Source organism: Alteromonas sp. (assembly GCF_984505615.1).
Genome location: NZ_CFHOXV010000021.1, coordinates 1 through 57,671, shown reverse-complemented (window position 1 = coordinate 57,671; position 57,671 = coordinate 1). Strand labels below are relative to the sequence as shown.

Annotated in this window: 54 protein-coding genes (1 of these 54 running past the window's edge); 26 read left to right on the top strand and 28 right to left on the bottom strand. The window is 49.1% G+C overall.

Annotated features, from left to right (window positions below):
- On the top strand, positions 1-1,296 hold the 3' portion of the coding sequence (locus tag AC4PME_RS12560) for a cellulose synthase subunit BcsC-related outer membrane protein (protein ID WP_491046029.1). It extends 1,008 nt beyond the left edge of the window; 1,296 of the gene's 2,304 nt are visible here — the last part of the coding sequence; the start codon falls outside the window, past its left edge; it ends in the stop codon at positions 1,294-1,296.
- Here AC4PME_RS12560 and AC4PME_RS12555 read toward each other — a convergent pair.
- The 5 genes from AC4PME_RS12555 to AC4PME_RS12535 all read right to left on the bottom strand — a co-directional run bounded on the left by AC4PME_RS12555 (position 1,276) and on the right by AC4PME_RS12535 (position 6,217).
- Positions 1,276-2,280, bottom strand: coding sequence for a choice-of-anchor A family protein (locus AC4PME_RS12555; RefSeq protein WP_474867503.1), 1,005 nt, complete (start codon positions 2,278-2,280; stop codon positions 1,276-1,278). The two genes, AC4PME_RS12560 and AC4PME_RS12555, sit on opposite strands and share 21 nt — an antisense overlap.
- Positions 2,281-2,465: 185 nt before the next feature.
- Positions 2,466-2,873 (bottom strand): ExbD/TolR family protein, encoded by a 408-nt coding sequence (locus AC4PME_RS12550; protein WP_119503483.1) that lies wholly within the window; start codon positions 2,871-2,873, stop codon positions 2,466-2,468.
- Positions 2,874-3,014: 141 nt separating this feature from the next.
- The gene (locus tag AC4PME_RS12545; RefSeq protein ID WP_491046030.1) at positions 3,015-3,818 is read right to left on the bottom strand and encodes a CLCA_X family protein; all 804 of its coding nucleotides are present in this window, start codon (positions 3,816-3,818) and stop codon (positions 3,015-3,017) included.
- Entirely contained in the window at positions 3,802-4,341 is a 540-nt protein-coding gene (gene fldB / locus AC4PME_RS12540) for a flavodoxin FldB (protein ID WP_119502549.1), read from the bottom strand. Before fldB ends, AC4PME_RS12545 begins: the two co-directional genes overlap by 17 nt.
- Before the next feature lie 10 nt (positions 4,342-4,351).
- A complete protein-coding gene (locus AC4PME_RS12535; protein WP_491046031.1) occupies positions 4,352-6,217 on the bottom strand; it encodes a metallophosphoesterase family protein in 1,866 nt (621 codons plus the stop codon).
- A gap of 113 nt (positions 6,218-6,330) precedes the next feature.
- Between AC4PME_RS12535 and AC4PME_RS12530 the strand changes: the two genes are divergently transcribed.
- Positions 6,331-7,458 (top strand): hypothetical protein, encoded by a 1,128-nt coding sequence (locus AC4PME_RS12530; RefSeq protein WP_491226080.1) that lies wholly within the window; start codon positions 6,331-6,333, stop codon positions 7,456-7,458.
- A 73-nt stretch (positions 7,459-7,531) separates the two neighbouring features.
- Here the strand turns inward: AC4PME_RS12530 and dps are convergent, their stop codons facing one another.
- Positions 7,532-8,044, bottom strand: a complete 513-nt coding sequence (gene dps, locus AC4PME_RS12525) for a DNA starvation/stationary phase protection protein Dps (protein ID WP_491046479.1) — start codon at positions 8,042-8,044, stop codon at positions 7,532-7,534.
- A gap of 265 nt (positions 8,045-8,309) precedes the next feature.
- Positions 8,310-8,846: a peptide-methionine (S)-S-oxide reductase MsrA gene (msrA, locus tag AC4PME_RS12520; protein WP_119502545.1), complete on the bottom strand. Its 537-nt coding sequence runs from the start codon at positions 8,844-8,846 to the stop codon at positions 8,310-8,312.
- Between the two features lie 169 nt (positions 8,847-9,015).
- Here msrA and AC4PME_RS12515 point away from each other — a divergent pair, with 169 nt between their 5' ends.
- From AC4PME_RS12515 to AC4PME_RS12505, 3 genes are all read left to right on the top strand, one after another.
- Complete coding sequence (locus AC4PME_RS12515; protein WP_491046480.1) at positions 9,016-9,411, top strand: thiol-disulfide oxidoreductase DCC family protein; 396 nt, start codon at positions 9,016-9,018, stop codon at positions 9,409-9,411.
- A gap of 1 nt (position 9,412) precedes the next feature.
- Positions 9,413-10,147 carry an SDR family NAD(P)-dependent oxidoreductase gene (locus tag AC4PME_RS12510; RefSeq protein WP_491046481.1) on the top strand — a complete coding sequence of 245 codons (735 nt, stop codon included), beginning with the start codon at positions 9,413-9,415 and terminating at the stop codon, positions 10,145-10,147.
- 280 nt (positions 10,148-10,427) lie between these two features.
- Complete coding sequence (locus AC4PME_RS12505) at positions 10,428-11,849, top strand: sodium-dependent transporter (protein WP_119502542.1); 1,422 nt, start codon at positions 10,428-10,430, stop codon at positions 11,847-11,849.
- A 4-nt stretch (positions 11,850-11,853) separates the two neighbouring features.
- Here AC4PME_RS12505 and AC4PME_RS12500 read toward each other — a convergent pair whose 3' ends face one another.
- Both AC4PME_RS12500 and AC4PME_RS12495 read right to left on the bottom strand, forming a co-directional pair.
- Entirely contained in the window at positions 11,854-12,699 is an 846-nt protein-coding gene (locus AC4PME_RS12500; RefSeq protein WP_491046482.1) for an NAD-dependent epimerase/dehydratase family protein, read from the bottom strand.
- Between the two features lie 48 nt (positions 12,700-12,747).
- Positions 12,748-13,548, bottom strand: coding sequence for a DUF2884 family protein (locus AC4PME_RS12495; protein WP_491046483.1), 801 nt, complete (start codon positions 13,546-13,548; stop codon positions 12,748-12,750).
- Positions 13,549-13,917: 369 nt separating this feature from the next.
- Between AC4PME_RS12495 and AC4PME_RS12490 the strand changes: the two genes are divergently transcribed.
- Entirely contained in the window at positions 13,918-14,109 is a 192-nt protein-coding gene (locus AC4PME_RS12490; RefSeq protein ID WP_119503482.1) for a hypothetical protein, read from the top strand.
- Between the two features lie 93 nt (positions 14,110-14,202).
- Here AC4PME_RS12490 and AC4PME_RS12485 read toward each other — a convergent pair whose 3' ends face one another.
- Genes AC4PME_RS12485 through yihG (AC4PME_RS12475) form a run of 3 tightly spaced genes read right to left on the bottom strand, consistent with a single transcriptional unit; the run spans position 14,203 to position 17,356 of the window.
- Positions 14,203-15,552, bottom strand: a complete 1,350-nt coding sequence (locus AC4PME_RS12485) for a mechanosensitive ion channel family protein (protein ID WP_119502539.1) — start codon at positions 15,550-15,552, stop codon at positions 14,203-14,205.
- A gap of 2 nt (positions 15,553-15,554) precedes the next feature.
- Positions 15,555-16,445 carry a 1-acylglycerol-3-phosphate O-acyltransferase, YihG family gene (yihG, locus tag AC4PME_RS12480; protein ID WP_119502538.1) on the bottom strand — a complete coding sequence of 297 codons (891 nt, stop codon included), beginning with the start codon at positions 16,443-16,445 and terminating at the stop codon, positions 15,555-15,557.
- Positions 16,442-17,356: a 1-acylglycerol-3-phosphate O-acyltransferase, YihG family gene (yihG, locus tag AC4PME_RS12475; RefSeq protein WP_491046484.1), complete on the bottom strand. Its 915-nt coding sequence runs from the start codon at positions 17,354-17,356 to the stop codon at positions 16,442-16,444. Before yihG (AC4PME_RS12475) ends, yihG (AC4PME_RS12480) begins: the two co-directional genes overlap by 4 nt.
- Before the next feature lie 117 nt (positions 17,357-17,473).
- On the opposite strand from yihG (AC4PME_RS12475), the gene fghA reads away from it, so the two are divergent.
- Complete coding sequence (gene fghA, locus AC4PME_RS12470) at positions 17,474-18,322, top strand: S-formylglutathione hydrolase (RefSeq protein WP_491046485.1); 849 nt, start codon at positions 17,474-17,476, stop codon at positions 18,320-18,322.
- A gap of 32 nt (positions 18,323-18,354) precedes the next feature.
- On the opposite strand, the gene AC4PME_RS12465 is transcribed toward fghA, so the two are convergent.
- The 8 genes from AC4PME_RS12465 to AC4PME_RS12430 all read right to left on the bottom strand — a co-directional run bounded on the left by AC4PME_RS12465 (position 18,355) and on the right by AC4PME_RS12430 (position 27,161).
- Positions 18,355-19,527: a putative bifunctional diguanylate cyclase/phosphodiesterase gene (locus AC4PME_RS12465; protein ID WP_491046486.1), complete on the bottom strand. Its 1,173-nt coding sequence runs from the start codon at positions 19,525-19,527 to the stop codon at positions 18,355-18,357.
- Entirely contained in the window at positions 19,524-20,465 is a 942-nt protein-coding gene (locus AC4PME_RS12460; protein ID WP_491046487.1) for a hypothetical protein, read from the bottom strand. The genes AC4PME_RS12465 and AC4PME_RS12460 overlap by 4 nt, the downstream gene beginning before the upstream one ends.
- A gap of 2 nt (positions 20,466-20,467) precedes the next feature.
- Entirely contained in the window at positions 20,468-20,959 is a 492-nt protein-coding gene (locus AC4PME_RS12455; RefSeq protein WP_303574863.1) for a Rab family GTPase, read from the bottom strand.
- Positions 20,956-22,743 (bottom strand): OmpA family protein, encoded by a 1,788-nt coding sequence (locus AC4PME_RS12450; protein WP_491046488.1) that lies wholly within the window; start codon positions 22,741-22,743, stop codon positions 20,956-20,958. The genes AC4PME_RS12455 and AC4PME_RS12450 overlap by 4 nt, the downstream gene beginning before the upstream one ends.
- 5 nt (positions 22,744-22,748) lie before the next feature.
- On the bottom strand, positions 22,749-23,282 hold the full coding sequence (locus tag AC4PME_RS12445; protein ID WP_491046489.1) for a hypothetical protein: 534 nt from the start codon (positions 23,280-23,282) through the stop codon (positions 22,749-22,751).
- A gap of 135 nt (positions 23,283-23,417) precedes the next feature.
- Positions 23,418-23,810: a hypothetical protein gene (locus AC4PME_RS12440; RefSeq protein WP_119502531.1), complete on the bottom strand. Its 393-nt coding sequence runs from the start codon at positions 23,808-23,810 to the stop codon at positions 23,418-23,420.
- Positions 23,811-23,920: 110 nt separating this feature from the next.
- On the bottom strand, positions 23,921-24,943 hold the full coding sequence (locus AC4PME_RS12435) for a LacI family DNA-binding transcriptional regulator (RefSeq protein WP_119502530.1): 1,023 nt from the start codon (positions 24,941-24,943) through the stop codon (positions 23,921-23,923).
- A gap of 103 nt (positions 24,944-25,046) precedes the next feature.
- Positions 25,047-27,161: a beta-galactosidase gene (locus tag AC4PME_RS12430; protein ID WP_491046490.1), complete on the bottom strand. Its 2,115-nt coding sequence runs from the start codon at positions 27,159-27,161 to the stop codon at positions 25,047-25,049.
- Positions 27,162-27,800: 639 nt separating this feature from the next.
- Between AC4PME_RS12430 and AC4PME_RS12425 the strand changes: the two genes are divergently transcribed.
- Entirely contained in the window at positions 27,801-30,194 is a 2,394-nt protein-coding gene (locus tag AC4PME_RS12425; RefSeq protein WP_491046491.1) for a glycoside hydrolase family 3 N-terminal domain-containing protein, read from the top strand.
- A gap of 68 nt (positions 30,195-30,262) precedes the next feature.
- Here the strand turns inward: AC4PME_RS12425 and AC4PME_RS12420 are convergent, their stop codons facing one another.
- The 4 genes from AC4PME_RS12420 to AC4PME_RS12405 form a co-directional block, all read right to left on the bottom strand.
- On the bottom strand, positions 30,263-31,678 hold the full coding sequence (locus tag AC4PME_RS12420) for a TolC family protein (protein WP_491046492.1): 1,416 nt from the start codon (positions 31,676-31,678) through the stop codon (positions 30,263-30,265).
- A 6-nt stretch (positions 31,679-31,684) separates the two neighbouring features.
- Positions 31,685-32,719, bottom strand: coding sequence for an efflux RND transporter periplasmic adaptor subunit (locus AC4PME_RS12415; protein ID WP_491046493.1), 1,035 nt, complete (start codon positions 32,717-32,719; stop codon positions 31,685-31,687).
- Entirely contained in the window at positions 32,719-34,392 is a 1,674-nt protein-coding gene (locus AC4PME_RS12410; RefSeq protein ID WP_491046494.1) for an ABC transporter transmembrane domain-containing protein, read from the bottom strand. The genes AC4PME_RS12415 and AC4PME_RS12410 overlap by 1 nt, the downstream gene beginning before the upstream one ends.
- A 213-nt stretch (positions 34,393-34,605) precedes the next feature.
- Complete coding sequence (locus AC4PME_RS12405; RefSeq protein WP_491529622.1) at positions 34,606-36,657, bottom strand: S9 family peptidase; 2,052 nt, start codon at positions 36,655-36,657, stop codon at positions 34,606-34,608.
- A gap of 237 nt (positions 36,658-36,894) precedes the next feature.
- Here AC4PME_RS12405 and AC4PME_RS12400 point away from each other — a divergent pair, with 237 nt between their 5' ends.
- Positions 36,895-37,458, top strand: coding sequence for a DUF4136 domain-containing protein (locus tag AC4PME_RS12400; protein ID WP_491046496.1), 564 nt, complete (start codon positions 36,895-36,897; stop codon positions 37,456-37,458).
- Between the two features lie 109 nt (positions 37,459-37,567).
- The gene (gloA, locus tag AC4PME_RS12395) at positions 37,568-38,095 is read left to right on the top strand and encodes a lactoylglutathione lyase (protein ID WP_491046497.1); all 528 of its coding nucleotides are present in this window, start codon (positions 37,568-37,570) and stop codon (positions 38,093-38,095) included.
- 83 nt (positions 38,096-38,178) lie between these two features.
- Here gloA and AC4PME_RS12390 read toward each other — a convergent pair whose 3' ends face one another.
- A complete protein-coding gene (locus AC4PME_RS12390; protein WP_491046498.1) occupies positions 38,179-38,496 on the bottom strand; it encodes a DUF3817 domain-containing protein in 318 nt (105 codons plus the stop codon).
- Between the two features lie 143 nt (positions 38,497-38,639).
- Positions 38,640-39,062 (bottom strand): hypothetical protein, encoded by a 423-nt coding sequence (locus tag AC4PME_RS12385; protein WP_491046499.1) that lies wholly within the window; start codon positions 39,060-39,062, stop codon positions 38,640-38,642.
- A 169-nt stretch (positions 39,063-39,231) separates the two neighbouring features.
- Between AC4PME_RS12385 and AC4PME_RS12380 the strand changes: the two genes are divergently transcribed.
- The 4 genes from AC4PME_RS12380 to dusA all read left to right on the top strand — a co-directional run bounded on the left by AC4PME_RS12380 (position 39,232) and on the right by dusA (position 43,537).
- Complete coding sequence (locus AC4PME_RS12380) at positions 39,232-39,930, top strand: response regulator (protein WP_491046500.1); 699 nt, start codon at positions 39,232-39,234, stop codon at positions 39,928-39,930.
- Positions 39,930-41,348, top strand: a complete 1,419-nt coding sequence (locus AC4PME_RS12375; protein ID WP_491046501.1) for an ATP-binding protein — start codon at positions 39,930-39,932, stop codon at positions 41,346-41,348. The genes AC4PME_RS12380 and AC4PME_RS12375 overlap by 1 nt, the downstream gene beginning before the upstream one ends.
- 89 nt (positions 41,349-41,437) lie before the next feature.
- Positions 41,438-42,334 (top strand): DMT family transporter, encoded by an 897-nt coding sequence (locus tag AC4PME_RS12370; protein WP_491046502.1) that lies wholly within the window; start codon positions 41,438-41,440, stop codon positions 42,332-42,334.
- A gap of 189 nt (positions 42,335-42,523) precedes the next feature.
- Positions 42,524-43,537: a tRNA dihydrouridine(20/20a) synthase DusA gene (gene dusA / locus AC4PME_RS12365; protein ID WP_491046503.1), complete on the top strand. Its 1,014-nt coding sequence runs from the start codon at positions 42,524-42,526 to the stop codon at positions 43,535-43,537.
- A 5-nt stretch (positions 43,538-43,542) separates the two neighbouring features.
- Here dusA and AC4PME_RS12360 read toward each other — a convergent pair whose 3' ends face one another.
- Entirely contained in the window at positions 43,543-44,277 is a 735-nt protein-coding gene (locus AC4PME_RS12360) for a helix-turn-helix transcriptional regulator (RefSeq protein WP_491046504.1), read from the bottom strand.
- Positions 44,278-44,407: 130 nt separating this feature from the next.
- Between AC4PME_RS12360 and AC4PME_RS12355 the strand changes: the two genes are divergently transcribed.
- The 10 genes from AC4PME_RS12355 (at position 44,408) to AC4PME_RS12310 (ending at position 53,554) form a co-directional block, all read left to right on the top strand.
- Positions 44,408-45,025: a glutathione S-transferase family protein gene (locus tag AC4PME_RS12355; RefSeq protein ID WP_491046505.1), complete on the top strand. Its 618-nt coding sequence runs from the start codon at positions 44,408-44,410 to the stop codon at positions 45,023-45,025.
- 272 nt (positions 45,026-45,297) lie between these two features.
- Positions 45,298-45,585: a hypothetical protein gene (locus tag AC4PME_RS12350; protein ID WP_491046506.1), complete on the top strand. Its 288-nt coding sequence runs from the start codon at positions 45,298-45,300 to the stop codon at positions 45,583-45,585.
- A gap of 302 nt (positions 45,586-45,887) precedes the next feature.
- Complete coding sequence (gene pspA / locus AC4PME_RS12345) at positions 45,888-46,553, top strand: phage shock protein PspA (RefSeq protein WP_491046507.1); 666 nt, start codon at positions 45,888-45,890, stop codon at positions 46,551-46,553.
- Positions 46,554-46,617: 64 nt separating this feature from the next.
- Positions 46,618-46,821, top strand: coding sequence for a PspC domain-containing protein (locus AC4PME_RS12340; RefSeq protein ID WP_119502513.1), 204 nt, complete (start codon positions 46,618-46,620; stop codon positions 46,819-46,821).
- Positions 46,821-47,162 carry a hypothetical protein gene (locus tag AC4PME_RS12335; RefSeq protein ID WP_119502512.1) on the top strand — a complete coding sequence of 114 codons (342 nt, stop codon included), beginning with the start codon at positions 46,821-46,823 and terminating at the stop codon, positions 47,160-47,162. Before AC4PME_RS12340 ends, AC4PME_RS12335 begins: the two co-directional genes overlap by 1 nt.
- A 126-nt stretch (positions 47,163-47,288) precedes the next feature.
- Complete coding sequence (locus AC4PME_RS12330; RefSeq protein WP_491046512.1) at positions 47,289-48,281, top strand: DUF2333 family protein; 993 nt, start codon at positions 47,289-47,291, stop codon at positions 48,279-48,281.
- Between the two features lie 3 nt (positions 48,282-48,284).
- On the top strand, positions 48,285-49,058 hold the full coding sequence (locus tag AC4PME_RS12325) for a TIGR04219 family outer membrane beta-barrel protein (RefSeq protein WP_119502511.1): 774 nt from the start codon (positions 48,285-48,287) through the stop codon (positions 49,056-49,058).
- A gap of 212 nt (positions 49,059-49,270) precedes the next feature.
- Positions 49,271-51,097 (top strand): assimilatory sulfite reductase (NADPH) flavoprotein subunit, encoded by a 1,827-nt coding sequence (locus AC4PME_RS12320; RefSeq protein ID WP_491046508.1) that lies wholly within the window; start codon positions 49,271-49,273, stop codon positions 51,095-51,097.
- Positions 51,097-52,815, top strand: coding sequence for an assimilatory sulfite reductase (NADPH) hemoprotein subunit (gene cysI, locus AC4PME_RS12315; protein WP_491046509.1), 1,719 nt, complete (start codon positions 51,097-51,099; stop codon positions 52,813-52,815). Before AC4PME_RS12320 ends, cysI begins: the two co-directional genes overlap by 1 nt.
- Positions 52,808-53,554 carry a phosphoadenylyl-sulfate reductase gene (locus tag AC4PME_RS12310; RefSeq protein ID WP_119502508.1) on the top strand — a complete coding sequence of 249 codons (747 nt, stop codon included), beginning with the start codon at positions 52,808-52,810 and terminating at the stop codon, positions 53,552-53,554. Before cysI ends, AC4PME_RS12310 begins: the two co-directional genes overlap by 8 nt.
- Positions 53,555-53,620: 66 nt before the next feature.
- On the opposite strand, the gene AC4PME_RS12305 is transcribed toward AC4PME_RS12310, so the two are convergent.
- Entirely contained in the window at positions 53,621-54,523 is a 903-nt protein-coding gene (locus tag AC4PME_RS12305) for a TIGR03899 family protein (protein WP_491046510.1), read from the bottom strand.
- Between the two features lie 132 nt (positions 54,524-54,655).
- Here AC4PME_RS12305 and AC4PME_RS12300 point away from each other — a divergent pair, with 132 nt between their 5' ends.
- Both AC4PME_RS12300 and AC4PME_RS12295 read left to right on the top strand, forming a co-directional pair.
- Positions 54,656-56,899, top strand: coding sequence for an EAL domain-containing protein (locus AC4PME_RS12300; protein WP_491046511.1), 2,244 nt, complete (start codon positions 54,656-54,658; stop codon positions 56,897-56,899).
- 373 nt (positions 56,900-57,272) lie between these two features.
- On the top strand, positions 57,273-57,584 hold the full coding sequence (locus AC4PME_RS12295; RefSeq protein WP_119502505.1) for a pyridine nucleotide transhydrogenase: 312 nt from the start codon (positions 57,273-57,275) through the stop codon (positions 57,582-57,584).
- Positions 57,585-57,671 lie beyond the last annotated feature (87 nt).

Sequence of the window (57,671 nt, the reverse complement as noted above, 5' to 3'; positions counted from 1 at the left end):
GCCGTTATTCACAGTTTTGATTACAATGCTGAAGCGCTGATGCCGCTGTCAGCAAAGTATCCCTTTATTGCCACGTTTATCAGCAGTCAGGAAGGCGGACAGGCATTCGGGAGAAAACAGTTTGACCTGGCTGACCGTTACAAAGCAAATCCGGCAAAAGAGTCCACCGCCGGCGATTTGCAGGTTTATGCCGGCTTATCAGCCCGTCACCGTAGCGGCGAAAGGGGGCTCGGGCACCTTGATGAGCATGCCGGTTATACCGGCTTCACTGATGTCTTTAAAGATACCCGTGTCGATGTCAGCGTGCGTCACGAACAGGTGTTCAGCGGGACACCGGATGCCGGTAGCTGGTTTGGTACAGGCTTGTCTGATGCTGACTTTGCCGGTGAGGCAAAGCAGGCCGGGCAGGGCATCGATGTTTCTTTAACCCGTCAGGAACAGGACTGGACCTGGTGCGGTCAGGCAGGGTACTTGCTGCTTGATCAACCTGTCTCTACCCGTCTGACCGGTGCCTTAGGGGCTACCTGGTATCAGGCTGATTTCTTAGTATCAGGTCTGGCGTACAGAGAACGCAGAAAAGACAGTGTTCTCAGTCAAACCGGCACCTGGTTTGATACCTCATCACGTGACAGTAGCGTAGCGTGGGGCGGTGTTATGCAAACAGGTCTGCGTGGACTCGGTGTAGTGGCCCTGAACGATGTGTGGTCAGCATCTTTGTCAGCAGAAACCGCCATGCTTGACGGAGAGCAGGTGAAAGATAACTCCATGCACAGCCTGCGGGTTGAAGTTAGCAGAGAATTATCCGGCGATAAGAAAGACTGGCTGGACTATTTCCGCGTGGCACCGTATCTCGGCTGGCAGCAGTATGATCACGATTTAAGCGGTTTTACGGCCGGACATGGCGGCTATTTCAGTCCGCAGGGATTCTTCAGTACCGGGGTCAGCACTGACCTTCTGAGCGCTGAAGGTAAATTGTGGCAGTTGAGAGGCCGTTTCAGTCTTGGCTGGTCTTCTATCAAACAGGATGGCGGGCCGCGCTTTCCGTTAACTGACGATTCAGTCACGGTGTTACCGTCAACCAATGTGTCAGGCGTCAACGGAGAGTTGCTGATTGAAGGTCAGTATCTGTTTGGTAATCACTGGTCGCTGGCGGGTTATGTCAGCCGCTCACATGCTGTGGCGTATCAGGCAACGTATGCTGGAATTGAGCTTCGCTGGTATGCCGCCGCGCGAAAGGGCGTAACCAGCGAAACACTGATAGGGTCGTCTGTGGAATTAAAAGGCTTTGCTTTTTAATAAATACTGACGGAGACCAAATGCCATCAGGATGACGAAAAACAACGCGCCACCAGGCTCGCTGACTGTAAAGTTACCGAACTGGTAGTTATTGATCTGGCCTGTCAGCGTGCCCACAGGCGATGTCAGGCTTTTCACAATAAAATTGCCATCAATATGCCCGTCATAGAACACCGTGTCTGCCAGCGGAGCCAGAATACTGCCTTTAAAACCAATGGCGTTCAGGGTCAGTGACGTGGCATCAACAAAGTTAAATAACACGTTATTCGCGTATGTGCCGTCGTGACGGTAAACCCCCGGCTGATTATCTGCAATCTTATTGCCGTCTGCGCCATAAAAACCGGTATTAAACAGAGATACATCTGTACCTGTCACATTGATAATGTTGTAGCTGTCTGTATCAACGTTCAGGTAGATGCTTTTGTTCGCGGCAGACAGGGTCGAGGCATCGATAGAGAACACGTTAAAGTCGCTGTTACCATCAAAGCTGATACTCCACACGTCTGTGCCGTTACCGGTTACCGTGGTGGTAGCATTGTCTGACAAAGCGCCCCACAACGAAGACGTGGTCAGCAGATCCTGATTGATACTGGTGAAATCAAAGGAGCTGTCATTATAAAAACTGTGTGTATTATTCGTTGCATTAACGCCATACAGGCCAACAGAACTGTCGATATCAATGGTGCCACCGGCAACAGCGTCACCATTGTAAATACGGGCATCCCGCATGGTGACGTTGCCGCCCACTGTAAGGGTGTTTTGTTGACCATTTTCCGGCAGTTCGAGACCAATACCATAGTGCTGCAGGTTTAAGTCGCCACCTACAGCCAGCGTACCCTCTACATCAGACTGAGTGCCTGTCATGTTTTCCATGATGTACGCGTTGAAATCAAAAGCTTCATTCAGATACACAGGCGCGGCACTGGCCAGCTGGCTGCCGAATAACAATCCGATGAAAAGATGTTTTAAACGTAAATGACGCATAAACGCTCCGCTAGGCTTGCCCGAATGCTTCCCTTTTATGATTTCAGGCATGAATAAAGATAACGTAAAGATTGTATGTTAATTGGCCGGTCAACACCAGCAAAGGAAGGTATGTTGAACAATACTGATGCAAAAAACGCGGCATAAGCCGCGTTTTTAATTTGATAGAAAAGAAATACTGATGATCAGGATTCTTTCACCAGAACAGATACTTTTTCGATACCTGCAATTTTAACCTGGTTCATTACTTCAACAACGATACCGTGTTCAGTATTTTCTTCTGCCTGAATCGCTGCAGAGTCCGTGTTGTTTTCTGCAAGGAACGTTTGCGCGTTCGCAACAACACGACGGATATCAACTTCACGGCCACCCATTGTAATCACGCCATTCGCGTCAATACGGATAGACAATGATTTAGAAGGCTTGTTGTTGTTTGCCTGGCTGTCATCAGGACGGTTTACGTCCAGACCTTTCTCTTTCACGAAAGAGGTGGTAACAATGAAGAAGATCAACATGATGAACACGATGTCCAACATGGGGGTCATGTCAATCTGAGCCTCGTCATCGGCACTGGTATGCTTTTTTCTTTTCATCTCGTAGTCATTCTTCTCTTTAAGTTCGAGCACCCTAGTATACTGTTTGTTATCAAAACTGGTAGCATTTTGTAATAAACAGACACCATTCTTAACACTTGTTGCTGGCTTTTTAGCCAAAATCACCGGTGAGTTATATTATTACGATGATTTTTTAGTCAGGGCCTTACCCAACTGGTAAAAATACAACATTAATGCATCATTAAGCTGTTTACGCAAATTACCATGAGGATAAATACCAAGTCTAGCCTCAGCAGACTTTTTTGTTCCCTGCACAAGAAACGCATTCTTCACGGGATGATCCTGGATACAAGCTTCGAATGCCCGCGCCGCCATCTCTTGTGGCATAGCATAGTAATACATTTTTAACGCGCGATCAGCCTCTATTGATCGCAAAAGATAATCATTCGTTGCTTTTTGATCGTTCAGGAACATAACCTGAAAACACTCGCAGAGCTTATCATTCAAGGGGTGAGCACGCATTGGCGCACTGTCCAGCCAGGCTTTAGAAGCAAATGATCCCGGCGGCAGATCGCTAAAAACACGGGATGCAATGTAGTGATCGAAGGCATGAAACCATTCGTGCGCAAGTGCGCCGCCACCGGCGTTCTTTGCCAGAGCCAGTTGTCGCTTAGCACTGTTGTAGTGGGCGCTGGCGTGTTTCTGGCCGCCACTGCCAAACGCCAGCGATAATGTGCCGTTCAGCGAGATCACCTGTTCGTTTATTTGTAATATTTCGATCAGATCGTACAGGGCATCGAAGAACAAATTGGCGGCAAGCTGCTGTTCTTCAGCCGTGACCCATTTACCAATGGTAATTGCAGAGAAATTAAATAACTTGCGGATGTCATTAAAGCTGACGTCCGCACCGTCGCGGTGGGATAGACCGTTGCGGTAGAACTCGCGGTGGAGTCTGCCTGAAGAGGCGTTAGCCGGCGAGTTCATCTAACAGCTGAAGGCACCAGGTGTTGATGCGCTCATCGGTTTGATCAAATTGATTTTCATCGTCGAGGCTAAGGCCGACGAATTGTGACTTATCTTCCGTCAGTCCCTTTGATTCGGCAAACTCATAGCCCTGATTGGGCCAGAAACCGATAAAGCGGCAACCTGACGGCTCAAGGGCTTCGTGCAGCATGCCCAGCGCATCCTGGAACCAGTCGGCATAGCCGAACTGATCACCCAGTCCGAACAGGGCAACAGTTTTACCGGCAAGGTTCAGCTTGTGCACGTCTTCCCAGCTGGACTCCCAGTCTTCCTGCAGTTCACCAAAGTCCCAGGTGGAGATGCCGAATATAAGAATGTCGAAAGCTTCTGCCTGTTGCAGCGCAGTATCTTTGATATTAAAAACGCTGACGACCTGCGCATCAAAAATACTGTTCAGCTGAGCCTGAATTTTTTCGGCTGCCATTTCGGTATAACAGGTGGTGGAACCATAAAACAAACCGATGGACAGGGCTTCATCGCTCATTCTTTTACCTCTATTCTTCTTTCCGGGGCGGGAATTCTACCGTATCCCCGTTACTGCACAACGCTTTGCAAATTACAGTGGTGTCATTCTTGTGTAAAACAAGCTGGCCGATTGCTGAGCGGTTCAACAAGGTTTTACCGTCGATGCCACCGGGAGAGCGCGATCTCACCGACATATTCCGGCGCCGTGTAAACACGTTCAGCGGCGATTTATGACCATAAAACCACCGGTTTAATCTTTCCAGCCAGCGCAATAGTCCTTCAGGAAACGCATTTTTAATACCGCTGCAGGTAAACTGGGTGATATGGGGGCTGTTCCGGCGGAACCGCAGACGCACATCATACACGAAAGAGTAGTGCACATCGCCGGACAAAATAATAAATTCCGGCGGCGTTTTATAATGGCGGAAAATATTCAGAATGACGTTTGCCGTGCCACGGTGGGCCATCCAGTTTTCCGCATCTACGGTGAGTGCTTTGCCAAAAAATGTAAATACTTTCTGGATAGCTTCAATCATCTTTACGCCGTAAATGGGGGCGGCAGACACCACAATCACCGCCTCCTTTCCAATTAATGCCTGCTGGAATTCGCAAAGTGCTTCCCAGTCCATCAAACCGGATGGCTTATTCAGACTGGATTCTGAACGCCACCGGCGGGTTCGGGTATCCATCACATACACCGGCGGTGACGTCTCCAGGGTGTAGTGCCATTCTTCGAAATCCAGCAGCGTATCAATGAAAGCATCATGTTCATTCAGGCCGTTGGGAGTGAAAACGCCGGCGGCAGTTTCCAGAATGTCTGTAAACTTATCCGGCTGGTTACCCCAGCCCTGGCAAAGCCAGTAACCCATCAGTGCGTTGCCCACCATTCGTTTTGACAGGGGATGACCATACACTTCCTGCTCCCATCCACGGGTCAGATTCCAGTCATCGGTCACGTCGTGATCATCGAATATCATATAGACCGGCAGATGTGCCAGGGAACGGCGTACTTCCGGCAAGGTGCCTGCGAAAGCCTGAATAACTGTCAGTTCCTGATTAAACTGAGCTTTGTAGGGTTCAGGGATGTCACTGTCTGAAAATTTGATGTCGCGCCACATCGCCGGCGACCACACCAGGATATACATGGCCATGATTTCTGAAAATGAAATCAAATGGTTTTTTGCATTTACTGAAGTAAACACCGGTTTTTTCTTGGCGCCGAAAAAGAGCTTCGACAGTGCCGTGTTCATGGCTATTTTTGGGAGGATTTCGTCCCGCTGATAGTAATTCAGTGAGTGAGAGGCCAGTGCATCACTGTGGTCCACCACTGCGCCTTCAAGGGGCTCACCGAAAAGCCCCAGCGCAGTAATGACTTGTTGTATCGCCTGAAGCATTGGACCGGCGACATCGTCGCTGTATACCTGATCCCCGGTCAGCAGCAGCATGTCCGGCCGGCAGACACCGCCATTGAATTCCTCTTCAATTAATCCGTGAACACGGGTAAGGGCATCTTTTTCATCATGATGTGGTTTCCGGCAGGAGCCGTGTAATACGTTTGTCAGTGCCGGTTGCCAGTAAAAAGACAGGGCTGATTGCCCTTCAAACAGCACTGTTTGCTTTTCATTATCCCACTGACTTTGCTGGTCCTGCGATGCAAACCGCAGTTCGTATTCGTTTAAACTGCCGGCGGTGAGCGGTGAAGCCAGGTTGGCTTCCAGTAAAGTCACGAAGGCCCGTTCACCGGCCTGTACAGTATGCTGAGCGCATTCTGTCTGCTGCTGATTACATATCAGTTGTGCATCAACCCGTTCACTGGTAACAAGCCAAAGTGTGAAGCCCTGTGAGTGGGTGTGCCTGAGAACCGGCCCCGCCACTACCAGTGGTAAAGATGACATGACGATGTAAAGCTCCTGTGTTTTGATGAGATTCGCGGGTGAGTTTCTTACAGTGATATACTCATAAACGTTTTAAATTATTTCGCAATTCTTCAACGGGTTAAAGGAAAAGAATGAAACAAATTATTGGCCTGGCCGGTGTGGCGGTATTTGCACTGGGTGCATGCAGCGAAGCGCCGGAGCAAGTTGAAGTCACCACGGCTACTAAAGTCACCTCGATGGAGGCTAAGGGCACGTGGATAAAAGATGAAAGCGGGAATGTAATGGCCGATCCGCAAACATCTGCCCTTACCGTGTGGGAAGGAAAACTGGTGTCCTTGTCTGATGCCAGTGCCGGCGCAGATATGCAGCGCCGGTTGCATTTTATTGACCCTCAAACTGCAACGGTAACCAGTGATGAAGAAAAAATGCGTATTGGCACCACTGTCAGACGCAGTTGTTTTTCAGGTTATCTTGCAGATGCGCCTGATCTTGAGGCGCTGGTCGCTGACCCCGCTCAGCCCGGCGTTTTCTATACTGTAACCGAAGATGCCACCCGCACCGGCGCATTGTCGGTACGATGCCAGCAGCGTTATCAGAATACCGGTTCGACAGATTATCCGTCATTGCTGGTGCGGCTTGAGCGCCATGAGTTCGGCACCACAATGACAGGCGTCAGGCCGCTGCAATTCCCGCTGTCTCTGAAAGTGGGGGACTACCCCAACGATGGCATTGAGGGACTGGCGATGAGCGCAGATAACACTCTGTATCTCGGACTGGAAAAAGACGCAGCGGGACAGCCCCGTATCTTTTCATTAACCCTGAATGACGACTTCTGGGATACCACAGATTTTGTGCCGGTGGAGGATCCCGGACTCGCTGTACCTGTTTTTGACAGCGGAAATCATCCACTGAATGGTCTGGCATGGTATGCCGGGGAAGGTGAACAGGGTTACTTGCTGGCTTCTGCGCGTAATGATAATGAATTGTGGGTGATCAGTACTGATCCTGAAAAAGAAACAAAACGCATCCCGTTACATTTCACCGCACCGGCATCAGGTGATAACTGCGGTACGGAAGAGCGGATGGACAATGCATCCATAGAAGGTTTAACGGTTCTGGATGACACACTTTATCTGGTAAACGATCCCTGGAAGGAAAACTATCTGAAGAACATTCAGTGTGACAGTAACAAAGCCCGTTATGAAGCGATGGCACCTTTGCTGTTTTCGTTACCGTTAGATCCGGCATGGTTTAATTGAGCGACAAATAAAAAAGCAGTGCCGCGTCCTGCGGCACTGCCCTGATTAATAAGTCCAACGGGTTAAAAGTTGATTAACTTTTGAGTTCACCACTGGCAGATTCAATGTGCGCTCTTACGAACCACTGGAACTGTTCCAGATCAGCCAGCTGGCCGGTGATCATATCTTCTGATACAGGATCCAGCTCTTCCAGTTCTTCAATGGCGTTACGGTGGTCGCCATTCACGCCGTTGTACACGGCATCCAGCGCTACCAGGTGATCAGTGACCAGTGCTTTGCCAATTTTGTAGTCTTCCCATGAACGACCATCAACAATCGCTTTAGGCGTACCGTGAGGTACTCCGCCAAGGGTAGCAATCCGTTCTGCAATGGTATCTGTCATGTCGCGCACGGCATCTACCTGCGGATCCAGCATTTCGTGTACACCGATAAAATTCGGGCCAACCACGTTCCAGTGAATATGCTTCAGCGTAAGCTGTAAGTCCAGCAGTGCCACCAGACGTTGTTCAAGCACAGCAACAGCTTTTTTCGCAGCGTCTTTTTTCATACCCGGTGCAGTAAATGCAGCAACATTACTCTTACTCATGATTTCTCCTGCTTTAGTCGTTTACGGCTGCAGACTCTCTGAGCGGGCAGCCTCTAAGTTAGTGATTTAACAGCTGCAAACCACGTACCGGCTGTAACATTTTTCTCTTTTCGCCTTTTAGAAAGCGGGCTGCAGAGGATTTTTAACGGATCGTGACAGAGGCAAAACGGCAGGCGGGTAAGAAAAACATGCAGACATCTGTAAATTGTGCAAAAAAAAGCAGCCCTGAAGGCTGCCTGATAAATGAATGTGCCGGGATGCAGAGTTAACGTAACCTGGCAGCAAACGTCTTTTTAAACTTAGCCAGCTTTGGTGCCACTACCATGGCGCAGTATTGATTCTGCGGATTATTTTTAAAGTAGTTCTGATGGTAGTCTTCTGCCGGATAGTAATTATTAACTTCCGTTACCTCAGTGACGACGGGGTCAGGCCAGATCTGATCGTCATTAATTTCCTGAATAATTTTCTGTGCCTCATCCCGCTGGCTTTCGGAATGATAAAAGATTGCGCTGCGATACTGCGGGCCTGTGTCATTCCCCTGACGGTCAACCTGCGTGGGATTATGCAAAGCAAAGAAAATTTCGAGGATTTCACGGTAAGAAATGCTGGCCGGATCAAATTCAACCCGCACGACTTCAGCATGCCCGGTATCTTTTTTACAGACGGCCTCATAGGAAGGATTTTCAACGTGTCCGCCGGCATATCCGGAAATAGCGCTTATTACGCCTTCCACACTGTTGAATGCCGATTCAATACACCAGAAGCATCCTCCGCCGAGTGTCGCAGTTTCTGTCGTTGCCATTATTAAAGCTCCTGTTATCAGATTTCCTGTAATGTGGTTACGTTAGTCGCTGACTTCAACCTCAAGTTACGCTTTTTTAATCTCTGAATGATGTGCAACCGCGTACTATTATACAGGTAAAGTGGTACATCGGGCCGGCGGTGATTCAGGCCCGGTAAACGGAGAAATCATGAAAATTTTTTATGACAGTTACTGCCCCTTATGTTGTGCTGAAATGTCTCATATCAAAAAGCGTGATCAGCATGACAGGATCCAACTGGTAGATATTCAGGATCCTGCCTTCAGTGAGCATTATCCAAGGCTGGACAAAGCACAACTGGATGCCAGAATTCACGTAGAACTGGATAACGGTGAAATGGTTACCGGACTGGACGCTACCCACGCAGCCTGGCAGGCTGTGGGACGGGGCTGGCTTTACGCGCCTCTTCGCTGGCCGGTGATCCGCATTGTTGCTGACATGGCCTACAACCTTTTTGCCAGAAACCGTTATACCATTTCCTATCTGCTCACCGGCCGTCGCCGTACCTGTGATGATGGACAGTGCGGTTACAGGACGGACAAATAATATGGCGCATACTCACCTCATTATTGGCGCCGGCGGTGCTATCGGGCGGGCAGTGACAGAAGCACTGGCCGCCAGGGAGCCTCAAAGTCGTGTCTTTGCCGTCGCAAGGCAGCACCAGCAGAGTTTTGAAGCCGACAACGTGACAGCAATCACGCTGGAATCTGCAAATGAAGAAGCAGTAAACCAATGGACGGCTGAACAGAAAGCAAGTGGCATCGTATTTTCGACAGTCATTTGTACCGCCGGGGTCCTGCATGGCGACGCAGGCGGCACGGCGGTGAGTCCTGAAAAGAAAATCGAAGACATCAGTGCGGACAAACTGCTGGCATACTTTTCGGTGAATACTGTGGTACCGGCAATCTGGCTGAAAGCACTGGTGAATGTGCTGGATAAAGAGAGAAGTACCATTGCATGCTTAAGCGCCCGGGTGGGCAGTATCAGTGATAACAGGCTGGGCGGCTGGTATGGCTACCGGGCCTCAAAGGCGGCACTGAATATGATGCTGAAAACCGCCGCTGCAGAATTTTCCCGCCGAAGTAAGAATACGGTACTTATCAGCTATCATCCGGGCACAGTGGACAGTGCGTTGTCAGAGCCATTTCAGGGCAACGTACCTGAGGGAAAACTCTTTACGCCTGCCTTTACTGCTTCACAGTTGCTTGATTTCATTGATAAAGCGACGCCGGAAAATAATCCGCATTTCATCGACTGGGCGCACAAACCCGTTCCCTGGTAAGAGATCACTACACTGAGCCGGGCCGGAACAGGCCATTCCAGCGCTCAAATACGGGACATTCGGCAGGGACGCTGATACTATTCGCCCTTATATCCGCGTGAAAATGACAACGATATAACTGCCCAGGCACAGCTAAAAGTGCAGGCAGTGTGGGGAAGGTGACAGCCGGAATGACTTAGAGTAATCCGGTTGACACACGTGTGAACGACAATAATCTTCGTTGGAAGAATATAAAATCATCACCACCCGATTATAACAATAAGTGAAGAGGAAAGATGATATGAGCGGGGCGAGAGAACAGTTCGGATCGCGCATCGGATTCATTTTAGCCGCAGCCGGGTCTGCGGTTGGTATCGGTAACCTGGTCGGGTTTCCGGTGGGCGCTGCAAAAAATGGCGGTGGCGCTTTCTTGCTGATGTACGCCATTTTCGTTGTGGCTATCTGTTTGCCGGTAATGCTGGCAGAAATGTCAGTGGGCCGTCATGCCAGAAAAGACCCCTTAGGTGCATACCGGGATTTGAGTAATAACGCCACGCACTGGAAGCTGGCCGGCTGGTTATCGATTATTACGCCGTTTATGATTGCCGTGTTTTATCTGGTGATCACGGTGTGGATATTCGGCTATCTGTACGAAATCATCACCGGTGATTTAGATATTCTGGCTAACCCGGATACCTTCGGCACCTTTATAAACAGCGAAAAAATCTTTGTTTACATGGCCGGTGTTGTGGCAGTGGTTTATCTGATTTTGCAAGGTGGTGTCAAAGAAGGTATCGAGAAAGCGGCCAAGCTGCTGATGCCAACATTGTTTATCATGCTGCTGTTGCTGGTGGGCTTCGTACTTATGCAGGACAACGCCATGAAAGGCGTAGAGTTCTACCTGGTGCCAGATTTTTCTAAAATCAATGCATCGGTGATTAACGGAGCGCTGTCTCAGGCATTCTTCTCCCTGTCACTGGGTATGGGGATCATGATCACCTACGGCAGCTATATCGATAAGCGTGCTGATGTGCCCGGGTCTGCCAAGCTGGTGGCCCTGACTGATACGGCAGTGGCGTTTACGGCAGGCCTGATGATTTTGCCGGCGATTTTCTCATTCGATCCGAATACCAATCCGGACGAACTCAGCGAATCGTCAATCGGTATGATTTTCACGTTCTTGCCTAAGATATTCCTCGCTTTGCAGGACTCCATTGGCTACGTTGGCGCCAGCATTGTGGCAGCGATTTTCTTCCTGCAGGTGTTTTTTGCGGCTATCACCTCACTGGTATCGATTTTTGAAGTACCTGTGGCGGCGTTGATGGACGAGAAAGACATGGGGCGGAAGCCTGCACTGTTTGTACTGGGTGTACTGATGGTTGTACTCGCGGTGCTGTGTGCACTGTCGTTCGGTTACAATGCGTTTCTGACAGAGTTCGTCAGCTATGCCGGCGCGAAGAAATCGTTCTTTGACGTGGTGTATGACGTGTTTTACGACACCATTCTGCCGCTGAACGGCTTCTTAATTTGTATCTTCGTTATCTATCGCTGGAAGAAACATAACTTCAATAAGGCGCTGGATGAAGGCGCAGAGAACTACAAAGGCAGCTTCTTCGAGAAGTATGTTGATGTGTCAGTAGGCACTTTCATTCCGGTCATCCTGTTGCTGGTATTTATCAATACCGTGGCTGTGAAGTACTTCGGTCACAGCCTGTTCGGCTAACGGTTCAAAGCATATCAAAGGGGCTGGCGTATTCCGGCGTCAGTCCCAGAGCTTCCCAGCAGTCCTTGCTGAAGATTTTCTTCCCGTCTGCAGCATTATTATGTTCAGCACTGAATTGCGGTGCAGGCAATGCCAGAGCCTCTGCTGCCCAACAGTAGTAGTCATCCCTGCGGGGATGCACCAGACTGCAGAGTTGCATCAACGGGGGAAACGCTGAAGTACTGTCATCTTCCTTCAGAATACAAATCAGGGCTTTAACCACATCAGACACATGCACCAGATTTACCGCCTGCTCGCCTTTGTCCAGCGTTTTACCGGCCAGGAATTTTGCCGGATGACGGGAACCACCCACCAGACCGGCCAGACGGACCACATGTATACGGGGATCCTGCCCGGCCAGTAAGAACCTTTCGATATCACAATGTACTTTGCCTGAATCTGTAGCCGGCGCTACAGGGGAGTTGACTGTCAGCTCTCCTTCAGCATTCCCGAACACGGAAGTGGTGCTGATAAAAATAAGCTTCTTTGCCCCTGCGTCCAGGAAGTCTGTCGCCAGAGCCGTCATGGCGCGGGTAAAGTCATCACCTACCGCTTTTTTTCGTCCCGGTGGAATATTTAGTATTACTGCGTTGTCAGCACTCTGTTTTATCAGTGATGTGGGATCATCACCCAGCGCGAACAACACCGGGGTCACGCCTTTTTCGCGCAGCGCGTCAGCCTTTTCCTGTGAACGGGTTGTACCGGTAATGGTTGCTTCAGGCAATGCATCAACCTGGCACTGACCCAGCCAGCCACAGCCACACAGTGTGAGGTTAAGGGAGTGAATTGAGTTTGCAGATATATCAGACATAAAAAAGCCGGAAAACAAGTTTCCGGCAGTGTAGCACGATACGTTTTTTTACATCTTTAAATCAGAATCACTGTTGATGGTCAGCACATTCAGGTTTTCCAGGCCCGGAATATGTTTCTGCATTTGAAGCTCGGCGTAATCGGCTTTTTTCAACACCTCACACAGGGCGTCAGCGCGTTTTTCGATAGCCGCAGATTTTGCCTCAATACGCTGTTCGAAATCTTCTTCCCAGTTTTCCATGTGTTGTTCAAAGTTATCAAAGTCTTCGTCACCGCTTAGCATGGCCTTGCCGATAGCAATCAGCAGGCGACCGGTGGAATTGGCAATGATGTTTTCTACCTGGTCTTCAAATTTGTTTTCCCAGCGTTCTGAAATCCAGCCATCTTCTTCGAAATCCTCACTGTTCATACGAATTTCACCGTCAGCATCATAAAAATGGCTGTCCATTTCAGTACGCAAACCGGCAAACATTTCATTTAAATCCGTCACGATGCCGTTGTCCTCTCCCAGCAGTTCACCGAAGGCTTCATTGATGGAGTTGCCGGCAAGTTCCAGTGCGTCGTAGGTAATTTCCAGTGTCATTGGAATTGCCGTTTCAATGTTGTGGTAATAGTCATTCACCCATTGTTGTTGCTCGCTGCTCAGAGACACTGAGCGGTTGTTCACTGTCATCTGGCCTGAACCATTAATTACCACATGCTCGTCGTTAGCTGTAAAGAGCGTCAGTACGCCTTTTTGCCAGTTAACATCGCCCTGCAGGTTCATATCGCAGTGCTCCGAATTCATGCCTGCGAAGGCGGGTGAAGCACAGAGGGCAGCGGTCATTGTCAGGGCAGCTAAAGTTTTCATGTCTCTTCCTTTTTAAAATCTGTCGGTTGCGGCAGCTTGTCCGGCTGGTCGTGTTCCGGTAAACAGCCTGAATTATTCAGTAACGCTTGTGCTGATATAGCAACCCTGAGGCCAACTTTGAAAATTGTTATTTATCAATGATTTATTTATATTCTAAATAGAGTGAGATCGCATTTATACTCTGCGGATTAGTGTAAATTCCGATAAAGTGGCGCAATTGACCAGGATCAAACAGACCTTACGCAGAGTGATGATTAATTACGCATTTTCAGGATTTTGTTGCATAATACAAGCAGACTGAAAACCTGATCTTTGTCCTCTGTACGACAGGCAGGTTAAAAAATGAAAAGAACAGTGAAGGGTAATGTGATGAGTGAGTGGATAAGTGCTGTTGGTTTTGGCGCCGGCCTGATTGCTTTTGTACTGGGTATGTCCAGTATTATCATGGGATTCATGAGTGCTAAAGCCGGGGCGGAAGGTATGCAGGAGAAAATTGAATATGGTTTCTTCGGCGTGTCGGGCCTGGTAGTTTGCGTACTGATGGCATACGCCCTTTCCTGATGTTTCCGGCAGATTTACTCTGCGCCGGAAAATCCTTTCAGATATTCCCATTGATTAAGGCTTGCCGGTGACGGCAAGCCTTAACTGTCTCTGCTATTGCGGACGGTCTCCCGCTGAACTTTCTTCTCCGTCCGCGTTATCCTTTGATTCCCTTTTGCCTTCATACACGGCTTCCGGGGCATCGTCATAGTGACTGGCCAGCATTAAATGGCTGTCCCGCTGGTAAGCCCGTAAATCGAACATGGGCAGCATTGCCATGATATGATCGAAGATATCTGCCTGTACTTTCTCATAGGCAACCCACTCTTTCTTCGCACTGAAGCAGTAAACTTCCAGTGGTAACCCCAACTCGTTAGGGGGCATTTGTCTTACCATCAGAGTCAGTGACTGATTAATATTGGGGTGTTTCTGTAAATAGGCTTCCAGATATGCGCGGAAAGTGCCTATGTTGGTAAGTCGGCGGCTGTTCAGCAGGTCCGACTCATCAATGGAATAGTCTTTGTGGTACGCCTGCAGTTCTTTTACTTTCTTATCGATATACTCTGAGATGTAGCGGATCTTACTGAAGCGGGCCATCATCTTGCTGTCGCAAAGTTTGATGGAATGAATATCGATGTAAACCGAGCGCTTGATCCTGCGACCTCCTGACTCCTGCATACCCCGCCAGTTCTTGACCGCTTCTGTTGTCAGTGAATAGCTGGGCAGCGTAGAAATGGTCTTGTCCCAGTTCTGCACTTTCACGTTTGTCAGGCCGATTTCCAGTATTTCCCCGTCCACCTCAAATTTGGTGATTTGGATCCAGTCTCCAGTGTTAAACATCCGGTTCGCTGCAATCTGAATACCTGCCACAAAGCCTAAAATGGTGTCACGGAAAATGAGTAACAGTACCGCGGCCAGTGCAGTCAGGCCTGACATGATCAGCAGCGGGTTCTTGTCGACAATCAGTGAAACACACAGCAACAATACGATGACTGAGAAGAAGAGTTTGGCGACCTGAATGAAGCCGGTTATTGATGCCCGTTTGGCCAGATAAGATGCGTTATACACATCCTGAATCGTGTTCAGCAAGGCAAATAAGCCGATAAGCGCTGTAATCATCATGTACAGCATGGAGGTTTTTATCATGAACCCGTGTAACAGGTTTTCTTCATTGATAAGTACCGGCGTCAGCAGAAAAATCACAATGGCCGGAACAAGGTGCGTTAACCGCCGGAAGAATCCGTGATTCAGTAATGCGTCGTCCCAGCTGTTTTTACTGCGTTTCACCAACATGGCGATCTGCACTTTCAGCAGTATACGACTGACAATATAAAACACCGCTGCGACCAGCAGAATGCCGGAGATCGCAAGTGTGTTGTATAAAAGGGTATCTGTGGTGAGGTCCGGAAATATGTCTTTTACAGTGTGTACAAAGGTGTCTCTGATTGAAGATGCAATCTGCACGTTCAAGGCTCCAGTAACTGATTAATCCTGCTGTCTTTATTTGTCCACAACTCATTCAGCCAGTGCTGAAACCGGCTCCGGAATGAATCGTCGGCAAAGTAATCTCCCTGCGCTTCCACCGGTACGGTCAGTACGTTGACGTCTATGATGATGCGGGTCATCTGTCCGCTCAGCATGGACATCATCGGATGGGCTTCGTTATCAGGGTACAATAACGATATATCCAGCAGGTTGGTAAAAAGATCGCCCATGGTAGCAAGTGTAAAGGCAATTCCCCCTGCTTTTGGTGGCAGTAAATGGGCAAACTGGCTTTTTCTGAGCTGATGTTTCGCGCGGGTGAAGCGTGTGCCCTCGACGAAATTGATGACCGTTGTGGGCGAGGTTTTATACTTCTCACAGGAGCGGCGGGTGGTTTCAATATCCTGCCCTTTTTTGTGAGGATATTTCTCCAGATAAGACCGCGAATACCGTTTCATAAACGGCATATCCAGCGCCCATGCGCCCAGACCGACGAAAGGCAGCCAAATCAGTTCCTGTTTAAGAAAGAACTTGGGCGGCGGAATACGTTTACGGGAAAAGTCGATAAGCAGAATGATATCGAGGTAACTTAAGTGATTAGCAATCAGCAGATACCAGTTCTCTACCGATAATGAGCCGTCGATGCGATAAATCACTTTTACCGGATTAAACAATTTGATCAGTAATACACTGATGCAACCAAAACACTGCATAGCAAAATGCATAAAGCCCATCAGCAAATGACGGATGGCCGGTACCGGAAGCACCAGCTTAAGCAGTCCGCAACTGATAATAATCGACGCCCAGAACCCCAGATTGATAATTTGCAACGGCGTGTGAATAACAAATATCAGGGGCGCCAGTAACTTTCTCATAGCGGAGCCTGTGTTGAGTTTAATGAAGCCAGGTGCTGGTCTTTCTGTTGCCAGCGTTCATTCAGCCATTGCTGAAAACGGGCTTTTTGCGCGGGATCAGTGAAGTAGGTGTCGTTGAAAAATCCGCCCTGCACAATATCTTTGATAGGCATTACCGACACATTTACGCGAATTTCTTTTACTTTACCGCACACGAAATCCCAGTAACTTGGCACCCCGGCAGGGTAGTCGATAGTGACATCGATCAGCTTGTGCAGTTGTTCGCCCATGGCGCTGAGTACGAAGGCAACACCGCCGGCTTTCGGCTTGAGCAGGTGGGTAAAGGGCGAGGCTTGTCTGTCATGCTTACTTTTTGTAAAGCGTGTGCCTTCTACAAAATTCATGATGCTTACCGGCTTCGACTTAAACTTCTCGCAGGCTTTACGGGTGGTTTCCATATCCTTGCCTTTAAGGTGCGGGTTTTTCGCCAGAAACGATTTGCTGTAGCGGCGCATAAACGGAAAATCCAGCGCCCACCAGGCCAGACCCAGTACCGGCACCCAGATAAGTTCCTGTTTCAGAAAGAATTTGAGAAACGGAATTTTACGGTTAAAAATTCGCTGCAATACCAGAATGTCGACCCAGGACTGATGATTGGCGATCACCAGATACCAGTCGTCAGGGGCCAGGCTGCTGATCCCGTTAACAGACCAGCGGGTGCGGCTGAGCAGACGCTGGTTGAGATTATTCACGGTTATCCATGCTGTCGCACAGGCATCCAGAGGATAAGACACAATTCGCCGCCACCACTGCACCGGTGGCAGTTTTAACAGGGATAGTATAAAAATAGGGATAAACCAGAAAACCGTATTGAAAAAATAGCCCAGCACTGACACAGTGCCACGCAAATGATAGCCAACAGCTTTAAGCATCGTCATTCACCTCTGAATTTTGGTGCTTAGTGTAAACGATGTTGATCTAAAATCCGATACACCCTATACCGGGAAATAAGGATTTACACGTAATTTGGCAGCACAATAGAGAATAATATGGAATTAATCAGTGAAAATCGCGCATTTGGTGGACGTCATTGCCGCTACCGCCATGCTGCAAAAACAACAAATTGTGAAATGACCTTTGCGGTTTATCTGCCGCCTTTTGCCAGCGCAGAAAATCCCGTTCCGGTTTTATACTGGCTGTCAGGGTTAACCTGTACTGATGAAAACTTCATGCAGAAAGCCGGCGCAATGAAGATGGCTGCCGAGCTGGGTATGGCGATTGTGGTCCCGGACACCAGCCCCAGGGGAGACGATGTCCCTGACGATGCAGACAAAGCCTATGACATGGGTAAAGGGGCCGGCTTTTATGTTAATGCTACACAGGCACCCTGGAATGAACATTATCAGATGTATGACTATGTCACGCAGGAGTTACCCGCTCTGATTGAAGCGAACCTGCCGGTGACCCGTGAGAAGGCCATCAGCGGGCATTCCATGGGCGGACATGGCGCGCTGGTTATCGGCTTGCGTAATCCGCAGCAGTATGTGTCTGTATCAGCGTTCAGTCCGATTGCGAATCCGTCAGATTGCCCATGGGGTGAAAAGGCGCTGGGCGGCTATCTGGGTGACGATAAATCAGCATGGCAAGCTTATGATGCAGCCATTCTGCTCGCTGAGAAGCAACACTACATTCCGTTACTGGTGGAGCAGGGACGTGCCGATCAGTTTCTTGAAGAACAATTAAAGCCTCAGGCTCTGATTAATGCAGCTCAGAAGAGTGATACGCAACTGACGCTGAATATGCATGAAGGCTATGACCACAGCTATTTCTTCATTGCCTCTTTTATCGAAGAACACCTGCAATTTCATGCCAGCCATTTGGGCATAGGCGGGTTATAAGGCGCTAAAGTCAGTTCTTCGCAGCAGGCAGATCAGCCGGCTGCGAAGCGCTTTTCAATCTCTTCTACCGGTAAGGGATGGTCGAATAAATAACCCTGACCGGACACGCACTGTTCATCAATCAGGAAGTGTTGCTGTTCGCCGGTTTCCACACCTTCAGCCACCACCTGCAAATTCAGATTGCCGGCAAGCCCTAAAATGGCTTTGATTATCGCCCGGTCGCCTTCACTGGTCATAGCATCCTGAATAAATGAGCGGTCAATTTTCAGCTCATCCAGAGGCAACTGTTTCAGGTAAACTAACGAACTGAATCCTGTACCAAAATCGTCAATCGAAATGGTAACGCCCATATTCCGTAACGTTTTCAGCACCGCCGCAACAGTATTTAAATTGTTGATGAACGAGGTTTCAGTAATTTCAATGGCCAGGTTAGATGCTGAAATACCGTGTCTTTTAATCGCTGCCTGAATATTGCCGGTAAAATCCTGCGATATGATCTGGCGGCCGGAAATGTTCATGGCAATTCGCACATCAGGCGCATAGCGAATCATTCGTCTGGCCGTGCTGCACACTTTATCCAGCAACCATTCGCCAAAGGGAAAAATAAGCTCAGAACGTTCCGCCAGAGAAATGAATACATCCGGAGGCACATACTCTTCGTTTCTCTTCCAGCGGGCGAGGGCTTCATATTTGAGCAGCTTGCCGGAAGATAAGTCGACAATAGGCTGAAGGTAAATATCCAGCGTATCTTCTGCAATCGCTCTGGCAAACGCGGCTTCCATTTCGGACAGTTCAACCTGTTTCTGCTTGTGCATGGGGTGGAACAGTGTGACTTTATTCTTACCTGCGTATTTGGCGAATTGCAGAGCGTAGCCGGCGTTCTGCATCAAACCTTCAGGCGATTTGGCATGTTCAGGGAACGTCGCCATGCCAATGTTGGTGGATAAGGTGGTTTGAATACTGCCTAAAGACAGGTAGGTGTGTTCGAGAACACCGGTTATACCTCTGGCGATATCGTACAATGCAGTCTCATTACCTGCACTCACCGGTGTCATCACCGCAAATTCGTTTCCGCCAATTCTGGCCAGACGGCCTTCTTCACCAACAAAGCCGTGTAAACGCTTTGCCACACTCTTTAAAATATCGTCGCCGGAGCGGTAGCCCAGGCTTTCATTGACCTTTCTGAATTCACAGATATCAATCACAAACAGGCCAAAGTTTTCGTCTTTTCGACCCAGGCTGTCATTTCTTTTTTCAATGCCTGACGGGAAAGGGTTTGAGTGAGTGAATCTTTGTCCAGCTGCACCGGACTGTACTGACTGGTGTGCTGGATATGTGACATGTCGGTCAGCAAAAATACCCAGTGAGAAACATGAATATGCTGCATCACCGGTGCGATGGTAAGTTGCAGCCACCGGCCACCATCAGGAGAGTTCATCCAGAATACTTCGCCGCGCCAGGCGGTTTGTCTTTCTTCCAGCGTCGATAAAAACATCTCATCCAGCTGAACATCTTTTATCAGTTGCAACAAACGGTGAACGCAGACATCTGCATTCTGTGCACGGAAAAACTGCCGTGCCACGCCATTATCCAGAAACAGTTGTTTGTTGGCGTCCAGTATCACCACGCCTGTACTGAGATGGTGGATAGTCTGGCGTATGGCCTGCTGCTGGCCCTTACATTCCCGCGCTTCTTTCAGCGCTTTCTGTAATTTTTCAGTAAGGTAATCCTGCTGGCTGATCACCGCATGGTGGGTTAGCAGTAATTCTCTGGCAGATTGCAGGGATTGCTGGCGGTAGGCAAATTCTTTATTGACGTTCTTGATGGCCAGGAACCGTCCGCCTTTGCCATCGTTGATCGCGATAGCCTCAAGGCGCAGGGATTCATGTTCTGTGGTTTCGGTCCAGAAGCCTGAAGTCAGGTTTGCAGGGAGAGAAGTCGCCCAGCAATCACCGGCATCAATAAGAAAATCTTCGAGAAACAGACTGCGCACGGATTCAATATCCAGTGACAGTTCGTTGACCTTCACAAGGTCGGTTACCCAATGCACCGTTGGTGTGAGGCAATTGAGCTCATCACGCTCATTCAGCTCAAATAATGCGCAGTCCGTGATGCCAAGTGCATTAAGGTGGAAAATGTCCATATTTACACCGTAAGTTCCGCTAACTCCTGAAAGAGTCGCTCAACATTTTCGCCGGTTTTGGCGCTGGTTTTAATGGCGGCACTGAACAGATTTTCACGTTCAGCGACTTCGTCTTCACTCCAGTACCATTCACTGGGAAGGTCTGCTTTATTGACGACAAAAAAGGCCGGCGTATCAGGAAATTCTGCCCGCGCCGACTCATAAATATCCATACCTTCAAGCAACGACTGGGAGCGGGTCTGGTCAACTACAATGACAAAGGCTGCGGCACCACGCAGGTAGCGTGGATTAAAACCGCAATAGCGGTCAACGCCTTCAATATCCCAGATAAGAAGCTGGGCCGTTTTACCGCCCGCGGTGACTTCTTTTTTGTCGATTTTTACGCCGATAGTAGTGAGATATTTCTCTGAAAAAATGCCATCGACGAACTGTCTTACCAGGCTGGTTTTACCCACTCCGGTAGGGCCTAGCAGACAGATCTTTTTTTGTATCACTGACGGTTACCTTCTTCTGATCCTGTTTTCTTCCCTTTACCAGCCTCTGCAGGTGTTAACAGAGCATGAAAGAATACCATCCGGCTATTACTGCCGCGGGCTAAATCCAGTTGTCCCAAACCTTTGGTGTGCAGCACAGCGTGTTCCACGCCCGCTTTAGTCAGAGCTTGTTTCACTGACTGGGCGCGTGATTCACTCAATAGCATGTTTTTGACTGATGTACCCGAATTATCGCTGCCACCGAGAATAAATACACTGAGGGTTTGCCCTGATTGTTCAGCGATATTTTGCAGGTTAATGATGGTTTGGGCAATATCGCCAATAGTCGCATCATTCGCTTTCGACCACCGGGACTGGTTCATATCAAAGAACAACGTGTAACCTGACAGTGTGGTTGCCAGAGACCCGGCCAGAGCATTAAGTGCTAATGCATCGTTAACGGGAGTGCTTTCTTCCAGAACTACTTTGGTGGTATCAGGGAATACGGTTTCAATGCCCGCAATGCTGTGCAGAGCGCGGAGGAATCGTTGCCATTCACCAGTGCTGATTGTGCCGGACAGGGCCGGCTGTTCACCGTTGGTGAACTTCAGTGCAGGAAAACGCGCGGTCAGCTGTTGTATTTTTGCCGGGATAAGACGGTCATCTTTTGACTCAAACGGCGTTTCTTTAATGTCGACAACGGATGAGTCAATGTCGAGCCCTGCAAGCCATTGCGCTACACCGGTGGCAGCCGGATCTCTTAATACCGAGAGAATAATCTCATTGCCGTCTGTTTGTGTGTTCAGCATCACAATGCCGGCCGGAGGCTCACTCTTAGCGATGGTGGATGACGTGATGGCAAGGTCGATGCGTAAAAATGCCAGATAGCCGGCAACAACCAATAGTCCGGCGAGAATAAATACACCGGCACCGGCCCGTTTTTTCTTTTCCTGCGTCGTTTTTTGCTCACTGATCAGGCATTCCTGCAGCATGGCATCGCTGGTGGCGAACGGCCCGTTGTCGCCCTGATATTTTTGCAGTGGCGACTGATAAAAGCGATGAAACTCTTCCAGAGTGTCCTGCAGTTTATGTCGCATGCGTGGCGACACATGACCGCTGACGGCAGCGACGAGGATCACTTGGGGACCGACCTTGATAAGCAGGGTAAAATCGTCGGTTTTAATTTCTCCCAGTTCGGTTTCTTCTGCCTGATTATCCTGACTGAATGCATCAGCGACAAAATCGCTGATAGCAACCAGCATGGAAGAAATCAGGTCACCGTCTTTCGCATTTCCCGGATGACTGGTGACACTATTTAACAGGGTGCCGGTTTCACGGTGAATAGCCAGCACCTGATGCACCTGATATTGGTAAATTTGCGAAGCAACATAATCAGAATAGGGGACACCTGAGCGCCAGGCTTTAAAGCGCCACTTCACACTTTTAGCTGAAAAGCTGTGTTCAATAAGGGTGTTTGTACGCTCAATGAATTCGATGAGAAACGCTGATACGGCTTTTCTGATCAGCGAGCCGACAAGAGGGTAGAGTGCGCCGACAATCTTATCACTGTTGGCTTCCACTGAGCGGTGCAGCGATTTTTCGATCAGGGGGACCAGCACTTTGTTCACTGAGCCATCCTGACTCTCACGCTCATTCAGTGCTTCAGATATCACATCAGACACCATGCCTTTTGCATTGCGTCTGACAATATTTTCTACGAATTTTTCATCCCCACCAATGATTAACGACCTGACGTCGTCCATTGTGTGCGCATCCTCATCCGTTGGCGGCACAAAATTGCTCATGGGCGTCAGGGTTGATCAGTGGCAAGATTCGAGGCCATAGTAGACAGCAGGCTTGCCAGGGTTTTGCGGTCGGTTTTGCTGGAAGACAGTTCTTCTGTCACTTGCTGCAAACGCTCTAACAGCGCTTCGTGACGTTTGTTGAACAAGGTTTCCATGGCATCCATTTCTTTGGATAGCTTGCTTTCCAGTTTGCTGGTGTCGTCCTGCGCGGCGGCTTCAGCCATTTCCAGCTCAGATTTCAGCGTATCGTGAAGGCCTTTCAGATTTTCCTGGGCTTGCTGGTGTTGTGTATTGTCGGCTGAGAGTTGTTCAGACAGTGCAGCAAACTGTGTTTCAATGGTTTTATTCAGCGAAGCCACATGATTTTCCAGCTTTTGATTCAATGCCGAAAAATTACTTTCCAGTTTTTCATCCAGAGAGGCGAGTTGCTGCTGAAAATCCCGGCTGGACTGGCCGAACAAAATTTCACGTAGCTGACCTAATTCTGATTTGTCAGCTGTTGATGCCTGAGGTGCATCATTATTCTTATCTTTCGCCATTTGTCCGCTCCTCCTGACAGTGCGGCGTCCTTACCTGGTACAAATGTACCCTGAAAGAAAAACCTGATCCAGCAGCATCGCCCACGGGTAGCAATATATTGGTCTAATGGATAAGTTTGAGACGGTCAGGCGACGTCAATATTGGCGGCTGAGTGCAATCCAGGCGGCTTTGTGTTCGCTGACCGCTTTATTGATAGCGCCGGACATCGTCATGAAATGCCGCATTTTCATTTTCTTGAGCAGAACAAAGGAATAATCAGCGGGAAGTCCTGCAGCGGCAAGAAAAGCATTCAGCCAGTCGGGATGAGACGATTGCTGCGGTTCATCCATTTTATTAAGTAAAACATAAGCGCTGATCGCCAGTTGCTCACGGGCATGGCGGATTTGATAGATAGCAAATCCGTTTACTACAACCAGCAGGGTAATTACCACCATGTTAAGTGGTGAAAAAAGCGTGCTGAGATTGGGGTAGGCGCTGCGGTAAGGCACATACAAATCATCAAAATTCAGCCAGGTGTAACCGAACACTACCGCCAGAGTCAGTAACGTGAATAGCAGAATCCATATCAGCCGGTACTGACAGCGGGACTTGCGGCTTAATGCATTTTCCAGTTCCGAAGGTTGTTGTCTGATTGTGCTTACTCCAGCAACGGACCGGTTGAGTTACGGACGACCAGTTCAGAAGGTGAAAGGGGTAATTCCCGTTTCGCCTGGTGACGGATGATCTGTTCAATCAGTATGGTCGCCGCATTGTAGCCAAGTTCGGCAACAGGTTGCTTAATAGTGGTAAGCGGTGGCCACAGGTTAAGGGCTGCAGGGTCGTCATCGAAACCCACCACACTCAAATCATACGGGATACGCAATTTCAGTTGGGAGGCAATCCTGTACACCACGGCTGCAGAAGCGTCGTTGGCGGTAAAAATAGCGGTGGGGCGGTTTTCCTGACACAGTAATTTCCGGCAGGCCTGTTCCAACGTGTTCTCACCGTATACAAACTGTGCAACCCAGTCCGGATTTTCTTCGATGCCGTATTTTGTCAGCGCCTGCTGATAGCCCTCGTAACGCCATTTACCGGCTGCGTGACCTACCAGGTAGTTGAGAAAGCCGATTTTGCTGTGACCCAGATTAATCAGGTGTTCCACAGCCAGTTGCGCGCCCTCTACCTCATCACTGTGCAGGCAATACGAGGATGTGTCATCCAGAGATGCAATTTTGACAATAGGCGTGCCCGTTTCTTCCAGTGCTGCGATAACAGCCTGATCTTCGCACAAAGGCGGTACGACAATAAATCCGTCAACGTTGGAACGTTCAACCATGTGCCGCAAGGTAGTGGCAATTTCACCTGCGGGATTTTCTGATGCAAAGGGACGTATCAATAAATCGTAGCCCAGTTTATCGCAAGCTTTTATCGCGCCGTTCAGGATCAGACTGCCGTAAAAGTTGGTAGGATAATCGATATAAAGAACACCGATCAGATAAGACTGATTAGTTCTTAACCTGCGGGCATTCAGGTTAGGAATATAATCTAATTTTTTGATCGCGGTGGTAACGGCATCACGGGTTTCTTTGCGCACTCCGGGTTCGTTATTTAACACCCGGGAGACCGTTTTCTTTGAAACACCGGCGGCTTTTGCCACATCACCAATTGTTGCTTTACTCATCTTTTGCACTTCCGCGTGTAGGGTACGGGATGCCCCGGTAAACAATGCGCCCGACCACTTTTCTTATTGTTCTGAGCAATTGTAAGCGCATTCAGGGCAAAATTTAACGTTTTTCTTCGATTATCACAACTCCCCAGGGGGGCAGGGTAACGGGGCTTTGACCTGACACTGAAGAGCCGGTCAGCAGATTCATACCCTTCAGATTATCAATCTTCACTTCCCTTTCGTTTTCAGAATAATTAAAAACAAAGTGGAGCGTGTTGCCTGCCTGATTTACTGCTTTTTTCTCGATAACCGGAAACTGGTTGTCTGACAAAGTAACGCCGGCGTCGTTTGCCGCCTGGCGTAACAGAGCATCAATCTGGTTGTCTGACGGCATCGTTGCTATGTAAGTTGCCGTTCCTTTTCCCGCCTGATTACGTGTGACAGCCGCATAGTCGCCCCAAACAGGGTGTTCATAAGTTGCCAGTACGTCAGCTGTGTCAGCAGTAACCAGCTCCATCCACCATTTCAGTGGTTCAGCGGCGATGCCTTCCGGCATGATGGTGGTGTTCAGCGAGGCGCGTTCAGGGTGAACAAACTGCGAGTAACGGATGCCGAAAATATCAGTCATGTTGCCGGGCTGGACTGAAGCACGCACTTTCACATTTTCATCGGTGAAGCCATGTTTAAACGTCGCCACAATATGACCGCCATTTTTAACGTAGTCCGAAATGGCTTCCAGCAGCGTATCGCTGGCAGAATACAGGGCGGGGATCACAATCATTTTGTAGTTCGCGGCTTTGTCTGCGAAGTTTGACGGATCAATAAAATCTGTTTCGATATTGGCCCGGTAAAGGCTGTCATAGAAAGGGCGCAGTACGTCATTGTATTTTTGCGGTGCGCCCCAGCCGAAGGAAAACTCATTAAATGCGGTGAGGGCTTCGTTGCTGAACAAGACGGCAACCTCATTTTGCTTATTCAGTGAGGTTATTTTGTCGCCCAGTTTTGCTAGTGTGTTGCCCACGGTGCGGGCTTCGTTGTAAGTGGCATTTTCTGCATAGTCCTGACTCAGCAGGCCTTTCCAGTAGGTTTCAATGGCATTGTGGGTCGAAGCCCAGTGCCAGTAAGCCACCATGTTGGCACCGCTGGCAATGTGACTGAAAGCCTGCAAGGTTAACTGCCCCGGATAGGGCGTCCACTGCGGGAAGCCCTGCGCCTGGGTTTCGATGACAAAGTAGTTTTGTCCGTCTTTCATGCTGCGGGCAAGATCACCCCCGAGAGCAATTTCGTTGCCCGTGAGCTGATGCTGACCGGGGTGGTAAATATCCACACCGGCAATATCCATCGCTGCTGCTGCCTCAAAATGATCGACAGAAGATTGAATACCATAAGAATAGCCGCGCCAGTCGAGATCGAAGTTCTGTGTGACGAATTGGCCCGGCTTCTTAAATTCATTTACGATACCGGCCTGCCAGGCCAGATACTCTGTTACCAGAGAGCGTTGGAAAGCTGCAAAGGCGGCAGTTACACTGCCGTTGATTGACGTTACCGGTGCGGTGTATACCGATTCGTGAACCTCAGGGAATTCATCCCAGCTGTTTACGCGGTTGCTCCAGTAGTTCAGGCCAAAGGCGTCATTCATTGCTTCAAGGGTGCCGAACTTTTGTTTCAGATGCGCAACGAATGCCGCCTGAACGTGCTTTCCGCTGGTATTATAATGCTTGGTCTCATTATCGACCTGATAGCCAATAATCGCCGGATGATCGCTGACATGGGTCAGCATGGCTCTTATCATTCTTTCAGCCAGCCGGCGAAAATCAGGATGGGTAATATCCATATTCTGCCGCGCGCCATACTTATTCTTACCGGCTGCGGTGGTTGCAAGCACATCAGGGTATTGCTTTGCCATCCATGCCGGAATGGCATAAGTCGGTGTACCGATAATCACCCTGATACCGGCTTTGTGCATAGCATCGAGCACCCTGTCGAGATGACTGAAATCAAATTCTCCTTCCCTTGGTTCCATGGTGCCCCAGGTCGACTCGCCTATGCGCACCATATTTATCCCGGCCGCTTTCATCATGGCAATGTCTTTATCGAGACGATCGAAGGGCATGTACTCATCGTAATATGCTACCCCGTACCAGATAGCATCCTGCTTAAGGGTTTCAGGTACATCAGCCTGTGCGGCAGGAATGACCAGCAAACATGCCAGCAGTAAGATGCGGTTTAACATGAACTCTCCCTATTTCTTGCTTCCGGTATTAGCCGGAAATTGAATGTCTATCGATGTCATAATTCTTTAAAAAAATTTACAATCGTATTTTTTAAAGAATGAATGTGAATGTAAAATACTGCATACATCTGCGATGTATAAGCGTTTTAACGCGATATGCTGCTATTTATTGCACATAAATAATGTTTAATTCAATCGTTTTTAGTTAAAAAAAATGTTATTTTTAATGTTGACATCGATGTCTCTTTTGGTGGTATTTTATTCAGGGCAACGACTCGGGAAATGTTCACTGTCTGCGGATATCGGGTGCAGAAAAGGAGTGATTTCATCCGGCAAAGTGTTATGGGTAGTCAAACTGCCGGTCAGCGTTCCTGCCGTTGCTCAATCAAACAACCGTTACAGGATTGAGGGACACACAATTCGATCATCGAAGGCGACTTATTTCTATTATCAGGCTTTTGTTAAGAATCTTGAAAACAACATTACTTTGTCAAACGTTGGCCCGAGCGGCGATTTCAACACAGGAACAGCAACCTTTGCTGATCCCCGTCTTGTTGGTGTCCGTTTCGGGTACAAGTTTCAGTAATGGCTAACCGGGGGCTGTTCCGCAGCTCCCTTTTTTAACCATGAGTGAGTGAAATGAAGATAAATCTGAAGAAAACTGTGCTGGCATGTGCGATTGCGGCTTTAGCAGGTTGTGCAAATGAGCAACCTGCAGACTCTGCATCAACAACGGCAGCATTCCGTGATTTAAATGGTAACGGTCAGAAGGACGTCTATGAAAATACCAGTCTGCCCATTGAACAGCGTGTTGCTGATTTAATCAGCAGGCTGACACTGGATCAGAAAATCAAGCTGGTTACCGGCACGGGCTTCAGAGTAGACAATATTGGCGGATCGGAAAAAGTGCCGGGCGCTGCCGGTTCAACGTTCGCCATCGATGAATTAGGTATTCCCGCACTGGTACTGGCTGACGGACCTGCCGGTGTACGTATTTCTCCCGAGCGTGAAGGGGATGAAAATAAGTACTACGCCACTGCATTTCCTATTGCAACTCTGCTGGCTTCCAGCTGGGACAAAGAGTTGCTGAACGCCGTTGGCACGGCCATGGGTGAGGAAGTTAAAGAATATGGTATTGACCTGTTTCTCGCACCGGGAATGAACATTCACTATAACCCGCTGGGTGGCCGGAACTTTGAATATTATTCTGAAGATCCGTATCTGAGCGGCAATATGGCTGCCTCGATTGTGAATGGTATTGAGTCGAATGGCGTAGGTGCAACCATCAAGCACTTTGTGGCGAACAGCGGTGAAACCAGCCGGATGTGGATGGACTCCCATGTCAATGAACGTGCATTACGCGAAATTTATCTGCGTGGATTTGAGATCGCCGTTGAACAGGCGCAGCCATGGGCAATCATGACGTCCTACAACAAATTGAATGGCGTCTATACCTCTCAGGACGAAAAGCTGCTGACAGATATACTGCGCGGAGAGTGGGGCTTCGAAGGCCTGGTCATGACAGACTGGTTCGCCGGTGATAACGCTGCAGCGCAAATGCAGGCGGGCAATGATTTGATTATGCCCGGCATGCCGGATCAGCGTGAAAACATTAAACAGGCAGTGGAAAGCGGTCAGCTTAAAGAAGCCGTGCTTGATCGCAACCTCAGCAAAATTTTTACTGTAATGCTGACGTCTCCCACCTTTAATGAATATGAGTACAGCAATAAGCCTGATCTGAAAGCGCATGCTGAAGTGGCCCGCCGTGCTGCTGCAGAAGGGGTTATTCTGCTTAAAAATGAGCAGGCGGCCTTACCGCTTACCGGTGCTCAGAATGTAGCCGCATTCGGTAACACGTCTTATGCCTTTATCGCCGGTGGCACGGGCAGCGGCGATGTGAACGAAGCGTATACCGTATCGCTGGTGGAAGGGCTGGCAAACAGCTCCCTGAAAGTAGATGCAGCATTACAGGCAGACTACGAAGCCTTCATGAAAGCGGAAGACGCCAAACGTCCGCCGAAGAAAAATTTCTTCGAGTTGCAACCTCCGTTACCGGAATACACGCCGTCTGATGCACAGATTGCCAGCATGGCAGAGTCAAACGACGTGGCGCTTATCACCATTGGCCGGAATTCCGGTGAGTTCCAGGACCGTATCGTTGATAACGATTTTGACCTGAATGCGACTGAACAGGATTTGATAAACCGTGTTTCCGCTGCGTTTCATGCTAAAGGCAAGAAAGTGGTTGTCGCGCTGAATATCGGAAACGTTATTGAAACGGCCAGCTGGCGTGACAAGGCCGACGCGATTGTGTTGCCCTGGCAGGGCGGTCAGGAAGCCGGTAATGCACTGGCTGATGTGCTCACCGGTAAAGTCAATCCGTCAGGCAAACTGGCAACGACCTTTCCGGTTAAATATGCCGACCTGGCATCAGCCAGCACATTTCCGGGCTCCCCCACATCTGAAGAGGACGTGAAAGACCCTTACATTGGTCTGTTCGTGGGTAAAGAGTCACAACTCGACTATAACGACGGCATTTATGTCGGCTACCGCTATTACGACGCATTCAATGTGAAACCGGCTTATGCCTTCGGTTACGGCTTATCTTACACCGGTTTTGATTATGGCGATGCGATTGTGAAGGCCGGAAAGAACGCTGGTGAGTTCACCGTTTCGGTGACCATCACTAATTCAGGAAAAGTAGCAGGGAAGGAAGCGGTTCAGCTTTATATCTCTGCGCCGGGCAGTGAAAAACCGGTCAAAGAGCTCAAGGGATTTGAGAAAACAAACGAGCTTGCACCGGGACAGTCGCAAACCCTTGAGTTTGCAATAACACCTAAGCTGTTGGCTTCATTTAATGAAGCACAACGGGCATGGGTGGCCGATGCGGGTGAATACAATATCCACGTTGGCGCTGCCTCTGACAATGTTCAGTCTGGTGCCAGTTATTCCCTTGACTCGCCTGTAGTGGCTGAAAAAGTGAGTGTAGCGATGAATCCTGCACCACGGTTGAGGGAGCTGTCTGTACAGTAACCTTTTGCAGGAAGTGATGCCCTTCTTCCTGCAACCTCAAAGCCACCCTGCGGGGTGGCTTTTCTTTTTTACAGCGAGGTTTCAGGCGTTTGGGCGAGCAAACCGGTCTGATAGTATATTCCCAGTACAATCCGCTTAATTTCTATTTCTGCTTTCACTGCATTGAGACGTGCTGATATTGCCTGTGATTCACGGCTGTTAAGTAAGAACAGGTCACTGTCACCCATTTCAAACCGTTTTTGTTCCTGACTGAACAGCTTTTCCGTTAATACCGCCTGCTGCTGTTGCAGTTCAGCCATGGTTTTGCCGTACTGCAGTGCCTGTAAACCCACTGCCATATCCCGTTCAAGTGCATCCTGTGTGGTCTGAACCACGGCTTCAATTTCACGCAACTTTAACGAAGCCTTTGCCTCATCAGCTTTCGCCTGGCGACGGCCCAGCGGCATGGAAAATTGCAGGCCGACTTTTGTTTCTGTACCGGTCAGGTTCTCCGGTCCGCTGCCGATATCCCGCGCCAGCTTTGCTTCAACATCCAGCGTAGGTAAGAGCGCGTTCTTTGCCAGTCGCAGCTTGTTTTTCGCCAGTTGCAATTCTGCCTGCAAACTGGTGAGAGCAGGGTGCTGTGCAATCAGGCTTTGCAGCAACGCGGGCTTAACCGCTGCACTCATCCAGGGCCACTGAATATCTCCGGGGACAGTATTCAGGGTTGCTGTGCTGACCGGCCGGAATTGCTCATCGCGGTAATAGTAAGCCAGCTTCTCTCTCGCCTGTGCGGCCTTCCTTCTGGCATCCTGTAAAGCCAGATTACGCTGCATCACTGTGACCTCAAATTCTGTCTGGGTGATGCGCGCAAGATCCCCTTCTTCAACCCTGGTATTAATGGCGTTTCCACGGGTCTCGGTGGTCTTCACCAGGGCTGCGTATATCTGCTCATTCAGATGACTTTCGTACCAGTCCAGATAAGCCGATAAGCCGTTGTAAACCAGTTCGTTCAGAGCCAGGGCGGCTTCTGCATCCCATTGAGACATACTCACTCTGGCATCTTCAATGGCCATCCGTTTTTTATCCGTCTCCCGGTTTTGCAGCAACGACATGGCAAAACCGATACTGGCTTCACCACCGGTCAGCGTTTCATAATAACGCTCGTAATAGGGAAAAGTACCGTTACCGATACGGTATTCGGCTTTCACCTTAGCATTGGCGGTTCCCAGCGGATTGACAACCCGCTGAGACAGATAGTCACCGCTGTAGTAACCGCTGGTGCGGAGGGCTGTATCCTGCTCAAGTTGCACATCAAATGCCGCTTCAGCGTAAGCCAGTTCCTGCCGGCGCTGACCACCTTTGGCTTCAAGCTCAAGCAGCTTAGGATGATTGTGCAGAATAGACTGCAGTACTGTTTCTGCAGTCGGTGGTGGTTGTTGCGCCTGAGCGTTCAGGCACAGCAGCAGAAAACTGGCATTAAAAAAAGAAAAATACCTCAACATGCATACTTACCGTGGTGTTTGTTCTGTATCTGACCTGACATTTTCAGGCGGGAAGTTATTCAGCTGTCGCCAGAGTTCGTAGCCAATACTGACTTCTTCCAGCAAGATCCAGGCATTGACCCTGCTGTCCAGACGGGCAAAGGTTTCTTCCGGCCAGGGCTTTTCCTGCGGATCCTGTTCAATCCATACATTAAACAGTCCGTTGCGGTCTGCCACCGGTTCAACAATCGCCACTCTGCCACCGAATGTACCTATTGATGTGCCCGGCCAGCCGCTGAACTGGAAGATTGGCCAGCCTTCAAATTGCAGACGCACCTTCCGGCCTGTTGTGACCAGCGGTGCATTCAGTCCGTTTACTTTCACCCTTACCATGCGCTCGACACCGTCAGGAATAAAATACCCGAGTACTGCGCCCGCACTGACCAGCGTGGATAAACCACCGGAGTGCAACTGGGTCACTGTACCATCCTGAGGTGCGTACTTGGTCTGAGTAGATTGCCTTGCCAGCGACGAGTTCAGCGAGTTCCGGCTTTGCTCAGACTGAGCGGCTGTCGCCAGTCTTTCCTGTAACGTATTTTCCGCCACTTCAATGTCGCGGACCGAAACCAGACCTTCTTTGTGTAACCGTTTCTGACGATCCAGGTTTATGCGGGCATTTTCCACAGCCATCAGGTCAGCATCCAGTTTCAACTCCGCGGCTTTTACCTGTGCCTGGAGGCGCTCAACCAGCGCTTTATCTGTGTCGACCAGGGTTACAATGGGATCGCCTTCTTTTACTTTTTGTCCTTCCCGCACGTGCCAGGTTTTTATTTGCCCGGGGACCAGTGCGGAGATGGGCTGAGCGCGGTCAGCCGGATTAAGCGTGCTTACTGTTCCCGTGCCGTAAGCCGTTTGCTGCCAGGGCGCGAAGTACAATATTGCGGCGGTGACTGCGATAAAAAGAAAGAGCATATACGCCACTTTTCTGTACCAGGTCGGCACAGTCTGCTGCGAAAGCGTCTTCATTTTGCTCATGAATTCCTGCTGATCAGAGTAATTCATCACAATTCCTCCTTGTCAGCGAGCACATCATGGGAAAGCAGTTGTGAGTCACCATTTAACACAATGGTGGCATCAAAGACTTCCTGAATCGGACTGCTGGTGAAGTACATCACCGTGACCGGTTGGGTATCGAGGTATTTCAGAATTTTATATCTGTATGCTTCAGGAATGGCATCAAAGTGCTGGTTCAGCACAATTACTCCCGGTTTCGACAACAGGGCGGCAGCCAGTTTCAATAACAAAAACTCCATCGGCTGAAGGGGATGGCCCAACTGTGACAGGCTGGTTTGCAAGCCGTCTTCCAGTCTCGCCAGTGTCGGCTCCAGTTGCAGTTCGCGAAAGACTTCCCGAATCGCTTTTTCGGAAGCATCCGGCGCATCCATGCGCAAATATTCAAGAATTGAACATTCAATAATGAGAGAACGGTCAACAATGGCAATAGCCTGACGCAGCTCACTGGTCTGGTAATCCGTTAATGCAAGGCCTCCCAGTTCAACCCAGCCAGACTCCGGCGTTTCATAACGTTTCAGTACCGTCATCAGTTTACGTTGTTGCCATGCCTGTCCGGTAACGACGTAGTATTTACCGTTTTCCCGCAAGGCCATATCAATTTCCACAGACTCGTTTTGCTGAACCAGCACAGTCTGACGGAAGTGGAGATCGTTACGGGTGAAGGTCTCGTTATCGGAAGACTGTACATCTTCCTGAGGAATGTTCAGTGCGGCATTAAGCTTCTCTGCCGCACCATACAATTCATAATACAGGTTCAGATATACACTGAACCGTGAAATACCAAGAAATACCGCAGACATGATCAGTTCGGCTGCAACAAGCTGACCGACAGATAATTGCTCCTGTACAACCAGCACACCACCCAGTCCCAGAAGGGCGGAGCTGGCAAGCGCATAGACGATCAGGAAGAGTACGGTCTGGGAAAAGGTAAAAGTGAAATGTCCGGCGTGACAATTCACATAACGACTGATGATGGCCTCCGTTTTCTCAGCAGCATGGTCAAGATGCCGGCTGGATTTGAAAAATACGTGAGCAGAGGAAATTTCGCTGAGCCATTTTGCGGTGGCATATTTAGAATCAGACAAGTCGATGGCTGTATTTTTCGCAGGTGTACTCAACATCCGCCAGATAAAATACATAGAAATGATGATCACTACGTTAAAGACAAACAGGAACGGGTGATAGAAAGAAACCAGTGTAATACCTACCAGCATCTGAAGCAGAAGTGCGAAACCGTCTACCATCAGTGATGGCATATTTTTCTGAAAGGTCATTACTTCAAAAAAACGATGGGTAATCGTGCTGTTTTTCCGGCCTTCAAAAAACTGATGAGGAGCCTGAATGGTTTTCAGTACAAGATCGGCAGTCAGCCGGCTGTAGATGCGGCGCTCATAATATTCCATAACCCGTGTTCTCAGGGCACTGAATAACCCATACAGCAGCAGGGTACAGAACAGGATTGTACTGATCACCAGAACCGCGCTGACTGAAGCGGTATAAACCACGGTGTTGATAAGGGTTTGTACTGCAAACGGTACGGCGAGGGTCAGTAAACCAATCATCAGGCCATAAGCGATAGCCAGGTAAAAAAAGCCTGCTTCCGGCTTTAAAATATCAAACAGAAGCGTTTTGGTGCGGCGTAAGTCTTTTGTTGCTGCCATGGTGCTCTCAGAGGCCAAAAAGGAAAACGTCGGGTATCATAGAATTTAACTAAATCTATGTTTCATATCAATGTAATAAGTCTTTATAAATCATCAGTATGACTATCAGACGTAACAATACGTAATTTCCCGTTAAATTGTTCTTTAAAAGCGGCTAAAAGAAGACAAAAAAGCCCGGCGAGCCGGGCGTGATTGACAGGAAACCGCAGGCGTTTATTCCTGAGGTTTGCCGCTACGGTATTTATCGAACCAGACCAGAATGTTACCCACTTTCTGGATCAGGCGTGAAGGACGGGAAGCGATACCGTGAGAGGCCCCCGGTAACCTGACCATCGCAGAGTCTACACCTTGCAGGCGCAGTGCCTGATAGAACTGCTCTGATTCACTGATTGGCGTACGGTAGTCTGATTCGCCGGTAAGCAGCATAGTGGGGGTTTTCACGTTGCCCACCAGAGACAGCGGTGAATGTGCCCATAAATGGTCAAATGCTTCCCAGGGTTTGCCCGGCATCCAGTACTGAGTGAAATACGGATACGCGTCAGCAGTCAGGCCGAAACTGATCCAGTTGATCACTGGCTTAGCTACCACGGCTGCAGCAAAGCGATCGGTTTTTCCTACTGACCATGCCGTGAGTACACCGCCGCCGGAGCCACCGGTGATGAACAGGTTCTTTTTATCAATAAAACCTTTTGCGATTGCAGCATCAGTGACATCCATCAGATCAGTAAAATCGTCAGACGGGTAGTCGTGATGAATCAGGTTGCCGAACTCTGCACCGTAAGACGAACTTCCACGGGGATTCGACCACACAACAACGTAACCCTGTGCTGCCATGAGCTGGATTTCCATTGAGAAGTGCGGGCCGTAAGCGGCGTGGGGGCCACCGTGAATTTCGAGGATCAGCGGATAAGATTTGGTTGCATCGAAACCCGGAGGCAACGCTATCCAGGCATCAATATCACGGCCATCAGCAGATGACTTCACCGGTAATGCCTCTACCTGCGCCAGCTTCAGATGTCCCAGCGCATCATCGTTCAGATTAGTCAGGGGGGTGATTTTTTTCTTCTTAAGCAGTGCCAGATCCGCCGGTTTTAGCGGGTCATCCTGAGTAAACGCCAGCTCTCCGTTGGCAGAAACGGCGAATTCCCCCGACGTGTAGGGTCTGCCAAGAGACTGACCGCCGGTGGTGGCATCGAAACGGCTCACATCACCTTTCAGGCAGACACTGGCCAGGCGGGTTTCGCCGTGATCAAGGTAAGAGAAATACAGTGACTTGCTGTTGTCTGCCCATTCGACCTGTTGTACTGAGCGATCAAGAGAACCCGTCAGACGGCTCAGTTTTCCGCTTTCCAGATTCAAAACTACAATGTCGCTGAACTGGTAAGCTTTTTTATTATCATTAATTTGTTTGAAGGCCAGATATTTGCCGTCGGGGCTGAGCATGGGTGACTCTTCCGGCCCGGCCATATCTGTAACCGCTGTGACGTCAGCAGACTGAATATCAACGCGGTATATGTCGCTGTCAAAAGGAGACAATTCATAGTCTTCTGAACGGTTGGCAGAAAAATAGATCCCCGAGTCGTCAGGGGTGAATGCCAGGCGACCGTCATTGGGGTAATTGCCCGTAGTCAACTGGCGGGGCGTACCGCCGGATACCGGCAAAATATAAATCTGATTAAATCCGTCCGGTAAATATCCTTTGCCGTCAGCACGGTATCCTGTTTTCTGTATGATGCTGGCGGCGGGCGCCCAGTCTGCACCTTTGGGTTTTTCCGGCATAGCAGTAAACAGCGGTTTGGTTTTTACCGGTGTGAACATAGTAAACGCCAGATGTTTGCTGTCATGGGACCAGGTAAGGTTTCCGGGGGCCTTTGATACTTCTGTGAGTCTGGCCTGCTGGCCGGAGTCGAGATAGCGCACATAAAGCTGATTGCTGCCATCTTCATCCGAAAGATAAGCCAGCATGGTGCCGTCAGGGGACAATGTAACCTGACGCACATTCGCGCTGCCGGCAATCACCGGACGATGCTTTTTACCGTCAGTGCTGACCTGCCACAGTGTGCTGTGTGTGCGGTCCTTCATAATATCCATAGCACGGCGTTCGTAGTAAACTGATTTACCGTCTTTACTGAAAAACGGCGACGCGGCGTATTCAAGATTGAAGGTGTCTTTATATTGCAGTGTGTCGGGCAGTTGCGCTGCATGTGCAGTAAAGGTCAACGCCGAAACCAGACCGCCTGCGAGGGCGAGTGGACGAATGAGCATAGTGAGTTCCTTGTCGTTCTTATGATTATACCGGCAACTGTACAAGCCTTAAGCTCGTTGTCTGCCGGGCTAATGAAAACATACAGCATCACGCCGGTCAGCGGATACCGTTCATCTTGTTTCTGTTTGATTTCGTCTGGCGGTGTTAAGTCAGCTGCCGGCAAGCAGGGTCGTAAAAGCGATCGGTTTTTATACCGCACACGTTAAAATTTGAAATGGTTAACTGGCAGAGTCCTTATGGATAAATCCTTAATAAGTCGTTATCCGGCACTTCGTTTTCTACTTTGTGCCGCTTTTGTATTTATGGTGTCGGGTTGTGCATCCAATAAACCGCAAATCAACATGGATGAAGCACAGAACTTTTCTGCTATCCGTACTTTTTCTGTTGAACCGCCGCTGAACGCTGTGAATCCCACTATAGAGAATTATCTGCGTACCACTATTACTGATGTGATGACCGCAAAGGGACTGATACCGGAAAGCCCGGATGAAGCTGACGTCAAAGTCGCGTTTCTGCCTTCCACAGCCAGAAAGGAGGACGGTAAGTCAGTAAGTTTCGGATTGGGAACCGGTTCGTTTGGCCGTTCAGGGGGAATATCCCTGGGCAGTATTTTTACTGTGCCTGTAGGTGAACAGGTGTCTGTTTATCAGAATTTGCAGATTGATGTGATTAAAGACGGGCAGTTTATTTACAGCGCCACCGGCAGCGCCGAACTGGAGAAAAGTGACAGTATTTCTATTCAGCAATCCCTGACCGAACTCGTAGGTGAACTGTTGGCCAGTTATCCCGTAAATCAGTAAGTGGTGGTGATGCTGAATGCACTTGAAATTGCGGTGACTGCCCCTTGGTAAACCGTGTCGCAGCCCCACTTTTGAATACTTCAATTACCGGTAAATAAAGGATACTGCTATGAGCCGACATTTCGAACAGGCAGACGGATTGTGTGAACGTAAAGATCCCGCAACTGACGGATTTGTATTTAATCAGACCATGTTGCGCATCGCGGATCCGGCCCGTTCGCTGGACTTTTATACACGTGTTATGGGTATGACTTTACTCAAAAAGCTCGATTTTCCCGACATGGAGTTCAGTCTGTACTTCCTGACCCACGGAGAAGACTTCTCTGATATCAGTGAGGATGACACCAGACGCACAGCACAAACTTTCGGTCGTCCGGCCATGCTCGAACTGACACACAACTGGGGCGACACCGCCGGAGAAACCACCTATCACAATGGTAACAGCGATCCCCGCGGTTTTGGTCATATAGGCTTTCACGTACCGGATCTGGAGGCTGCCTGCGAGCGTTTTGAGTCACTGGGTGTTGCGTTTCAGAAGCGGTTGTCTGACGGAAAGATGAACAATATCGCGTTCATTAAAGATCCGGACGGATACTGGATTGAAATTTTCGACGCTGAGCGGGTCGCTAAAGGCTGATGTAAAGCTCTTCACCGCATTTCAGGCGCGCCGTGCAGCAATGCACCGGCGCGTTTTTGTTTTTGAACCCCGGTTTTTAAAATTCAGGCAGTTTCAGATTGTTTCGCTACAGGTGCGGACAGAATGCCCTTTTTTGTAAACCAGACTTCCAGCGGCAAAGTTGCCAGTGGCGGAATAGCAGCAAGAATGGCCAGGATACTGTGCCACGCGCTCCAGCGAAGGCGGACCGCTGCAACAATGGCAACCACAAAATAAATCAGAAAGGCGATACCGTGGAGACGGCCGAATAACCAGACACCCAGGTCGGTGACTTCAAGATTGTATTTGAAGTACATACCGGTGATCAGACCGAACCAGGTAAATGCTTCAATGCGCGCTGCGATAATAAAGATTTTTTCCATGTCAGTGGCGGGACTCTGTAAATGAAGAACGTGCAGTTTACCTGCACCGGGCATGAAGTGAAAGGTTGAGAATAATTCTTATTTAAGAAGTTGAAATGAAAGAGGTCGCAACCGCGACCTCTCAAGACATGATAAAGGGGGAATTATTGCGGCTCTGCCGGTGCTTCAACCTCTTTGCCTTCGCCACGTTTTTTACGGTCGCCTCTGTCAAACTTGTCCCCACCTCGTTTGTCGCCGCGGGGTCCGCGCATGTCTTTATGCGGTCTGTGCATCATATCCTGCAGCATCTGTGTTTTCTGTTCTTCTGTGAATACAGCCCAGAATTCATCACGCAATGCTTTCTGCTTTTCTTTCAGCACTTCAAGTTTTGCTTCCTGGTCAGCCGTTAACTCGACATCTTTCATCATTCTGTGCATTTGCGGCGGTACCAGCGGGGGATCCATTTTCTCCATTCGCTCAGTTTTTGCTGCTGCGTCGGTTGCTGCTAACGCGAAGCCTGTTACACCCGCACCAATGAAAAGAGCGGCAACGCCTACAATGCTTAATTTTTTAATCGAACGTTTCATAAAGTTCTCCTGAAAATCTGCTACCTCACAATGAGGACGAATACATACTACCGCGCTGAATGTCACGTAACGTTAAGAAGTGCAAATCTGGTGTGAACATATGAAAAGTCAGGCATTATTGACCCTGTGATAAGCAAGTTGACATAGCATTGACAGACGACGTATTTATATGAGCATTCTATTAATCGAAGACGATAAAGGGCTGGCAGAGTTACTCTCTGAGTTTCTCGGGATGTCCGGCTACGACGTGACTCACTGTGCTGATGGCGAGTCTGGTCTTGCGGAAGCTCTGGCCCGCAGCGATATCGAGTTGGTTTTGCTGGATGTCATGCTGCCCGGCCTCAACGGGCTGGACGTACTTAAAGCCATCCGCCAGAAAAGTGAATTACCGGTGCTCATGCTGACAGCACGGGGGGACGACCTTGATAAAGTACTCGGGCTGGAACTGGGTGCTGACGATTATCTGGCGAAACCGTTTAACGACCGCGAATTACTGGCACGTATCCGGGCAATTATCCGTCGTACCGGCGATAAAGCCGCAACAGACGAACCGGCCAGTTTGTCGAAAAAGTCTGTTATCCCGATTGGCGATATCAGCATCGATGTGCAGAAAATGGTGGTGACCTGTCAGTCGCAAGTGTTGGATCTCACCGGCAGCGAATATGCATTACTGAAGCATCTGTGCTTGCAGCCCGGAGAACTTATCACCAAAGAAGAGCTCTCCGAGGCGTGTCTGGGACGACGCCTGCAAGCTTTCGACCGCAGTATCGACACCCACATCAGTAACCTGCGTAAAAAGCTCACTGCCGCAAATTCACAGGTTGACATTAAAAGTCAGCGCGGGCGCGGTTACGGAATTTTTGCCTGATGACCGGTGCTGTCCGCAATTTTAATCTGAAAGTACTGGGCTGGTTCTGGCTTACCCTGCTGGTGTGTATTCTGTCCATTGCCATTCCGGCGTTTATCCTGCAGGAAATCAATGAAAACGAGCCACTGTCAGGCCGGGACAGTCGTTTGCTGAATAATGTGGCACAAAGAATTGATAACATTCTTCTCAGCCGCCCGGCAGATCCTCATGGTATCCCCCGGCAACTGGAGCAACTGGAAACCCGCACATCTTATCAATGGCTCATTGTTGATAAAGAGCTTAACGTGGTGCAAAGCAGTATGCCCTTGCGGCGCTCCCTCACCGAAGAATTCAACAGTAAGCGCTTCTGGTATTTCATTCAAAAAGAGCAGCAAAGGGAAATTAATCTGGAGTGGACACGGCTTGTAGGCCCGGTCTCCCTGACCGCCAGACCGGATTGGAAACTGGTGTTGTGGCGCCCTGAAAGACCACGGCCTCTGGATGTTTTCAGAGCCGTACCGTGGTGGCTGATGCTGGGTATTTTTATGGTCGTGACCAGTTTGATGAGCTGGTTACTGGTACGTTCTATTGCACGTCCGCTGAACCGGCTGGGTGATGCATTTACTGCGGTGGGGCAGGGACAGTTGAATCACCGCATCGAATACAGTCAGTCTGTGGAAAAAGGCGGCCGTCGAAGCGGGGAATCACCTTTTACACGCTTGTTTGCCCAGTTCAATGATATGACCGGTAAAATAGCAGCGCTCATTCAGAATCAGAAACGTCAGAGCGCCGACATTTCTCATGAATTGCGCACGCCGCTTACCCGCCTGCAAATGACACTGGCACTGGTACGCCGAAAATGCGCGGACCCCTCGTTGATCCCGCTGCTGGAACGGGCAGAAAAAGAAAATGAGTTGCTCAACCTGCATATTCAGCGTTTATCCGATCTCACCACCATGGAATCCCGTGCTATCTCGCAGGGCAAAGCAGACATTACTGTAAAAGCATTACTGGATGACTTGTGCGAAGATGCCGCATTCGAGGCGCAACAACTGGGGATTAGCTGGCAGCATGCTCTTGCAGACGGCACGCTCAGTATTTACGAAGAGCCATTCCTCACCGCCATCGAGAATGTGGTGCGAAACGCATTTAAATACGCAAACACTTCCGTTTCCCTGGCATGTACTGTCGCCGGTAGTCAACTGACCATCGTAATTGAAGATGACGGGCCGGGTGTGGAACCGGCAGATTTATCAAAATTGACCAATGCGTTCTACCGCACTGACAGCGCCCGTAACAGCGACACCGGCGGCCTGGGCCTTGGTCTCGCCATTGCAGCAGAAGCTGTTCGTCTGAACGACGGCGATATGTCATTCAGTTTGTCAGATAAAGGTGGTTTGCAGGTGAATATGCAGTTCCGGCTGACACAGAAACCGTAACTGTTTACTGCTAATATTTGCGGTCCGGGTAGAGGTTTTATCTCCGTCCTCTGTTAAACTTGCCGCTGTTTTTACCGGACCGTTTCTCTATGCTTCCTTTTATTCTGCTGCTCATTGCTACCATGTTGTGGGGTAGCTCTTTCATTGCGCTGAAAATCGCGTTTGCCGAATACTCGCCTATGTGGGTCATTTTTCTGCGTATGGTGGTGGCAAGCATTTGTTTTCTGCTGATGTGGAAGGGCCTGAGCCGATTCACTTATCAGAAAGGCGACTGGAAGTTACTGCTGCTGATGTCTGCTGCTGAGCCTTGTTTGTACTTCGTTTTTGAAGCCATGGCACTGCAGTACACCTCGGCTGCACAGGCCGGGATGGTCACAGCGGTTTTACCGCCTATGGCGGCAGCACTGGCGTTTATCTTTTTAAAAGAGCGTATGACTATCACGGCTCAGGCAGGTTTTGTTGTCGCTTTTGCCGGTTTAGTCTGGCTAAGCTGGGCGGCTGAAGAAAATGCTCACGCCAGTAATCCTGTGCTGGGCAATACCCTTGAGCTGGCTGCTATGGCATGTTCTGCGGTGTACTGTGTTTGTGTGAAGAAACTGTCCACCCGCTATTCTCCGTTGGTACTGACTTCCTTGCAGGCGTTTTCCGGTGCCATATTCTTTATGCCGCTGGCATTCAGTCAGGATGTACCGCCATTTCATGCCGGCCCTGCGCTTTACGCTATCGTCTTCCTCGGCGTATGCGTGACCTTAGGCGCCTATCTGCTTTACAACATCGCCATTACCAAAATGGATTTAAGCAAAGCCACCATTTTCAGTAACCTCATTCCTGTTTATACCATTGGCTTTGCTTACTGGTTGCTGGACGAAACCCTCACGCAAACCCAACTTATGGCTTGTGGCCTTATTCTCAGTGGTGTGGTGCTGGGGCAATCTAAACGCAGAAAGAAAACAGTTATGCCGGCTGAACGGGCGTTTGAATCGTAGGTTTCTCCGGATTGTCATCATAACCGGTTTGTTCACGGGGCATGATTCTGTGTTAAAATCACAGCCATCCGGCCCATGCGAAGGTTCTCCGTGAGAACCTTTGAGTTAGCAAAGGGCTTAGTTATGGTTTGGAGTGCAGGACCGCTGAAAAACCAGTTCTATATTCGTTAAAAGATTACAGGTTTTTCTATGCTATCTACTCACCGCCGGTTTTCAATTGCTCCAATGCTCGATTGGACTGATCAACATTGCAGGTACTTCCTGCGTCAGATCTCAAAACACAGCTTGCTGTACACCGAGATGGTCACTACCGGTGCTTTGATCTACGGTAAAGGCGACTATCTTGCGTTTAACGAAGAAGAGCATCCGGTGGCGCTGCAACTGGGCGGGTGTGATCCTTCCGATATGGCACGGTGTTCTGAAATGGCGCAGGCACGTGGCTATGATGAGGTCAATATCAACGTAGGCTGTCCGTCTGACCGGGTTAAGAACGGCGCGTTCGGCGCGTGCCTGATGGCGCAACCTGAAGTGGTGGCAGATTGCGTAAAAGCCATGCAGGCTGCAGTGGATATTCCGGTAACGGTTAAATGCCGTATTGGTATAGACGATATGGACGAATACGAAGGCTTTGCCCGGTTTGTTGATATTGTTGCAGATGCAGGGTGCGATACCTTTATTGTGCACGCCCGTAAAGCCTGGCTACAGGGATTGAGCCCCAAGGAAAACCGTGAAATTCCGCCGCTGAATTATCCCCGTGTTTACCAGCTTAAAGAAACACACCCCAATCTGAATATCAGCATTAACGGCGGAGTGAAAACCCTGGGCGATACTCTGGATCACTTAAACAAAGTGGATGGCGTGATGATGGGGCGGGAAGCCTATTCGAATCCCTATTTGCTTTCGTCGGTTGATAAGCTGGTTTTTGGCGATGATGCACAGGTGAAATCCCGCAGCGAAATTGTTCACATTATGCAGCAGTACATTGAACGTCAAACCGATGAGTGGTTTAAACCCTGGCACGTTGCCCGTCATATGCTGGGTCTATACCAGGGGCAGGCAGGCGGGCGCATCTGGCGTCGATATTTAAGCCAGAATGGCACGGGAAAAGAGCGTGATCCTAATCTTCTGATAAATGCGCTGGAGCAGGTAGAGCTGGCGCAGGCCAATGCGAAAGCTTTCAACGATTCCCGTGTTACGGAATAGTAGTACTAAATGGTTTTAAAAAACGGCGCGTAAATGGTCGTGAAGGTATCCTTCGGTCGGGGCCTGAAATGACCTTTTACAATGCCGGCCCGTTTTATCCGGTCGATGCGGAATACACGGGTGGCATCCCTTAAATGATCCCAGGCGATGATGTACCAGATTGGCCAGTTCAGCAGAACGTAGTGGATTTCAATAACCCGCCTGGTCATGTCGCTGCTTTCAGCCTGATAGTCGATTTCCAGTAGGTGACGACCCAGGAACGCTTCTGCTATTTCTTCCGACATGTCAGGCGCCGGTGCACCATAATGCGTCGCAATATTAGCTGCTGCGTTGTTTCCCACCATAATTCTTTTGCGGATATCACTGACCACATGACGCTGCTTTTGTGGAAACGCCTGAAACAGCTTTTGTTTTATGTGTTTTAAATTTCCTGTGAGCAATGGCGACTGAAGGTTCTCCATAATGGCCAGCGCGAGAATAAGTTCAATGACTTCACGGTGAGTCAGATTCAGCCTGTCTATGCCCCAGCGACCAGACAACCGTATTCCGCCGCCCCGTCCGCGGTCGGATTCCACCGGATAACCCGCCTCCCTGAGTTCTGCCAGCTCCCGCATAAGCGTGCGCTGACTTATCCCCAATTGTTCCCGTAAGTCTGCGGTTTTCCAGTATTCCTCAGACTGCAATAAGCCAATCAGGCGGCTCCGCCTGTCAGTCCGGTTTGTGAAGCTTTTATTCGTCATATTTTTTAATATGCCATTTAACGGCACAATTATCCATACACTTTCCGGTATGGCGAGTGCGGGGCCTTCAGGCCGCGTAATAAGGCCAGAGTTTGGTAGCCGTGTAATCACATTATAGGGAAGGTAAATCATGAAACATTTTTATAATCCAAGAAGCAGAAGTGCCATGACTGACTGGATGCTTGCAGAACTGGACGTTGAGCACGAGCGGGTTTGTATTGATTTTGGCATACAGAATTCGCAACTGGATGAGCTGCACCGTATCAATCCGATGAAGAAACTGCCTGTACTGGTTGATGGCGATACTGTTGTTACAGAAACCGCTGCTATTTGCGCTTACCTGGCGGATAAATATCCGCAGAAGGATATGGCGCCGGCGGCCGGGTCTGCTGAGCGCGGATTGTATTACCGGATCCTGTTTATTTCAGGCAGCGCTATTGAACCGGCGTTTACGCTGGCCGCTGCAAATATTGAGTATCCAGATGCTTCCATGGCCGGCTGGGGGGATATGCCGAGGATCATTGATACTATTGAAACATTAACGCCGGGTTCTGACTGGGCAACCGGTAAGCAATTTACTGCGGCTGATGTGATCTTTGGCGGTTTGCTGGACTTTGCATCTAAAGTGGGGTGGTTTACTCCGTCTCTTAAGGAGCAGGCTTATATCTCCCGTCTTCGCCAGCGCCCGGCATATTTAAAAAGCCATCCTGACATGCTTCAGAATATGACCGGTAAGCGAATCGCATAAACCGGTTTCCAACAATAAGCCCGGGTGACAGAGATATTGAATCTCTGTCAGAACGGGTAGCGGAATAGACCAACGTGGGTGGTTTATTTCGCTAACTTGTAGTGTTGTTCGTTTTTTGAACTTTCCGGGTTTTCCGGGGAGGGACTTTAAATATTAAATAAATCAATGGTATAAAAATTTTTTAGAGGTTGGCACGTCTCTCGCTATCTCTCAGGTAACTTGTCGTCGCAGTAAGTACGGCTTTATTTAAAACATTACCAGAGGGAAACACCATGAAAGCGAAAACACTATTAACCAGCCTTGTATTAACTGCTGCGATGTTAAGTTCACAGGCGATGGCGCAGGAAAGTGCTGTTGAATCGTTCCTTGGCCGCATGATTGATCAGGCCGTGTCTATGGCGGGCGAAGAAATCAGTAACAGCGTACGCCAGTCTGTTGCTAACGCAACGTATAACTTCAGTGTGTCGGATGAAACAAAGACGGGATCAGTGAGTGTGACTGATCTTGCTGCAAGCGGGACACAATCAAAATCTGAACACGCTGAATCTGAAGAAGAGTAAGCTTATGGCTTGCTGTAAGATGCGAATTCAGCATCAAACATTATCAGTACGAAGTTGCAGGCAATCTTAAACGGTTGCCTGTTTTTTTATGTGCAATTGAAAATCGAATTTTGAAGATCGTCATTTTAACCAATCTGGCTGGTCAAAATGACTAAATATTTATATACGACTCCGCTGAGCACCTCTTTAATTTCTCCTGAAATGATAAAATATATTTAAAAACAAAGATTTAAATATCTGGCACGGGCATTGTAATAACTATTGTGTAACCGAACAAACAAGACAGTTAAAGGAGAAACACAATGGGTATGTTTTCAAGAATGTCAGATATCGTGCAGGCGAACATCAATGCCATGTTAGATAAGGCGGAAGATCCTGAGAAGGTCATTCGCCTGATAATTCAGGAAATGGAAGAAACGCTGGCGGAAATGCGTTCCGTGGCAGCGAAGTATCTGGCTGAAGAAAAGTATCTCGATCGTCAGGCTGAAAAGCTTCAGAAGGATGTTGACGGCTGGATAGCAAAAGCTGAGCTGGCGATGGATAAAGGCAAGGACGATCTGGCGCGGGCAGCGCTGGTACAGAAAAACGCTTTCAGCGACAAGCTGGCAGCCATTGAATCTCAAAAAGTGCAGTTAACTGAAATGTTAAGCGGTATTCAGGAGGACACCGGTCGTCTGCACGCAAAACTGGCTGAAGCCCGTCAGAAGCAAAAGAGTCTGGTGGCAAGAAAACAGAATGCCGGCGTGCGTCTGAAAGCCCGCAGTGTGACTCACAGCGAGCAAATTGAATCGGCAATGGCGCGTTTCGACAGCTACGAACAGCGTATTGAGCACCTGGAAGCGCAGGTTGATGCCTATGATGTCACCGATGGCTGCGGGCAGTCTCTGGAAGCTCAGTTTAAAGCGCTGGAAACCAGCGATGCCATAGATGCTGAACTGGCAGCCATGAAGAAAAAACGCGCTGCCTGAACGATAACTGAAATTGATACGGCTACGCGCCGGGTGGCGCGTACCGGCCATACAGGAGAATATGATGAAATTTCCGCAAACTGATAAACGAATCTACCGCGATACCAGCAACGGCGTGATAAGTGGCGTCTGTGCAGGCCTGGCAAAATACCTTGATGTGGATGCGACCTGGGTAAGAGTCGCCGCTGTTGCCGGATTGATCCTGTTTCATGTGCCGGTATTAATAGCTTATATCGCAGCAACATTTCTGTTACCAAGGTGGGCGTAATGAAAAATGCATTTATGGCTGTCATCATTGCACTGATCCTAGTTTACGCCTTTGGCAATCTGTTTAACGACTGGTGGGGTATTCATTTGATGATGGGTGACGATATGTTGTCACCGTTAGAAAATTTTGCCGCAGCATCGGCGGTGGGTCTGGTGTTTGTTGCAATCGGGTTCATTGTCGCACTGAGTGTGTTCGGAACGCTGGCACTGGCAGTCTTTGCCTGTGTAGCAGCACTGCTGGTGATGGGGCTGAGTGCACTTTGGCCGGTGTTAGTGGTGGCAGCTGTCATCTGGCTGTTCCGCCGTCCCCGTCAATCCCGAACGGTGTATCCGAATCATTAAGTGATGGAAAAGCGAAGTAAATTAAGGCGAAAATTCGCCGTCATGATGCTAAAGTGCAGGTACATGGTAATAAATGGGCGTTTACAACGCCCATTTTGTCATTAGAAAAGGATATTAACGTTGAGCATTAAACAATACTTAAACACCAAAACGATTTCAGCAACCGTGCTGATCCTGTTTTTACTCTTTTGGTTAATTGGCGTGTATTGGAGTGTCGAGCCTGACACATTTGATGTAAGACAGTCTGTCGCTGCAACGGCAGAAAACCCCACTCAAACTGAAGTGCCCGGATACACTGTAACGACCACGTTGATTTTGGTTACTGAACATATGCTGGATAAGCCAGGCGGGTATCTGTCAAATGATGTCATGCCTCCCGGTCTCTTTTTAGACAATATGCCTGCCTGGGAATATGGTGCGCTGGAAATGATCCGTGATTTGTCGTTGTCCATGCGCAAAGATTTCAGCCGTTCTCAGTCCCAGTCTATTGAAAGCCCGAATCTGACAAAAGCACAGCCGGAATTTAACGTAAACAGCCGGAGCTGGGCGTTACCGTCTGCAGAGTCATCTTACCGAAACGGTATTAAGGCATTAAAAGCCTACAGAGCAGAACTGGTAGACCCGACCCGCGGCGACGGTCAGTTCTATACCCGCGCCGATAACCTGCGGGACTGGTTGAAACAAGTTGAAAAACGTCTGGGGTCTTACTCACAGCGTCTGAGCGCCAGTGTAGGTTCGTCGCGGATGAATACAGACCTTGCCGGTGATAAAAATGCCAGACAATCTACCCCGACTGTAAATGAAAAAGTGGTGAAAACCAGCTGGTGGAAGCTGGACGATAATTTCTATGAGGCCCGCGGTGCTACCTGGGCAATGCTACACTTCTTAAAAGCGGTGGAAATTGAGTTTGCGGATGTACTGGAAGACAAAAACGCGCTGGTCAGTTTGCGTCAAATTATCCGTGAACTGGAAGCTACACAACAAACAGTGTGGAGTCCGATGATTTTAAACGGGGATGGTTTCGGTATGATGGCGAACCATTCTCTGGTAATGGCGAATTATATTTCCCGTGCTAATGCAGCACTAATCGAACTGACTGAACTTCTCAATCAAGGATAATTCATGAAAAAATGCATTATGGCAGTAGCAACCGCTGCAGCTTTATCTGCATCGCCTGTAATGGCAGACACACTGGCCGGTCTTTATCTCGGTGGTCAGGGATGGCGCACAAGTACGTCAGGCGGCTTCGCTGACGACGGCACATTTTCCAATGACAGCACGATGGCTGACTTCAACTTTGACAGTCAGGCGAACTCTTCCTTATATATCGCTGTTGAACATCCGGTACCGTTTTTGCCAAACGTGAAGGTGAACTACACTACGCTGGACTCGGATGGCACCACTGCGCTACAAACCAGTTTCACCTTTGATGGCGACTTGTATACCACCGGTAGCGATATTTATACGCAGGTAGAAATGTCCACCACCGATCTGACACTGTATTACGAGCTGTTTGACAACGACCTGGTCAGTTTTGATTTGGGTCTGACAGGTAAATACATCGACGGTACATTGTTTGTCAATGATGCTGATACACAGACCAGCGGCGAGCTGCCTTTTTCCGGTGTTATCCCCATGGCTTATTCACGGGTTGCTGTAGGCCTGCCGTTTACCGGTCTGGGCGCTTATGCAGAAGGGAATTATCTGTCGGTTGGCGATCATACCTTCAGTGACTATCAGATTGCGCTGACGTATTCCTTTATTGAAAGCCTGGCAGTAGACATGACTATTCAGGCTGGTTACCGGAATGTGGAAGTGGATCTGGATGATCTTGACGGTGCCTATGCTGATATGAGCTGGGATGGTCCGTTTGCGGGTATTGAAATCCACTTCTGATCCCGCTGACCGGCTGGTCAGATAAAACCGCCGGACTAATCTGCGATCGTAAAACTGCCGTAAGCATTGCTTGCGGCAGTTGTCTTTTAGAAGGTGATCACATTTCAAGAGTGCTTTTTAAAAACTTTAGAGCATAAAAAAGTGTGATTTATTCTTTTCTCTTCTCAAAAAAAGTCGATACCTTTACGCTATCTCAATAAGGCTTATGAGTTATGTCAGCGAATTCGAATCAAAATCAGGCACCCGGTGCGGTGCTCAATGAGCAACAATGGAATGCGATCACGCAGGCCATTGCAGGCTTAAACCGTGATCAGCTTACCTGGGTAAGTGGTTACGCAGCAGGAATGGCAGCCGCGCAGGGTGGTGCTGTTGCACCTCAGTTAGCAGCGCCGGCGGCGGCAGCGGGCAATGCCCCGGTGCTCACCATTCTCTATGGCTCGCAAACGGGTAATGCAAAAGGTGTTGCCCAGCAGTTTCAGGCGCAGGCCGAAGCCGCCGGGTATACCAGCAAACTGATTAGCATGGCTGATTACAAGCCCCGCCAGATTAAAGCTGAAACCCACTTGGCTGTTTTTGTCAGCACACACGGTGAAGGTGATGCCCCTGATGATGCAGTGGAATTCCACGAATTTTTAGGTGGCAAAAAGGCACCTAAGCTGGATGGTCTGAAATATGCGGTACTGGGTCTGGGTGACAGCAGTTACGAGTTTTTCTGTCAGACAGGCAAAGACTTTGATGAGCGTTTAGGCAAGCTTGGCGGTTCGGCTGTTGTTGCACGTCAGGACTGTGATGTAGATTACGAAGAGTCAGCGAAGAGCTGGGGTGAGCAATTAATTGCTGCGTTGAAAGACGACTTCGCCGGTGCCCCGGCAGGCGCTGCGGTTGCTGTTCAGTCAGGTTCGGCAGTCGCCGGCAGTGCAGAGCAGACCTACACGAAAAAGGCGCCTTTTGCGGCAACGCTTATCGAGTCGCAAAAAATTACCGGCCGCGATTCTGTTAAAGACATCCGTCATGTTGAAATCAGCCTGGAAGATTCCGGTATTCAGTACCGTGCTGGTGACGCGCTTGGTGTGTGGTTTAAAAACGCTCCGGCACTGGTTGAAGAGATGTTATCGCTCACCGGCTTAAGCGGCAGTGAAGAAGTTAAAGTGGCAGATGCTACAACGACTATCGCAGATGCCCTCGCCGGGAAGCTGGAACTGACGCTGAGTTATCCGACTTTCGTCAAGGCTTATCAGCAGGCTACCGGCTCTGATGCTCTGGCTGCGCTGATCGAAGATCCTGCTCAGTTACGGACTTATCTGGCTGAGCGTCAGATCATCGATATCGTACGGGAACACCCTGCAAAGGTTGATGCGCAGGTACTGGCTGATGCATTGCGTCCGCTGACGCCCCGTTTATATTCCATTGCTTCCAGTCAGGATGAAGTGGAAGACGAAGTGCATCTGACTATCGCTCATGTTGATTATGAAGCCTTTGGCAAACGCCATCAGGGCGGCGCATCCGGCTTCCTCTGTGAAGGTCTGGAAGAAGGCGCAGAAGTGGAAGTGTACATTGAGAAAAATGACAACTTCCGTTTGCCAGAAAACCCGGATACGCCAGTTATTATGGTTGGGCCGGGCACCGGTATTGCGCCGTTCCGCGCCTTTATGCAAGAGCGTGACGCACAAGGTGCAGACGGTAAGAACTGGTTGTTCTTCGGCAATCCTAATTTTACTCAGGATTTCTTGTATCAGGTTGAGTGGCAGGGCTACGTGAAATCGGGTCTGGTTGACAAGATCACACTGGCATTCTCCCGTGACCAGAAAGAAAAGATTTATGTGCAACACCGTCTGATCGAAAACGGTAAAGACGTATTCGAATGGTTAGAAGCCGGCGCACATTTCTATGTGTGTGGTGATGCAACCCACATGGCAAAAGATGTTGAAGCTGCATTGTTATCAATTATTCAGCAGCACGGCGGCAAGTCTGAAGACGATGCCAAAGAGTATTTAGTTGCCATGCGCAAAGCGAAACGTTATCAGAAGGATGTTTATTAATGAGTAACGAAAAGTCTCCTTTTATTGTTGAAGGCAAACTGGCCGACAACGAACGTTTGAAGCGTGAAAGTAATAATTTACGTGGCACCATAGAGCAGGATCTGAAAGACGATCTCACCGGTGGCTTCACGGCTGATAACTTTCAGCTGATCCGCTTCCACGGTATGTACCAGCAGGACGACCGCGACATTCGTCCTGAGCGCGCAAAACAGAAACTTGAGCCGCTGCATAACGTGATGCTGCGTGCCCGTTTACCCGGCGGTATTATTTCTCCTGAGCAGTGGCTGGTTATCGACAAGTTTGCTGAAGAGCACACCATGTACGGCAGTATTCGTCTTACTACCCGTCAGACGTTCCAGTTTCACGGTGTACTGAAGCCGCATATCAAGCTGATGCACCAGACGCTGAACAGTACCGGTATTGACTCTATTGCTACTGCCGGTGATGTGAACCGTAACGTACTGTGTACTTCCAATCCGGTAGAGTCTCAGCTTCACGTAGAAGCTTATGAGTGGGCGAAAAAGATTTCCGAGCACCTGTTACCGAAAACCCGTGCTTATGCCGAGATCTGGCTGGATGGTGAGAAAGTTGAATCTACTGAGAAGCCGGTTGAGCCGATTCTGGGTGATAACTATCTGCCACGTAAGTTCAAAACTACCGTTGTGATCCCCCCGCAAAACGATGTGGATGTTCACGCTAACGATCTGAACTTTGTCGCTATTGCTGAAAACGGCAAGCTGGTGGGCTTTAATGTTCTGGTTGGCGGTGGTCTGGCTATGACCCACGGTGATAAGTCAACGTATCCCCGTAAAGCGACTGATTTTGGTTTCATCCCGCTGGAGAATACGCTGGATGTAGCGGCAGCAGTGGTAACGACTCAGCGTGACTGGGGTAACCGTGTTAACCGTAAGAACGCGAAAACCAAATATACCCTTGAGCGTGTAGGCGTTGAAAACTTCAAAGCGGAAGTGGAAATACGTGCAGGTGTGAGCTTTGCTGACAGCCGCCCGTATGAATTTACTACCCGTGGTGACAGCTTTGGCTGGGTTGAAGGTATCGATGGCAAATACCACCTGACTCTGTTCATTGAGAATGGCCGTATTCTGGACTTCCCGGGTCGTCCGCTGAAAACCGGCTGTAAGGAAATCGCGAAGATCCACAAAGGCGACTTCCGGATGACCGCAAATCAGAACCTGATTGTTGCAGGTGTACCGGCGGATCAGAAAGCTGTGATTGAAAAAATCGCCCGCGATCACAAGCTGATCGAAGACGACACATCTAACCAGAAGCTGGATTCCATGGCTTGTGTGTCGTTGCCAACCTGTCCGCTGGCGATGGCTGAAGCTGAGCGTTATCTGCCGGAAGCGGTTGACCGCATGGAAGGGCTGTTATCGCAACATGGCGTTGCAGATGACAGCATTATCTTCCGTATTACAGGTTGTCCCAACGGGTGTGGCCGCGCCATGCTGGCCGAAATTGGCCTGGTGGGTAAAGGTCCGGGTAAATATAACCTGCACCTGGGCGGTAACCGTGAAGGTACGCGAATTCCGAAAATGTATCAGGAGAACATCAGTGAAGATGAGATCTTCTCAGAACTTGATACATTGATTGGTCGCTGGGCGAAAGAACGTGAAAGCGGTGAAGCGTTCGGTGACTACGTCGTCAGAGCAGGCATCATTGCGCCTGTTGTTGACTCAGCAAGAGATTTCTATGACTGATACCTTAATCGACACCACATCACCGCTGTCACTGGATACCAGTGCAGCGGAGATTGCAGCAATTAATGCAGAGCTGGAAGGCATGGATGCGGCTGGCCGTATTGCCCGGGCACTGAAAATGCTGCCCGGCAACGCGATTTTGTCTTCCAGTTTTGGCGCACAGTCTGCGGTGATGCTGCATTTGCTGACTAAAGCAATGCCGGATATTCCCGTGGTTCTGACGGATACCGGTTATCTTTTTCCGGAAACCTATAAGTTTATTGATGAGCTTACAGAGAAGCTCAATCTGAACCTTAAGGTATATCGTTCTGATATGACCTCCGCCTGGCAGGAAGCCCGATTTGGCCGTTTGTGGGAACAGGGTGTCGAAGGCATTGAGAAATACAACCGGATGAACAAAGTTGAACCGATGCAACGGGCGCTGAAAGAGCTCGGTGCGGGTACATGGTTTGCCGGTTTGCGCAGAAGTCAGTCTGATACCCGGGAAAAGTTGCCCGTACTGCAGAAAGTTGGCAATCAGTTCAAGGTTTATCCGATCATCGACTGGTCAAATAAAGATTTGCACTACTATCTGAAAGATAACGATTTGCCGTATCACCCGTTATGGGAAGAAGGCTACGTCTCCATTGGTGACTGGCATACTACTCAGTCTCTGCAAGAGGGCATGAGTGAGCAGGATACACGCTTCTTCGGATTAAAGCGGGAATGTGGTCTGCACGAATTCGGTGACGGTATCTGATTGTTTACAGTTGATCAGGAAGGGCGGCTGCCAGCAGGTATGCCGCCCTTTTTTTTATTTATCCGTTTATTCAATAATAAAGGCCTGGCTGAGGCGTTGCTTAAGTGCATCCACATATGCCGATGCACTATGTCTGTTTATGAGCCTGGCAAGCTCTGCACCGGTACTGGTAAATTTATAGTATACAAAGGCAAGTCCCTGACCTGATGGTGTTACTGTGAATGTGTCACTCCCGCAACGCCACTTAATACTTTCAGATACAGGTAATTCACCACTTTCAATTTCGCTGGCGAATATGAGTTTCATGTCGATAAGGGCAAGCAGATCCGGATAACTCAGACCATAGGCAGCCAGGTTTACAGCCTCGGGTTGACGGTGACCAAATAAACGCCAGAAACCTGGCTTACGGTGATAACCGGTGATCAGGCGGGGCACGGTATCTCCCTGACGTAAGCAGGACAAAGAGGCTGCTCTGGTAAACATTGCTGCATCCCGTTGGGTCAGCACTTTTAGTGTTTCCAGTGTACGCAGGGAAAAAGCGCCGGGCTTACTGACTTCAACAGCAAAAATTTTTCCCCATAGTCCCTGCATCGCGGGGGAGTGAATATTCTCTGCCAGACGGGAAAATGCATAAAACCAGTCGGGATCAACCGGTTCATTGCTGGTCTCCGTTAAGCTGACACTCAATGCAACATCCATGATGGCTTGCAGGTTTTTTATGCGCGACAACGCCAGAATATCATTTCTGCGTTTTATCGCCTGCTGACGGGCAGCTTCATCCGGCAGAATCATGTTATGACCTATGCCTGCACGGGCAAACAGCGACTGTATACGTTGCGCATTGTCACTGGCAGAGCGTGAAGCCGTGCTACTTTTACGGGGTTCTGCCTGCGTTCTGGCGGGCTTTTCAGTTTTCACCGTGACAGCCGGCTGAACCGGGGGGGATTGACCGGAATCCGTTACTTTCATAGAGATAGCGTTCTTGTAAAGTCTGCTGGTACTGTACGCCCGCCGCAAAGGTTAAGCAACTTGTCGAATAACTTGCAAAAAGACAACCAGCGAGTACGATTAAATAAGGCGGTATATAAGGATAGATATTCGATGTCATCGGCTGGTTATGAAAATGATGAGCTTATTTTCTTAGATGAAGAAGCACATCCGGAGTTAGAGCCTCAGATCCACAAGGTGTGGAATGTACTTATTGTCGATGACGATGAGGAAATTCATACAGTTACAAGACTGGCGCTGGCAGATTTAATCGTCAGTGACAGAAAGCTGAACTTTATGCACGCCTATTCCGGTGAACAGGCTAAAGCGTTACTTGAAGAACATGGCAGGGACGTGGCTATTATCCTGCTGGATGTGGTGATGGAAACCGATGATGCCGGTTTGCAGGTTGTGCAATATCTCCGTGAAAATCTTGATCTTCCCGAGCCCCGCATAATACTCCGCACAGGACAGCCCGGGTACGCCCCGGAAGAGCACGTGATCCGCACCTATGACATCAACGATTATAAAACTAAAACAGAGCTGACCCGCAGTAAGCTGCTGACTACCGTTTTGTCGTCAGTCCGCTCGTACCAGCAAATTCTGACCATCAACCAAAGCCGTCTGGGCCTGCAGAAAATCATCGCCTCTGCTTCCAACTTGCTGGAAGAACACTCAGTGAAGGGGTTCTGTGAGGGAATCGTAACCCAAATCAGTTCTTTGCTCGGACTGGAAGCTGAAGGTGTGGTGTGCGCGCGGGCGGGCTCAGTGCTCGACAGAGACGACAATGGTGTCTACATACTCGGTGCAGCGGGTAACTTTGCCAGCTTTATCAATGAGCCTGTAGAAACCATTGAAGACCCTGCCATTGTTGAGAATATCAATCGCAGTTTACGCCTTAAAAAACACATTCTTGAAAATCACAGCTCTATTTTGTATCTGAACAGTTCCGGTTTTGAAGCGGCTGTTTATATGAATATGAATAAAGAGCTGACTCAGGTCGACCGGCAACTGCTCGAGGTATTTCTTTCCAGTATCTCGGTGGGCTACGAGAACGTTAACCTTTTCCACGAATTAAGAAATGCAGCCTTCCGCGACTGGCTGACCCGGTTGCCCAACCGGAATGAATTTATCAATATGCTGGACCGGCCCTCTGTATCCGGTGCCGCCGATCTGTGCGTGGCACTGGTGGATGTGAATCACTTTTCAGATATCAACGACGGGTTGGGTCAGGAAGCGGGCAACATGCTGCTGAAGGCCATTGGTGAAAGACTGGAAGCGGGTTTTGACGAGCGGGTGATTAAAAGCCGGATTGGGGGAGATGTTTTCGGTTTAATTGGTTCTGAGTTGCAAGTCACACCGCAGGCGATAAACGCTGTGTTCTCTGAAAGCTTCACTGCCGGCGACCATACTTTACCTGTTAATGTGACCATCGGTCTCTACCGGATTGGCTCTGACAAGAGCATTGGTATCGATACGCTGAAGAGAACCAATATTGCCCTCAACCGGGCGAAGAAAAAGCTGGCTGATAACTTTGAGTATTATCAGCCTGAGTTTGAACAGCGAACAACCCGCCAGTTAAATATGATCAGGCAATTACGCACCGATTTTCAGGATCGGGTGTTGCAATTGTGGTTTCAGCCTCAGGTGGACCTGGTCAGTGAAAAGGTCATCGGTGTTGAAGGCCTGCTACGCTGGCCTGATGGTAAGGGCGGATATATTTCGCCGGCCGAGTTCGTGCCAATGGCTGAGTATTCCGGTTTAATTGTCGATATCGGTCACTGGGTGGTAGAAGAATCATGCCGGCGCATAAAAGAGCTGACGGACAGTGGTTTCGATGATATCCGCGTAGCGGTCAATGTGTCTATCCCTCAGTTCAGGGACCGTCTGTTTGTTGAAAAGGTCAAAAGCGCCCTGACACGCTATGGCTGTTCACCTAAACGACTGGAGCTGGAGATCACTGAAAGCGTGGTGATGGATGAACCGCAAATTGTCATAGACGCACTGACCCTGCTTAAAGAGTTTGGCGTTGCCATTGCAATTGACGATTTCGGTACCGGTTTCTCCTCCATGAGTTATTTGCAAAAACTGCCGCTGGACCGGCTTAAAGTCGACCGCTCATTTGTGAAAGACATTAAGCCAGGCGAAAATGCAGTCATTGCAGAGACTATAGTGACACTGGGTAACAAGCTTGGTCTGGTGACTATTGCTGAGGGCGTGGAGAAGCGAGAGCAGGCTAGCTTTATGATTAAGCTTGGTTGCGACGAGGCTCAGGGCTTTTTGTTTGCCAAACCTATGCCCTTTGATGATCTGAAAGCATTTCTGATTGCTAAAAATGATGAAAGTGACGATGAATAGCATCGTCCCGGTGTGACACGATAAATTACGTATATTTTCGCTATTTTTGGTATTCAGATTAATACTAAATAATGACGAGAAATGGCTGGTTGTCACTTCTGAAAAGATTGGAAACGGCTAATCTTCGTTTACGCGGGTTTATCACATTGTGACTATAATGTTATCAGATGCCTGATTTCGCTGCTCTTCAGGCTTCTCAGGCGATAGCTGAACTCAGTACCACCGGGGGATTCCCCTGCTACTTCCAATTAAATCCGGAAATATTTCAATGTGTCACATTACTGTCATATTGATGTGATCTGAATTTGACTGATCACCGTTTATACAGTATGCTTTACCATAACAGTATCCACTGTATCACAGGAGTAATCACATGCGTAAAACAATTATTGGCCTCGCGCTCTTAACGTCGTTTGGTGTTGCGCATGCGGAGTCTGGTGAAAGCCAGCTTTTCGATTGTATGGATGCGAAAACATTCGAAATGAATAACCAATGTATGACTGATCAAATCAGCAACAACATTCGTTACCGCGATGCACAACAACAAGTAACAGAGCAGGCGAGCGAAAACTTTGGCGACTACGCCATTGCTACAATGACTTTCGATGCTGAAAAAATGCAAATCGATATCGTAGCTCACAGAGACGCGCTTCAGGCTAAAAATAGCTTAGCAATGAACCGCTAATTTGTTCTGAACTGAAAAACCGGCTTTTTGAAGCCGGTTTAATTAGATGGTCCGCCTCACCTCTAAGCTAGTCTTAGAGTTAGGCAA

Bases quoted from the DNA above. Each gene is read 5' to 3' on its own strand.
- AC4PME_RS12555 (WP_474867503.1), bottom strand. From the start codon at position 2,280: ATGCGTCATTTACGTTTAAAACATCTTTTCATCGGATTGTTATTCGGC.
- AC4PME_RS12550 (WP_119503483.1), bottom strand. From the start codon at position 2,873: ATGAAAAGAAAAAAGCATACCAGTGCCGATGACGAGGCTCAGATTGAC.
- AC4PME_RS12545 (WP_491046030.1), bottom strand. From the start codon at position 3,818: ATGAACTCGCCGGCTAACGCCTCTTCAGGCAGACTCCACCGCGAGTTC.
- fldB (WP_119502549.1), bottom strand. From the start codon at position 4,341: ATGAGCGATGAAGCCCTGTCCATCGGTTTGTTTTATGGTTCCACCACC.
- AC4PME_RS12535 (WP_491046031.1), bottom strand. From the start codon at position 6,217: ATGTCATCTTTACCACTGGTAGTGGCGGGGCCGGTTCTCAGGCACACC.
- AC4PME_RS12530 (WP_491226080.1), top strand. From the start codon at position 6,331: ATGAAACAAATTATTGGCCTGGCCGGTGTGGCGGTATTTGCACTGGGT.
- dps (WP_491046479.1), bottom strand. From the start codon at position 8,044: ATGAGTAAGAGTAATGTTGCTGCATTTACTGCACCGGGTATGAAAAAA.
- msrA (WP_119502545.1), bottom strand. From the start codon at position 8,846: ATGGCAACGACAGAAACTGCGACACTCGGCGGAGGATGCTTCTGGTGT.
- AC4PME_RS12515 (WP_491046480.1), top strand. From the start codon at position 9,016: ATGAAAATTTTTTATGACAGTTACTGCCCCTTATGTTGTGCTGAAATG.
- AC4PME_RS12510 (WP_491046481.1), top strand. From the start codon at position 9,413: ATGGCGCATACTCACCTCATTATTGGCGCCGGCGGTGCTATCGGGCGG.
- AC4PME_RS12505 (WP_119502542.1), top strand. From the start codon at position 10,428: ATGAGCGGGGCGAGAGAACAGTTCGGATCGCGCATCGGATTCATTTTA.
- AC4PME_RS12500 (WP_491046482.1), bottom strand. From the start codon at position 12,699: ATGTCTGATATATCTGCAAACTCAATTCACTCCCTTAACCTCACACTG.
- AC4PME_RS12495 (WP_491046483.1), bottom strand. From the start codon at position 13,548: ATGAAAACTTTAGCTGCCCTGACAATGACCGCTGCCCTCTGTGCTTCA.
- AC4PME_RS12490 (WP_119503482.1), top strand. From the start codon at position 13,918: ATGAGTGAGTGGATAAGTGCTGTTGGTTTTGGCGCCGGCCTGATTGCT.
- yihG (WP_119502538.1), bottom strand. From the start codon at position 16,445: ATGAGAAAGTTACTGGCGCCCCTGATATTTGTTATTCACACGCCGTTG.
- yihG (WP_491046484.1), bottom strand. From the start codon at position 17,356: ATGCTTAAAGCTGTTGGCTATCATTTGCGTGGCACTGTGTCAGTGCTG.
- fghA (WP_491046485.1), top strand. From the start codon at position 17,474: ATGGAATTAATCAGTGAAAATCGCGCATTTGGTGGACGTCATTGCCGC.
- AC4PME_RS12460 (WP_491046487.1), bottom strand. From the start codon at position 20,465: ATGGACATTTTCCACCTTAATGCACTTGGCATCACGGACTGCGCATTA.
- AC4PME_RS12450 (WP_491046488.1), bottom strand. From the start codon at position 22,743: ATGAGCAATTTTGTGCCGCCAACGGATGAGGATGCGCACACAATGGAC.
- AC4PME_RS12445 (WP_491046489.1), bottom strand. From the start codon at position 23,282: ATGGCGAAAGATAAGAATAATGATGCACCTCAGGCATCAACAGCTGAC.
- AC4PME_RS12435 (WP_119502530.1), bottom strand. From the start codon at position 24,943: ATGAGTAAAGCAACAATTGGTGATGTGGCAAAAGCCGCCGGTGTTTCA.
- AC4PME_RS12430 (WP_491046490.1), bottom strand. From the start codon at position 27,161: ATGTTAAACCGCATCTTACTGCTGGCATGTTTGCTGGTCATTCCTGCC.
- AC4PME_RS12425 (WP_491046491.1), top strand. From the start codon at position 27,801: ATGAAGATAAATCTGAAGAAAACTGTGCTGGCATGTGCGATTGCGGCT.
- AC4PME_RS12420 (WP_491046492.1), bottom strand. From the start codon at position 31,678: ATGTTGAGGTATTTTTCTTTTTTTAATGCCAGTTTTCTGCTGCTGTGC.
- AC4PME_RS12415 (WP_491046493.1), bottom strand. From the start codon at position 32,719: ATGAATTACTCTGATCAGCAGGAATTCATGAGCAAAATGAAGACGCTT.
- AC4PME_RS12410 (WP_491046494.1), bottom strand. From the start codon at position 34,392: ATGGCAGCAACAAAAGACTTACGCCGCACCAAAACGCTTCTGTTTGAT.
- AC4PME_RS12405 (WP_491529622.1), bottom strand. From the start codon at position 36,657: ATGCTCATTCGTCCACTCGCCCTCGCAGGCGGTCTGGTTTCGGCGTTG.
- AC4PME_RS12400 (WP_491046496.1), top strand. From the start codon at position 36,895: ATGGATAAATCCTTAATAAGTCGTTATCCGGCACTTCGTTTTCTACTT.
- gloA (WP_491046497.1), top strand. From the start codon at position 37,568: ATGAGCCGACATTTCGAACAGGCAGACGGATTGTGTGAACGTAAAGAT.
- AC4PME_RS12390 (WP_491046498.1), bottom strand. From the start codon at position 38,496: ATGGAAAAAATCTTTATTATCGCAGCGCGCATTGAAGCATTTACCTGG.
- AC4PME_RS12385 (WP_491046499.1), bottom strand. From the start codon at position 39,062: ATGAAACGTTCGATTAAAAAATTAAGCATTGTAGGCGTTGCCGCTCTT.
- AC4PME_RS12380 (WP_491046500.1), top strand. From the start codon at position 39,232: ATGAGCATTCTATTAATCGAAGACGATAAAGGGCTGGCAGAGTTACTC.
- AC4PME_RS12375 (WP_491046501.1), top strand. From the start codon at position 39,930: ATGACCGGTGCTGTCCGCAATTTTAATCTGAAAGTACTGGGCTGGTTC.
- AC4PME_RS12370 (WP_491046502.1), top strand. From the start codon at position 41,438: ATGCTTCCTTTTATTCTGCTGCTCATTGCTACCATGTTGTGGGGTAGC.
- dusA (WP_491046503.1), top strand. From the start codon at position 42,524: ATGCTATCTACTCACCGCCGGTTTTCAATTGCTCCAATGCTCGATTGG.
- AC4PME_RS12360 (WP_491046504.1), bottom strand. From the start codon at position 44,277: ATGACGAATAAAAGCTTCACAAACCGGACTGACAGGCGGAGCCGCCTG.
- AC4PME_RS12355 (WP_491046505.1), top strand. From the start codon at position 44,408: ATGAAACATTTTTATAATCCAAGAAGCAGAAGTGCCATGACTGACTGG.
- AC4PME_RS12350 (WP_491046506.1), top strand. From the start codon at position 45,298: ATGAAAGCGAAAACACTATTAACCAGCCTTGTATTAACTGCTGCGATG.
- pspA (WP_491046507.1), top strand. From the start codon at position 45,888: ATGGGTATGTTTTCAAGAATGTCAGATATCGTGCAGGCGAACATCAAT.
- AC4PME_RS12340 (WP_119502513.1), top strand. From the start codon at position 46,618: ATGAAATTTCCGCAAACTGATAAACGAATCTACCGCGATACCAGCAAC.
- AC4PME_RS12335 (WP_119502512.1), top strand. From the start codon at position 46,821: ATGAAAAATGCATTTATGGCTGTCATCATTGCACTGATCCTAGTTTAC.
- AC4PME_RS12325 (WP_119502511.1), top strand. From the start codon at position 48,285: ATGAAAAAATGCATTATGGCAGTAGCAACCGCTGCAGCTTTATCTGCA.
- AC4PME_RS12320 (WP_491046508.1), top strand. From the start codon at position 49,271: ATGTCAGCGAATTCGAATCAAAATCAGGCACCCGGTGCGGTGCTCAAT.
- cysI (WP_491046509.1), top strand. From the start codon at position 51,097: ATGAGTAACGAAAAGTCTCCTTTTATTGTTGAAGGCAAACTGGCCGAC.
- AC4PME_RS12310 (WP_119502508.1), top strand. From the start codon at position 52,808: ATGACTGATACCTTAATCGACACCACATCACCGCTGTCACTGGATACC.
- AC4PME_RS12305 (WP_491046510.1), bottom strand. From the start codon at position 54,523: ATGAAAGTAACGGATTCCGGTCAATCCCCCCCGGTTCAGCCGGCTGTC.
- AC4PME_RS12300 (WP_491046511.1), top strand. From the start codon at position 54,656: ATGTCATCGGCTGGTTATGAAAATGATGAGCTTATTTTCTTAGATGAA.
- AC4PME_RS12295 (WP_119502505.1), top strand. From the start codon at position 57,273: ATGCGTAAAACAATTATTGGCCTCGCGCTCTTAACGTCGTTTGGTGTT.